General features: G+C 54.5%; 59 protein-coding genes and 1 tRNA gene (2 of these 60 running past the window's edge). 29 read left to right on the top strand and 31 right to left on the bottom strand.

Features of this window, described 5'->3' with window-relative positions; translation table 11 throughout:
• On the top strand, positions 1-767 hold the 3' portion of the coding sequence (locus ACR0CW_RS07975; protein ID WP_480787375.1) for a beta-ketoacyl-[acyl-carrier-protein] synthase family protein. The gene continues 442 nt to the left of window position 1, outside the view; only the last 767 of its 1,209 coding nucleotides appear in the window; the start codon falls outside the window, past its left edge; the stop codon is at positions 765-767.
• A 52-nt stretch (positions 768-819) separates the two neighbouring features.
• Here the strand turns inward: ACR0CW_RS07975 and ACR0CW_RS07970 are convergent, their stop codons facing one another.
• Entirely contained in the window at positions 820-1,428 is a 609-nt protein-coding gene (locus ACR0CW_RS07970) for an invasion associated locus B family protein (protein WP_170330364.1), read from the bottom strand.
• Between the two features lie 462 nt (positions 1,429-1,890).
• On the opposite strand from ACR0CW_RS07970, the gene ACR0CW_RS07965 reads away from it, so the two are divergent.
• Positions 1,891-3,438: a helicase HerA-like domain-containing protein gene (locus tag ACR0CW_RS07965; RefSeq protein WP_480787374.1), complete on the top strand. Its 1,548-nt coding sequence runs from the start codon at positions 1,891-1,893 to the stop codon at positions 3,436-3,438.
• Between the two features lie 492 nt (positions 3,439-3,930).
• Here ACR0CW_RS07965 and ACR0CW_RS07960 read toward each other — a convergent pair whose 3' ends face one another.
• The 4 genes from ACR0CW_RS07960 to ACR0CW_RS07945 form a co-directional block, all read right to left on the bottom strand.
• Complete coding sequence (locus ACR0CW_RS07960) at positions 3,931-5,244, bottom strand: branched-chain amino acid ABC transporter permease (RefSeq protein WP_155143148.1); 1,314 nt, start codon at positions 5,242-5,244, stop codon at positions 3,931-3,933.
• Complete coding sequence (locus tag ACR0CW_RS07955; protein WP_155143149.1) at positions 5,241-6,251, bottom strand: branched-chain amino acid ABC transporter permease; 1,011 nt, start codon at positions 6,249-6,251, stop codon at positions 5,241-5,243. Before ACR0CW_RS07955 ends, ACR0CW_RS07960 begins: the two co-directional genes overlap by 4 nt.
• Before the next feature lie 227 nt (positions 6,252-6,478).
• Complete coding sequence (locus ACR0CW_RS07950; RefSeq protein ID WP_480787373.1) at positions 6,479-6,859, bottom strand: hypothetical protein; 381 nt, start codon at positions 6,857-6,859, stop codon at positions 6,479-6,481.
• 164 nt (positions 6,860-7,023) lie between these two features.
• Entirely contained in the window at positions 7,024-7,347 is a 324-nt protein-coding gene (locus ACR0CW_RS07945) for a hypothetical protein (protein WP_155143151.1), read from the bottom strand.
• Positions 7,348-7,903: 556 nt separating this feature from the next.
• Here ACR0CW_RS07945 and ACR0CW_RS07940 point away from each other — a divergent pair.
• Positions 7,904-8,257: a hypothetical protein gene (locus ACR0CW_RS07940; protein ID WP_480787372.1), complete on the top strand. Its 354-nt coding sequence runs from the start codon at positions 7,904-7,906 to the stop codon at positions 8,255-8,257.
• 578 nt (positions 8,258-8,835) lie between these two features.
• On the opposite strand, the gene ACR0CW_RS07935 is transcribed toward ACR0CW_RS07940, so the two are convergent.
• The 3 genes from ACR0CW_RS07935 to ACR0CW_RS07925 all read right to left on the bottom strand — a co-directional run bounded on the left by ACR0CW_RS07935 (position 8,836) and on the right by ACR0CW_RS07925 (position 11,765).
• The gene (locus ACR0CW_RS07935) at positions 8,836-9,666 is read right to left on the bottom strand and encodes an ABC transporter ATP-binding protein (protein ID WP_155143153.1); all 831 of its coding nucleotides are present in this window, start codon (positions 9,664-9,666) and stop codon (positions 8,836-8,838) included.
• Positions 9,663-10,451 carry an ABC transporter ATP-binding protein gene (locus ACR0CW_RS07930; RefSeq protein WP_155143154.1) on the bottom strand — a complete coding sequence of 263 codons (789 nt, stop codon included), beginning with the start codon at positions 10,449-10,451 and terminating at the stop codon, positions 9,663-9,665. Before ACR0CW_RS07930 ends, ACR0CW_RS07935 begins: the two co-directional genes overlap by 4 nt.
• A 132-nt stretch (positions 10,452-10,583) precedes the next feature.
• Positions 10,584-11,765 (bottom strand): ABC transporter substrate-binding protein, encoded by a 1,182-nt coding sequence (locus ACR0CW_RS07925; RefSeq protein ID WP_480787371.1) that lies wholly within the window; start codon positions 11,763-11,765, stop codon positions 10,584-10,586.
• A gap of 165 nt (positions 11,766-11,930) precedes the next feature.
• Between ACR0CW_RS07925 and ACR0CW_RS07920 the strand changes: the two genes are divergently transcribed.
• On the top strand, positions 11,931-13,025 hold the full coding sequence (locus tag ACR0CW_RS07920; RefSeq protein ID WP_480787370.1) for a PQQ-dependent sugar dehydrogenase: 1,095 nt from the start codon (positions 11,931-11,933) through the stop codon (positions 13,023-13,025).
• 12 nt (positions 13,026-13,037) lie between these two features.
• Here ACR0CW_RS07920 and ACR0CW_RS07915 read toward each other — a convergent pair whose 3' ends face one another.
• Entirely contained in the window at positions 13,038-14,042 is a 1,005-nt protein-coding gene (locus ACR0CW_RS07915; protein ID WP_155143157.1) for a GlxA family transcriptional regulator, read from the bottom strand.
• Between the two features lie 168 nt (positions 14,043-14,210).
• On the opposite strand from ACR0CW_RS07915, the gene ACR0CW_RS07910 reads away from it, so the two are divergent.
• Positions 14,211-15,581, top strand: coding sequence for a class II 3-deoxy-7-phosphoheptulonate synthase (locus ACR0CW_RS07910; protein WP_170330374.1), 1,371 nt, complete (start codon positions 14,211-14,213; stop codon positions 15,579-15,581).
• A 54-nt stretch (positions 15,582-15,635) separates the two neighbouring features.
• Here the strand turns inward: ACR0CW_RS07910 and ACR0CW_RS07905 are convergent, their stop codons facing one another.
• Complete coding sequence (locus tag ACR0CW_RS07905; RefSeq protein ID WP_480787369.1) at positions 15,636-16,310, bottom strand: PAS domain-containing protein; 675 nt, start codon at positions 16,308-16,310, stop codon at positions 15,636-15,638.
• 243 nt (positions 16,311-16,553) lie between these two features.
• Between ACR0CW_RS07905 and ACR0CW_RS07900 the strand changes: the two genes are divergently transcribed.
• The 10 genes from ACR0CW_RS07900 (at position 16,554) to phoB (ending at position 26,080) form a co-directional block, all read left to right on the top strand.
• On the top strand, positions 16,554-17,444 hold the full coding sequence (locus tag ACR0CW_RS07900) for a YicC/YloC family endoribonuclease (RefSeq protein WP_480787368.1): 891 nt from the start codon (positions 16,554-16,556) through the stop codon (positions 17,442-17,444).
• Between the two features lie 18 nt (positions 17,445-17,462).
• Positions 17,463-18,104: a guanylate kinase gene (gmk, locus tag ACR0CW_RS07895; RefSeq protein ID WP_155143161.1), complete on the top strand. Its 642-nt coding sequence runs from the start codon at positions 17,463-17,465 to the stop codon at positions 18,102-18,104.
• Positions 18,101-18,625 carry a gamma carbonic anhydrase family protein gene (locus ACR0CW_RS07890; RefSeq protein WP_480787367.1) on the top strand — a complete coding sequence of 175 codons (525 nt, stop codon included), beginning with the start codon at positions 18,101-18,103 and terminating at the stop codon, positions 18,623-18,625. The genes gmk and ACR0CW_RS07890 overlap by 4 nt, the downstream gene beginning before the upstream one ends.
• 25 nt (positions 18,626-18,650) lie before the next feature.
• The gene (locus tag ACR0CW_RS07885) at positions 18,651-19,697 is read left to right on the top strand and encodes a sensor histidine kinase (protein WP_480787366.1); all 1,047 of its coding nucleotides are present in this window, start codon (positions 18,651-18,653) and stop codon (positions 19,695-19,697) included.
• Positions 19,698-19,881: 184 nt separating this feature from the next.
• Positions 19,882-20,937 carry a substrate-binding domain-containing protein gene (locus ACR0CW_RS07880; RefSeq protein ID WP_155143164.1) on the top strand — a complete coding sequence of 352 codons (1,056 nt, stop codon included), beginning with the start codon at positions 19,882-19,884 and terminating at the stop codon, positions 20,935-20,937.
• A gap of 83 nt (positions 20,938-21,020) precedes the next feature.
• A complete protein-coding gene (gene pstC, locus ACR0CW_RS07875) occupies positions 21,021-22,493 on the top strand; it encodes a phosphate ABC transporter permease subunit PstC (protein WP_480787365.1) in 1,473 nt (490 codons plus the stop codon).
• Positions 22,490-23,851: a phosphate ABC transporter permease PstA gene (gene pstA / locus ACR0CW_RS07870; protein WP_480787364.1), complete on the top strand. Its 1,362-nt coding sequence runs from the start codon at positions 22,490-22,492 to the stop codon at positions 23,849-23,851. Before pstC ends, pstA begins: the two co-directional genes overlap by 4 nt.
• Before the next feature lie 12 nt (positions 23,852-23,863).
• Entirely contained in the window at positions 23,864-24,661 is a 798-nt protein-coding gene (pstB, locus tag ACR0CW_RS07865; RefSeq protein ID WP_155143167.1) for a phosphate ABC transporter ATP-binding protein PstB, read from the top strand.
• Between the two features lie 16 nt (positions 24,662-24,677).
• On the top strand, positions 24,678-25,379 hold the full coding sequence (gene phoU, locus ACR0CW_RS07860) for a phosphate signaling complex protein PhoU (RefSeq protein ID WP_155143168.1): 702 nt from the start codon (positions 24,678-24,680) through the stop codon (positions 25,377-25,379).
• An 11-nt stretch (positions 25,380-25,390) separates the two neighbouring features.
• Complete coding sequence (phoB, locus tag ACR0CW_RS07855; protein WP_155143169.1) at positions 25,391-26,080, top strand: phosphate regulon transcriptional regulator PhoB; 690 nt, start codon at positions 25,391-25,393, stop codon at positions 26,078-26,080.
• A 2-nt stretch (positions 26,081-26,082) separates the two neighbouring features.
• Here the strand turns inward: phoB and ACR0CW_RS07850 are convergent, their stop codons facing one another.
• Positions 26,083-26,994 carry a LysR family transcriptional regulator gene (locus ACR0CW_RS07850; protein WP_480787363.1) on the bottom strand — a complete coding sequence of 304 codons (912 nt, stop codon included), beginning with the start codon at positions 26,992-26,994 and terminating at the stop codon, positions 26,083-26,085.
• A gap of 95 nt (positions 26,995-27,089) precedes the next feature.
• On the opposite strand from ACR0CW_RS07850, the gene ACR0CW_RS07845 reads away from it, so the two are divergent.
• Positions 27,090-28,319: an acyl-CoA dehydrogenase gene (locus tag ACR0CW_RS07845; RefSeq protein ID WP_480740766.1), complete on the top strand. Its 1,230-nt coding sequence runs from the start codon at positions 27,090-27,092 to the stop codon at positions 28,317-28,319.
• Between the two features lie 131 nt (positions 28,320-28,450).
• A complete protein-coding gene (locus ACR0CW_RS07840; RefSeq protein WP_480787362.1) occupies positions 28,451-29,218 on the top strand; it encodes an SDR family oxidoreductase in 768 nt (255 codons plus the stop codon).
• Here ACR0CW_RS07840 and ACR0CW_RS07835 read toward each other — a convergent pair.
• Positions 29,215-30,084: an acyl-CoA thioesterase gene (locus tag ACR0CW_RS07835; RefSeq protein ID WP_480740762.1), complete on the bottom strand. Its 870-nt coding sequence runs from the start codon at positions 30,082-30,084 to the stop codon at positions 29,215-29,217. The genes ACR0CW_RS07840 and ACR0CW_RS07835 overlap by 4 nt on opposite strands.
• A gap of 49 nt (positions 30,085-30,133) precedes the next feature.
• Positions 30,134-31,309, bottom strand: coding sequence for a serine hydrolase domain-containing protein (locus tag ACR0CW_RS07830; protein ID WP_480787465.1), 1,176 nt, complete (start codon positions 31,307-31,309; stop codon positions 30,134-30,136).
• 248 nt (positions 31,310-31,557) lie between these two features.
• Here ACR0CW_RS07830 and ACR0CW_RS07825 point away from each other — a divergent pair, with 248 nt between their 5' ends.
• Positions 31,558-32,163 carry a DsbA family protein gene (locus ACR0CW_RS07825; protein ID WP_480787361.1) on the top strand — a complete coding sequence of 202 codons (606 nt, stop codon included), beginning with the start codon at positions 31,558-31,560 and terminating at the stop codon, positions 32,161-32,163.
• 3 nt (positions 32,164-32,166) lie between these two features.
• Here the strand turns inward: ACR0CW_RS07825 and ACR0CW_RS07820 are convergent, their stop codons facing one another.
• Genes ACR0CW_RS07820 through ACR0CW_RS07810 form a run of 3 tightly spaced genes read right to left on the bottom strand, consistent with a single transcriptional unit; the run spans position 32,167 to position 34,811 of the window.
• Entirely contained in the window at positions 32,167-32,964 is a 798-nt protein-coding gene (locus tag ACR0CW_RS07820) for an IclR family transcriptional regulator (RefSeq protein ID WP_480787360.1), read from the bottom strand.
• Positions 32,965-32,976: 12 nt separating this feature from the next.
• Positions 32,977-33,996, bottom strand: coding sequence for a phosphotransferase family protein (locus ACR0CW_RS07815; RefSeq protein WP_480787359.1), 1,020 nt, complete (start codon positions 33,994-33,996; stop codon positions 32,977-32,979).
• The gene (locus ACR0CW_RS07810) at positions 33,993-34,811 is read right to left on the bottom strand and encodes an SDR family NAD(P)-dependent oxidoreductase (protein WP_155143177.1); all 819 of its coding nucleotides are present in this window, start codon (positions 34,809-34,811) and stop codon (positions 33,993-33,995) included. Before ACR0CW_RS07810 ends, ACR0CW_RS07815 begins: the two co-directional genes overlap by 4 nt.
• Before the next feature lie 169 nt (positions 34,812-34,980).
• On the opposite strand from ACR0CW_RS07810, the gene ACR0CW_RS07805 reads away from it, so the two are divergent.
• The 3 genes from ACR0CW_RS07805 to ACR0CW_RS07795 all read left to right on the top strand — a co-directional run bounded on the left by ACR0CW_RS07805 (position 34,981) and on the right by ACR0CW_RS07795 (position 37,309).
• Positions 34,981-35,979 carry an NADPH:quinone oxidoreductase family protein gene (locus ACR0CW_RS07805; protein ID WP_480787358.1) on the top strand — a complete coding sequence of 333 codons (999 nt, stop codon included), beginning with the start codon at positions 34,981-34,983 and terminating at the stop codon, positions 35,977-35,979.
• A 128-nt stretch (positions 35,980-36,107) separates the two neighbouring features.
• Positions 36,108-36,557, top strand: a complete 450-nt coding sequence (aroQ, locus tag ACR0CW_RS07800; protein ID WP_480787357.1) for a type II 3-dehydroquinate dehydratase — start codon at positions 36,108-36,110, stop codon at positions 36,555-36,557.
• Entirely contained in the window at positions 36,554-37,309 is a 756-nt protein-coding gene (locus ACR0CW_RS07795; RefSeq protein ID WP_155143180.1) for an autoinducer binding domain-containing protein, read from the top strand. Before aroQ ends, ACR0CW_RS07795 begins: the two co-directional genes overlap by 4 nt.
• A gap of 385 nt (positions 37,310-37,694) precedes the next feature.
• Here the strand turns inward: ACR0CW_RS07795 and tsf are convergent, their stop codons facing one another.
• The 5 genes from tsf to ACR0CW_RS07770 form a co-directional block, all read right to left on the bottom strand.
• Positions 37,695-38,570, bottom strand: a complete 876-nt coding sequence (gene tsf, locus ACR0CW_RS07790) for a translation elongation factor Ts (protein ID WP_480787356.1) — start codon at positions 38,568-38,570, stop codon at positions 37,695-37,697.
• A 76-nt stretch (positions 38,571-38,646) separates the two neighbouring features.
• Positions 38,647-39,441 (bottom strand): 30S ribosomal protein S2, encoded by a 795-nt coding sequence (gene rpsB / locus ACR0CW_RS07785; RefSeq protein ID WP_480740744.1) that lies wholly within the window; start codon positions 39,439-39,441, stop codon positions 38,647-38,649.
• Positions 39,442-39,609: 168 nt separating this feature from the next.
• Complete coding sequence (olsA, locus tag ACR0CW_RS07780; protein ID WP_480787355.1) at positions 39,610-40,464, bottom strand: lyso-ornithine lipid O-acyltransferase; 855 nt, start codon at positions 40,462-40,464, stop codon at positions 39,610-39,612.
• A complete protein-coding gene (olsB, locus tag ACR0CW_RS07775; RefSeq protein WP_480787354.1) occupies positions 40,451-41,206 on the bottom strand; it encodes an L-ornithine N(alpha)-acyltransferase in 756 nt (251 codons plus the stop codon). Before olsB ends, olsA begins: the two co-directional genes overlap by 14 nt.
• A 108-nt stretch (positions 41,207-41,314) precedes the next feature.
• Entirely contained in the window at positions 41,315-41,497 is a 183-nt protein-coding gene (locus ACR0CW_RS07770) for a DUF3553 domain-containing protein (RefSeq protein WP_008756567.1), read from the bottom strand.
• A 46-nt stretch (positions 41,498-41,543) separates the two neighbouring features.
• Between ACR0CW_RS07770 and ACR0CW_RS07765 the strand changes: the two genes are divergently transcribed.
• Complete coding sequence (locus tag ACR0CW_RS07765; protein WP_480787353.1) at positions 41,544-42,140, top strand: histidine phosphotransferase family protein; 597 nt, start codon at positions 41,544-41,546, stop codon at positions 42,138-42,140.
• Here ACR0CW_RS07765 and ACR0CW_RS07760 read toward each other — a convergent pair.
• The 10 genes from ACR0CW_RS07760 to ACR0CW_RS07715 form a co-directional block, all read right to left on the bottom strand.
• Entirely contained in the window at positions 42,137-43,399 is a 1,263-nt protein-coding gene (locus ACR0CW_RS07760) for a glutamate-5-semialdehyde dehydrogenase (RefSeq protein ID WP_480787352.1), read from the bottom strand. The two genes, ACR0CW_RS07765 and ACR0CW_RS07760, sit on opposite strands and share 4 nt — an antisense overlap.
• Before the next feature lie 47 nt (positions 43,400-43,446).
• Entirely contained in the window at positions 43,447-44,553 is a 1,107-nt protein-coding gene (gene proB / locus ACR0CW_RS07755) for a glutamate 5-kinase (protein WP_480740732.1), read from the bottom strand.
• Positions 44,541-45,575 (bottom strand): GTPase ObgE, encoded by a 1,035-nt coding sequence (gene obgE, locus ACR0CW_RS07750; RefSeq protein ID WP_480787351.1) that lies wholly within the window; start codon positions 45,573-45,575, stop codon positions 44,541-44,543. Before obgE ends, proB begins: the two co-directional genes overlap by 13 nt.
• A gap of 37 nt (positions 45,576-45,612) precedes the next feature.
• The gene (locus tag ACR0CW_RS07745; RefSeq protein WP_155143188.1) at positions 45,613-46,149 is read right to left on the bottom strand and encodes a GNAT family N-acetyltransferase; all 537 of its coding nucleotides are present in this window, start codon (positions 46,147-46,149) and stop codon (positions 45,613-45,615) included.
• Positions 46,146-46,754, bottom strand: a complete 609-nt coding sequence (locus ACR0CW_RS07740) for a LysE family translocator (RefSeq protein WP_155143189.1) — start codon at positions 46,752-46,754, stop codon at positions 46,146-46,148. Before ACR0CW_RS07740 ends, ACR0CW_RS07745 begins: the two co-directional genes overlap by 4 nt.
• Complete coding sequence (locus ACR0CW_RS07735) at positions 46,751-47,251, bottom strand: GNAT family N-acetyltransferase (RefSeq protein ID WP_480787350.1); 501 nt, start codon at positions 47,249-47,251, stop codon at positions 46,751-46,753. Before ACR0CW_RS07735 ends, ACR0CW_RS07740 begins: the two co-directional genes overlap by 4 nt.
• Positions 47,252-47,334: 83 nt before the next feature.
• Positions 47,335-47,604, bottom strand: coding sequence for a 50S ribosomal protein L27 (gene rpmA / locus ACR0CW_RS07730; protein ID WP_050602452.1), 270 nt, complete (start codon positions 47,602-47,604; stop codon positions 47,335-47,337).
• 11 nt (positions 47,605-47,615) lie between these two features.
• The gene (locus ACR0CW_RS07725; RefSeq protein ID WP_170330422.1) at positions 47,616-48,233 is read right to left on the bottom strand and encodes a 50S ribosomal protein L21; all 618 of its coding nucleotides are present in this window, start codon (positions 48,231-48,233) and stop codon (positions 47,616-47,618) included.
• A 207-nt stretch (positions 48,234-48,440) separates the two neighbouring features.
• Positions 48,441-49,250, bottom strand: coding sequence for a DUF2059 domain-containing protein (locus ACR0CW_RS07720; RefSeq protein WP_155143202.1), 810 nt, complete (start codon positions 49,248-49,250; stop codon positions 48,441-48,443).
• Positions 49,250-50,092 carry a DUF2059 domain-containing protein gene (locus tag ACR0CW_RS07715; RefSeq protein WP_480787349.1) on the bottom strand — a complete coding sequence of 281 codons (843 nt, stop codon included), beginning with the start codon at positions 50,090-50,092 and terminating at the stop codon, positions 49,250-49,252. Before ACR0CW_RS07715 ends, ACR0CW_RS07720 begins: the two co-directional genes overlap by 1 nt.
• Positions 50,093-50,215: 123 nt before the next feature.
• On the opposite strand from ACR0CW_RS07715, the gene ACR0CW_RS07710 reads away from it, so the two are divergent.
• The 7 genes from ACR0CW_RS07710 to ACR0CW_RS07680 form a co-directional block, all read left to right on the top strand.
• Positions 50,216-50,305 (top strand) — tRNA-Ser (locus tag ACR0CW_RS07710).
• A gap of 211 nt (positions 50,306-50,516) precedes the next feature.
• Positions 50,517-51,104, top strand: coding sequence for a hypothetical protein (locus ACR0CW_RS07705; RefSeq protein WP_480787348.1), 588 nt, complete (start codon positions 50,517-50,519; stop codon positions 51,102-51,104).
• Between the two features lie 229 nt (positions 51,105-51,333).
• Positions 51,334-52,362 (top strand): alcohol dehydrogenase catalytic domain-containing protein, encoded by a 1,029-nt coding sequence (locus ACR0CW_RS07700; RefSeq protein ID WP_480787347.1) that lies wholly within the window; start codon positions 51,334-51,336, stop codon positions 52,360-52,362.
• A gap of 75 nt (positions 52,363-52,437) precedes the next feature.
• Positions 52,438-53,313: a branched-chain amino acid ABC transporter permease gene (locus ACR0CW_RS07695; RefSeq protein WP_480787346.1), complete on the top strand. Its 876-nt coding sequence runs from the start codon at positions 52,438-52,440 to the stop codon at positions 53,311-53,313.
• 4 nt (positions 53,314-53,317) lie between these two features.
• Entirely contained in the window at positions 53,318-54,415 is a 1,098-nt protein-coding gene (locus ACR0CW_RS07690; RefSeq protein ID WP_480787345.1) for a branched-chain amino acid ABC transporter permease, read from the top strand.
• A complete protein-coding gene (locus tag ACR0CW_RS07685) occupies positions 54,412-55,176 on the top strand; it encodes an ABC transporter ATP-binding protein (RefSeq protein WP_480787344.1) in 765 nt (254 codons plus the stop codon). The genes ACR0CW_RS07690 and ACR0CW_RS07685 overlap by 4 nt, the downstream gene beginning before the upstream one ends.
• A protein-coding gene (locus tag ACR0CW_RS07680; RefSeq protein WP_480787343.1) for an ABC transporter ATP-binding protein crosses the window boundary here: on the top strand, positions 55,173-55,531 show its 5' portion. The gene runs 415 nt beyond the window's last position; 359 of the gene's 774 nt are visible here — the first part of the coding sequence; its start codon is at positions 55,173-55,175; its stop codon lies beyond the right edge, outside the window. The genes ACR0CW_RS07685 and ACR0CW_RS07680 overlap by 4 nt, the downstream gene beginning before the upstream one ends.

Here is a 55,531-nt window from a genome sequence, read left to right as displayed (position 1 = left end):
AGCATAACCTCAAAGGTCCAAGCTTTACAGTTTCAACAGCCTGTGCATCGTCCAATCACGCGATGGCATTGGCCTTTCAGATGGTCCGCAGCGGTGCTGCGCCAGCAATGTTGACTGGCGGTTCGGAATCTATGCTCTGCTTTGGGGGCGTAAAGGCTTGGGAAGGCTTGCGCGTTATGTCCAAGGACGCCTGCCGACCATTCAGCGCCAACCGCAATGGCATGGTTCAGGGCGAGGGGGCTGGTGTATTCGTGTTCGAGGAGTACGAGCACGCACGGGCTCGGGGTGCTGAGATTTTGTGTGAGGTCGTTGGATATGCGATGTCATCCGATGCCGCAGATATCGTGATGCCAAGCAAGCAAGGCGCATCACGCGCGATGTCCGGGGCACTGGCTGATGCCAAGCTGAATGCCAGCGATGTTTGTTACATCAATGCGCACGGAACCGGCACAGCGGCAAATGACAAAACCGAATGCGCTGCGGTTGCAGATGTATTTGGGCCTCATGCAGATGAGTTGATGATTTCTTCGACCAAATCGATGCATGGTCACCTTATTGGTGGTACGGGTGCGGTGGAGTTATTGGCCTGTATTATGGCACTCAAAGACGGCATTATTGCCCCGACGATCGGCTATGAAGAACCTGATCCGGAATGCGCTTTGGATGTTGTCCCGAATGAGGCGCGTGAAGCGAAGATCGATGTTGCTTTGAGCAACGCGTTTGCGTTCGGTGGCCTGAATGCGGTTCTCGCGCTGAAGCGGGTCTAACAAAAAAAGCCGCCGAGATAACCGGCGGCTTTTTCGTAGGTTTGTTTTCGTCTTAATTCAGATTAACGGACAGTCCGTCAAATGCTGACGTGAAACCGCTGAGGGACATTTCCATGTCCAGTATCTGATCCGGGAAACGGGCCGGAACCAGCGACAGAACGGCTTTTGTGCCCGCCTTCATTGCGTCCACATCACCTTGCGTCAGACCCAGCTGCGCTACGCAGCCGACCGGTACACAGTGGTGATAGTTATAGAGCTTGCGCGGAGCTCCATCGATTGACAGAGCCAGTTGGGCCTGCAGGAGAGTTTCGAGCGGAACAATCACGTTTGCCCAAGCGACAGCGGCACCGCCCTCGGGCAGTTTTCCAACGGTAATCTCGGCAATGGGTTCACCCTGTTGGCCACTAAGTACCTGGACCATCGCACAAGGGTCTTCACCGTTTTCAGCCTTCAGACACGAAATTTCCCAATCGCCCGATTTTTCCTTAACGTACTGCTCGCCAATGCGGGGACCGGTTTCGCCCAGATCCAGGTCAGTACCCGCTTCGGCTTGCGGCGCATCTGCCGGTGTTTCCGCGTCCTGCGTGGTTTCCTGAGCAATGGCTACACCGCACCAAAGAGCGGCCGCCACCATGTTAAGTGGGAGAAGTTTCTTGATCATGAATGCCTCATTGTGCTGATCCAGCTTTTCCACTCGTCTAACATCTGAAACTTCAGGTGTCAGGCGCAAACCTGTCATTGTTTTGCGAATTGAACGAAATTCTGCCGAATACGCACAAAGACCGCTGTTTTCGGTCTTGTGCAGGCCAATGAAAAAGGGAGCCGGTGAGGCGGCTCCCCTTAGAATAGTTCTCCCCGTCGGACTGGCCGACTTAGTTATGCGCAGACGTTACGAAAGGGGAAGCCAGCGGTCAACAGCTATCCTGAAAATTTAATCATTCTACGCATTTGAATATTTTACTTAAAGGCCACGAAAAAAGCCGTGCCCGCAGGCACGGCCAGTCGACAGGGAGGAAGTCTGCCCTCGACGGCTTGAGCCGCATTGAAGGCAAATTGACTATCGCAGCCAAAGGTTAAGTTTGTATGCTGGTCAAAGAGCGATGAAGTTTAGGACAGTAAATCCATGAGCGAGAACATATTTGTCGGCGGTGCAGGGCCGGACTACGGGCAAGCACAAGGGCTGACTTTGAAGTATGCAAACCGTCACGGTTTGATTGCGGGTGCAACGGGCACAGGCAAAACCGTAACGTTGCAAATCTTGGCCGAAGGTTTCTCGCAAGCTGGTGTTCCTGTGTTTCTAGCCGATGTCAAAGGGGATCTGTCTGGCCTTGCACGATCCGGCAGCGACCAACACAAGTTACACAAAGCTTTTATGGAGCGTGCAGATAGAATTGGGTTCACGGATTTTTCCTATTCTGCCTGCCCGGTGACATTCTGGGATCTGTTTGGCGAGCAGGGCCATCCGGTCCGCACGACAGTAACCGAGATGGGCCCATTACTGTTTTCCCGTTTGCTGGAACTGTCCGAAGCCCAGGAAGGGATTCTGAACATTGCATTTCGGGTTGCCGATGAAGAGGGAATGCCATTGCTGGATCTCAAAGATCTTCAGGCATTGCTGGTCTGGATCGGTGAAAATCGGGCACAACTTTCCCTGAGATACGGTAACGTATCGACAGCTTCGATTGGGGCGATACAACGGCGTTTGCTGGTTCTGGAAAACCAGGGTGGGAACCGTTTGTTTGGTGAGCCAGCCTTGGCCTTGTCCGATCTCATGCGAAAGGATGAAAACGGGCACGGGATGGTGAACATCCTGGCTTCGGATAAGTTGATGGGGGCACCGCGCCTCTATGCGACTTTCCTTCTTTGGTTGCTGAGCGAGCTGTTCGAAGAACTTCCCGAAGTTGGTGATCCCGACAAACCAAAACTGGTCTTCTTTTTTGACGAAGCACACTTGCTATTTGAGGATGCTCCCAAGGTTCTGGTCGATAAGGTTGAACAGGTGGCACGCCTGATCCGGTCAAAGGGGGTTGGGGTTTATTTCATTACCCAGAACCCGGCCGACATCCCCGAGGATATACTCGGTCAATTGGGTAACCGGGTTCAGCATGCGTTACGCGCCTTTACCGCGCGGGATCGCAAGAACCTACGGCTTGCGGCCGAAACCTATCGCGAGAATCCGGCCTTCGATACCGAGACTGCTATCCGGGAAGTAGGGGTCGGAGAAGCCGTGACGTCCATGCTTGAGAAAAAAGGTGTTCCGGGCATGGTTGAACGCACCCTTATTCGCCCTCCTGGGTCCCAGCTTGGGCCAATCACTGCAGCGGAACGTCAAGCTGTTCTCGATGCGTCTCCAATGGCGGGAAAGTATGACAAGCTGCTGGATCGGAAATCGGCGTTTGAGATTTTGCAGGCTAGAGCGAACCAGGCTGCGCAAGAGGCAGAGGTCGCGGAAGCTGACGAAGTAGTTGAACGGCAAAGTCCGATGGAACGGGAGTATTCGTCGGCTCGCCGATACACCGGTGGACGTGTTGGCCGATCAACATCAAGGGCGGTGCGCAAGAAAGACACTTTTGCCAGTGCAATGAGTGAAGCGGTGATAAAGGAACTCAAAGGCACCACAGGCCGCCGGATTGTGCGTGGCATTTTGGGCGGTTTGTTCAGAAACCGATAGAATTGGCGTTAAGCCCCGCTGAAACGAAACTGCGGGGCTTTTATCGCTTAGCGTTTGAGCCGCCTTTGGCCTTCTTGCCGACAGTAGTTATCCGCTTGAGTAACAGACATCTTAGTAGCAGGGTAATCGATTGCACGATCCCAAGTTACACGATCCAGACGATAGAGCTGGCAGGTGACGACACCTTGGGGTGTCTGAACTTGGACTGGAGTCGTTTCAAGGTCTTCCGGGCTGGGGATGCAGCCGGCCAAGGCTGCCAGAACGGGCAAAAGAGTGACGGATGTGGTGAATGGTTTTTTCATGAGTGTCTGCGTTCTTTTATGATGACCAGAGCCGATTGTTACGAAACGCCGATGATACTGAGTGAATTGGTTCGTTATATTGGAACGAACACGTTTACCGACGATGAACCCGTGTATAAAATTTTTTGTTTAGAATCAAGAAGCCGCGCCGAATTGAGACGCGGCTTTTAGTTTGTGGAGGTTTCCGGAACTATTTCTCCGGAATAAGGCCCCTTGGACTAAATCTGAGAACAACCAGCAATATCAGGCCCATGGTGAACAGGCGCATGTGGGCTGCGCTTTCGATCAGATGTGTCTTGAGTGCACTTCCGTCCGGCATTCCGGCTGTGATCAGGTTCATCAACCACAGCCCGATTGGTTCGACCTGAACCCAGAGGAACCAGATCAGAAATGCCCCCAGAACAGCACCGAAATTGTTGCCGGAGCCGCCGACAATCACCATGACCCAGACCAGGAAGGTAAAGCGCAATGGCTGGTATGCGCTTGGTGTCAGCTGCCCATCCAACGTGGTCATCATGGCACCCGCAATTCCACAAATGGCCGACCCCAGAACGAAAATCTGCAAGTGGCGACGGGTCACATCCTTGCCCATGGCTTCGGCGGCAACTTCGTTGTCACGGATTGCGCGCATCATTCGCCCCCAAGGGCTCTTCAACGCCATTTGAGCCATCCAGAGCAGAATGAGCAGGACAGCCAGGAACAACACCGAATATCCCAGTTTGACCGAGAGTGTGGAGGCTGTAACCGGATCCAGACCGAACCACGCTGCACGCTCAATGAAGCCCGGATCTTTTTGCAGCTCGATCTCATAGCCAACGACTGGGGATGGACGCGGGATGCCGTAGACATTCTTAACGCCCCGAGCCAACCAATCCTCGTTCTTCATGATGGCAATGATGATTTCGGCGATACCCAGTGTTGCGATTGCAAGATAGTCCGAGCGTAGCCCCAGCGCCGTTTTGCCGATCAACCATGCGGCACCAGCAGCCAACAATCCACCTGCAGGCCATGCCAGCAGAACCGGCAAGTTCAATCCGCCAATGTTGCCTTCCACCGCGGGATTGATTGCTTCGACTGCAGCAGCATTCGGATCAAAAATTGCACGGTAAACAAAGAAACCAACGATCAGAATACCTATGATCGACAGAGTCCGAACGCGTCCGCTGGGCAGTTTTTGCGCCACAAGAACAGCAGCTACAACCGTTGCGGCACCTAGCAGCAGCGCAAGGATGATTCCATAGCCGCCGGCAGACCATGCACCGGGGGTCGGTGGGGTGGAAACAAGAACCACACCAAGTCCGCCAAGGGCTACAAAGCCCATGACGCCGACGTTGAACAGGCCCGCAAAACCCCACTGAAGGTTAACGCCTATGGCCATGATGGCCGAGATCAGCCCCATGTTCAGGATCAGGATCGCGGTGTTCCAGCTTTGGGAAAAGCCGGTCACAAGAATAAGCGCACCGACCACTACGAATAGCAGAGTGTTTTTGGTCATCTCACTCATACCGCTTTCCCCTTGAACAGCCCCGTGGGCTTAAACAGAAGCACGATCAGCAGGATGACGAAGCTGACGGCAAATTTATAGTCCGTGGACAAGAACTGAACCAAGCCTGACGGTGCCAAACTTTCGGGTGCAATGTAGGTGAGGACTTTCTTCCACGCATAGGTGATCGTGACTTCCGAGAAAGCGATGATGAAACCTCCGGCGATGGCACCCAACGGATTACCCAGACCGCCGACAATAGCCGAAGCAAAGATTGGAAGCAGAAGCTGGAAATACACAAACGGCTTAAAGCTTTTGTCCAGCCCATACAGCACACCGGCGGTTGTCGCCAACGCTGCCACGATGATCCAGGTGATCATCACGACGCGTTCCGGGTTGATGCCCGAAAGCAGCGCCAGATCTTCGTTGTCGGAATAGGCACGCATGGATTTCCCGGTGCGTGTTTTGTTCAGGAACCAGAACAGCAAGGCGACCGAGACAACGGCGACGACGACGGTGATGCCCTGTGAGGTCTTGATCGCAAGTCCCTCGTTCAGGCCAGTCATCTTCTTGAAATCACGTGCGGATATCAGAAAACGCGCACCATCCGAAAAGCGCTGATCGTCGGGTCCGATGATAAAGCGAACAAGGCCGTTCATGATGAACATGACACCCATCGAAACAATGACCAATATGACTGGCTTGGCTTTCTGTTCACGATAGAAACGATAAACCAGTCTGTCTGTGATCAGGACAAGAATGATGCATCCAAGTATCGCGAATGGCAGGGCCAGCAATGCAGTGGGCAACGGGCCAAAGCTGACACCGGCGGCTTGCAGTCCCCAAGTGACAAGCACAGCAATCATGGCGCCAAACGCCATCGTGTCACCATGAGCAAAGTTGGAAAATCGCAGAATGCCGTAGATTAGAGTGACCCCCAGCGCCCCTAGGGCAAGCTGGGATCCGTAGGCGATTGCCGGCACCAGCACAAAGTTAGCAAGCGCGACAAGCGCGTTCAGTATGTCCATGTGACCTTCTCATTTTCTCGGGTGCGGCTTTATGGCATGCAGGCCGCCCGATACACAACAATCAGGTAGCGAATAACGCTGTTAAATCGGCAATTTTCTCATGTTTTTTCTGTCCCCCGCATCGTTAGGTTGAAAACTCGCATATCGATGCAGGGCCTGAAAATACAAAGGCCGAACAGAGTTCATATCCGTTCGGCCCAATCGTCGAAGTGATGAATATAACCAGACTACTTGTTGGTTACCGCGCAGTTTCCGCGTTCGTCATGCATCTGGCCACCTGACGTATGAACTGAGACCTTCCCGGTTTCGTCATTGACGGTATAGCCAACACTTCCGCCGGCAGAAATCGAGAGGAATTCGTGCGTTCCCAGTCCGGGGAAGACCAGAACTTCGATAACTTTACCCTGCTTAGTCACAGTACCCTTGGAATTCCCTTCGACCCGGTCCAGCGTGACTGGAATAACGGGATCGAGGGACGAGCACTTTCCCGCCTTGCAGATCTCGGTCAGCTGACATTCATAGACGAACCGACCTTTGGGAACATCCAGTGTCACGGACTGAGCGGCGACAGGAATAAATACGGCTGCAAGGGCGGCCAGGTGTTTCATTTTGCTTCTCCTGAAGTGGTCGCTTGTGGCATAGGCTGCTGCGACGTGGCACCAAAGAATCGTGAGTTTTTGACTCACGATTTTCGGCACCGGGGTAGGCGAGTAGGATCACAAAATCAAACGTTGAATCGTGTGTATCGAATTCAATTATTGGGTGAGTTGTTTTAAACCTCTTCACACGATCCGTGGTCGGTTCCGGCGTGAGGTCCTTTGACGGACAGGTCGTAGGTCATGTCCGAGAAATGCACGACAAAGGTCATCACATCACTTTCTTCGATATGGACGAAAGTCATGTTGCCAACACCTTTGAAGACCATTGCATCGCCCTCGATGTCCTTTGTCTCGATGCTGCCCTTGTCTCCTTCAGGAGCACGGTTCAGGCGGACTTCGCTGCCGTCACGATCTGATACACAGACAAAGTGACGTTCCTCTGCAGCTGCACCAGTCGCAAGAACAGCGGCAACAGCAGCCATGATCCAGGTTTTCATGTTGAGATTTCCTTAGTTTTATTGGTCTTGTTTCGCTTTGGCAGCATGTTCAAATTACATGTGTAGCCCGGATATCTTTTGTATCCGGACGATGCGGAACTAGTCAGGCATTGTGACGCCAATACAGCCTAACGGTGTCCAACTTCGGTTCGTGCGAAAATCTGCTTGTTCTTTTTTCCAGTTGGTCAAATCAATCAATTCAATGGTTTAGAATGTATGTTTGATCATCAAAACCATGAGCGCTGGTCAGGCGCCACATTGGAGACACAAAATCGGTCATAAACACGTTGGTTTGTTTGCTTTAAGGTGATTCAGCGCTGTCGCTAAAGCCAACCCATCACCAGGCTGAGTCTGTCTGACCTGTGAACTCCCCAGGCGCTTGCGCGATAATTCTCACTTACTCTCAACTAGGCGTGAGGCAAGACCGATAAGTCTTTGCGAAGGCAGTATTCTATCTACCTATGGTCGTGGCGCAGGGCATGTCCCGCCCCAGACAGGAACAAAGGGTCCCGGTCGATCACTCATCCGAACCGGACCCCATAAGGAAAGTAGAACTATGAAAAATACCATCTTGTTGCTCGCCGGTCTTGCCATGCCCACGATTGCTTTCGCCGCAACAAACGATCCGCTGAACGGAGCAGACTTCGTTGTGAACTGTGTGTCAGACAGCAATGGTGGTGCTGTGACGCTGGCACGGTCTGGGGCGACCGACAAAGGATTCATCGTAACCGATGACATCAAGGGCGAGGCGACAATTATTGCAGGTCTGAATTCACTGACCTTCCTGCACATCATGGACAAGGACGTCGTGACCTTTGTCGTGGATTTTGACAACCTCAACTACGACATGTCGATCAAAGGTCCGCATGCTGCGCAGGACTTTGGCTCTTGTGGTGATCCGGTGAGCTGATCGATGTTGGAACATCTGATAGTTCTCTAAGAAGCAAGGGGCTCGACGCATAAAATAGACCATCCAACCAAGGGCAGAAACTTGGTTCACTTCAGAGGAAAGTAATGGAATTCGTTAGCTACTAATCTCACATGAACCAAAATAGGTCGATGCGATATTCTTAGCGAGCGTTAAGTGACTGGTCAAAATTGCTTTCTTACTGGGCATCAGTGTTATATGCGTGGAGCCATATCCATTGCTAGATGAAATGATAATGTATGGAGTATTCTCGTAGGCTTCGTATTTGTTCGCCACGCCGACCGTTTGGCTTCCGTTCGGATGGGTGACCAAAGCCCTATTAGAAACTCCATCGACAAAGACGGACACAACTGTGCTTTCTTGTCGACAAGAAACGCCGGTTTGAAAAACTTCCCGCGCGAAACAGTGTTCTATGAATTTGCATTCGATTCTCATGGGGCCTGGTGTCGATGGCTCTAGTAGATCTTTTGACCCAGCGGAGGTACAAAGGACAATGGCTAGTATCGACGATGCTAGCAGAGCTTTGGTAAGCTCAGAGTTGGCAGAGCCTAACCTCATATTTACCCGCCCAAGAAACTCTTTCGAACCTCCGGATCAGCCAGCAGTTCCTTACCCGTTCCAGTATAAGCATTCCGTCCCTGAACCAGCACATATCCTTTGTCGGCGATCTCCAGCGCCTGGCGTGCGTTCTGTTCAACCATCAGGATCGGCAGGCCAGTGCGGGACACCTCAATGATCCGATCAAACAGTTCATCCATCACGATGGGTGACACACCGGCGGTCGGTTCGTCCAACATCAGCACCTTGGGCTGAGTCATCAGTGCGCGGCCCACAGCAACCTGTTGGCGCTGACCGCCCGACAGTTCTCCGGCCGCCTGATTGCGCTTGTCGCGCAGGATGGGGAAGAGGTCATAGACCTGCTCCATCGTCTGGCTGATATCATCGCGACGGATGAAAGCGCCCATCTCGAGGTTTTCCTCGACCGTCATGGACGTAAAGATATTCTGCGTTTGCGGAACGAACCCCATGCCTTTGATCACACGGTCCTGAGGGCTGAGGTTAGTGATATCCTCGCCATCCAGACGCACCGAACCTGCACGGACGTCCAGCATCCCGAAGACAGCTTTCATAGCGGTCGATTTGCCAGCGCCGTTCGGGCCCACGATCACCGCAATCTCACCTTTGTCCACGGCGATGGTGCAGTCGTGCAGAATGTCGGGGCCTTTGCCATAGCCACCCGTCATCGTGTCACCGATCAGGAAGGGACCGCCGCCAACATAGTGTGTTTCACCGCTTACGCGATGCGCGGGTGTCATTGTTCCGACGCCCTGAGTGTTGGTGATCGAGGCGTCCTTGTTCCCGTGATCGTCCTGATAGGGATTGTCGCTCATGCCTCCGCCTCCAGCTTATCTTTGTTCTTAAGGCCGGTGCCCAGATAGGCTTCGATCACGTGCTCATTCGCCTTGATTTCGTCCAGAGTGCCTTCGGCCAGCACTTTGCCTTCAGCCATACAGATGACCGGGTCACAGATCTTGCCGATGAAATCCATGTCGTGTTCGATGACGACGAAGGTATAGCCACGTTCCTTGTTCAGACGCAGGATCGTGTCGGCGATTGTCATCAGCAGGGTGCGGTTCACGCCCGCGCCAACTTCGTCCAGAAATACGATCTTGGCGTCGACCATCATGGTGCGGCCCAACTCAAGCAGTTTTTTCTGACCGCCCGAGACCTGACCCGCCTTGTGGTCGGCCAGATGTTCGATTGTCAGGAATTCCAGCACCTCGTCTGCTTTGGCCTTCAGCGCACGCTCTTCATCTGCGATGCGTTTGCGGCCGAACCAGGTATTCCAGAGCGATTCACCAGATTGAGCGCCAGGGACCATCATCAGGTTCTCGCGGCAGCTCATCGATGAAAACTCGTGCGCGATCTGGAACGTACGCAGCAGACCTTTATGAAACAGATCATGCGGGGGCAGGCCAGTGATATCCTCGCCATCCATGAACACCTTGCCGCTGGTGGGTGGAAGCACCCCGGCGATGACATTGAACAGAGTGGTTTTTCCGGCCCCGTTGGGCCCGATGAGCCCGGTGATCGAACCCTTTTCGATTTCCAGCGATGCACCATCCACCGCGTGAAAACCGCCGAAATGCTTATGCACGTCCTCGACGACGATCATATGTTCCCCTGGCCACTTTTGCGGCGCTTTGCTGAATTGCCCCATCCCCCCGAAAGAGGTGCGGTCTTTTGTCATTGAAACAGCCCGGACACAAGGCCCGGGCTGCTTGGTATTATGAAGAAAACGGTCGGATCAACGGAAGTTGACGGTCTTGTTCTCGCCGTCAGTGACTTCGATCTCACGATAAGAACCCGCGCTTTCACCGGGGCCGATCAACTCAACGCCCGATGCGCCGACATAGTCGATGTCCTGACCTGCGGCCAGAAGCTCCAGACCTTTCGCCAATTCACCCGGATAGATCTTTTCACCCGGAGCGTTGGCGACGTCCATGATCTTGGCGCCGTACTCAGCCGGGCTGGTCGAACCTGCGGCCTGCATGGCCAGCATGAACAGAGCGGCGGCGTCGTAAGACTCAGGCGAGTAAGGCGACGAACCGTCGAAACCTGCGGCTTCGGCCATTGCGAAGTACTTTTCAGCACCTTCGCCACCCGAACCTGCGATCTGACCAAACGAACCATCGAGGTCCGGACCAACATTTGCAGGCAGCGAGTCACCGATCATGCCACCAGGCAGACCGAATGTATCAAACGCACCGCTGTCCAGCGACGACTGGATGATGCCCAGACCACCCTGATCCAGATAACCTGCGACAACCAGAATATCGCCACCGGCCGATGCCAAGGCACCAACTTCGGCCGAATAGTCGGCTTTGCCATCTTCATGTGCAGCTGTGATGGTTACTTCACCACCGGCTGCCTCGAACGAGCTTTTGATCGCGTCGGCCAGACCCTTGCCGTAGTCGTTGTTGGTGTATGTCAGGGCGATCGAGTTGATGCCGCGATCTTTCAGAATGTCAGCCATAACCTGACCTTCACGCGCATCCGACGGTGCGGTGCGGAAGAACAGGCCGTTGTCTTCCATAGTCGACAGGCCAGGTGACGTCGCCGATGGCGAGATCATGACCATGCCGTTTGGAATCGCAACGTTCTGCAGGATCGCACCAGTTACGCCCGAGCAGTCACCACCGATGATGCCGGCAACGCCGTCCGCGATCATGCGTTCACCGTTCGATGTTGCCAGACCGTTGTCGATGCAGCCGGTGTCAGCACGCGAAGCGGTTACGGTCGTGCCATCCAGCAGTTTGCCGGATTCGGTAACTTCGGCGATTGCCAACTCGGCGCCGGAACCCATTGCCGGGGCCAGCGATTCAATCGGACCGGTAAAGCCAAACAGTACGCCCAGTTTGACGTCTTCAGCCATCGCGGTGCCGGCCAGAAGAGCGGTTGCTGCAGTTGCAGTAAGCAGCTTTTTCATATGGTTACTCCCTAATTGGAACGTATTCGTTCTGCGCACGACCCTAGGCAAGCTGTCCGGAAAAGAAAAGTCCTAACGAAAAAGTGCTTTTGTGGGCCATAACTCTATTTGTTTTGATGGGTTTGCCCGATGATGGCGGCGAACATCCGGTATTGGAGAGCAACGATGATCAGAGTTTGCGCGATTCTAGTTCTGCTGGTGATATCCGGAGGTATCAGGGCTGATGTACTTCAAACTTCAGCCGGTTCTGTTCGTGTAACAGAAATGCTGGGTGGCTTGGATACGCCATGGGCCATAGGCATTCTGCCAGACGAGAGCTTTCTGGTCACCGAGCGGGAAGGCGAATTACTATATGTGAAGGACGGTAAGTCTCAGCGTGTGTCAGGTGTGCCGAAAGTTGCGGCATCTGGGCAGGGCGGATTGCTGGATGTCACGATCGCCCGGGATTTTTCGAATAGTCGGGAGATCTTCCTGACCTATTCCAAGCGTCAGAGTAGTGGTGCCGGGACTACTGTTGCTGTGGCGCGATTGTCTGATAATGGAAAGAGGCTTACCAACCTGCGCGTGATCTTCGAAGCAGTGCCAGGCGGGTCTGGTGGTCGTCATTTCGGTTCGCGCGTCGTGGAAGCAAATGACGGGTCACTGTTCGTCACGCTGGGTGAACGTGGAGACCGACCAGCTGCGCAGGACAAATCAAATCATATGGGCACCGTCATCAGGATCAATCGGGACGGAACAATCCCGCCTGACAATCCATTTGTTGGCGACCCCAGCGCGCGACCAGAAATCTGGTCATACGGGCACCGAAACCCTCAGGGCGCGGGACTTGATGCGCGGGGCAGGTTGTGGGTCTCAGAACATGGCGCGCAGGGTGGGGATGAGGTCAATCTTGTGCAGCCCGGTCTCAACTATGGCTGGCCGGTCATTTCATATGGCAAACACTATTCTGGCCAAAAGATTGGTGAGGGCACATCCAAACCGGGGATGGAGCAACCCGAATTCTATTGGGATCCCTCCATCGCTCCATCAGGCTTGTTGGTGTATTCGGGCAAACTCTGGCCGCAGTGGAAAGGCGATATTTTCGTGGGATCTCTGAAATTCGACTACATTTCCCGTCTTGCTGGCAGTCCATTACGCGAAGTCGAGCAGATCAAAGGCGCTGAGACGGAACGCGTGCGCGATATCGTCGAAGCACCTGATGGATCGATCTGGTTTATTTCTGTGGGGCAGGGTGCCGTCTACCGACTGACACCCGGATAGTTCGCGACAAAGTCAGACAGACAAGCGCCCGCCCTGAGTTCCACGCTCACGATACGGAGTCGTGTTGTAGTGCGCGCGGTAGCATTTCGAAAAATGCGACGGGCTTGCAAAACCACAGGCCAGTGCCACGTTGATAACGCTCATGTCGGTTTGCATCAGCAGGTTCCGAGCCTTATGCAGGCGAAGTTCCATGTAATAGCGCTTGGGTGAGCGGCTGAGATAACGGCGGAAAAGACGTTCCAGCTGGCGCGTGGACATACCGACATCTTTGGCAAGAATTGAAGGCGAGATCGGCTCCTCGATATTCTTCTCCATCATCAGGATAACCTGACTGAGTTTCGGATGACGTACGCCAATCCGAGTCGGTGTTGACAGGCGCTGCGTGTCCTGATCGGTCCTGATCGAAGAATAGATCATCTGATCCGCAACCGCGTTTGCCAGATCTTCGCCGTAATCGTTGGCAATCAACTTGAGCATCAGGTCGATCGACGATGTTCCGCCTGCGGTGGTCATCCGGTTGCCATCAATCTGAAAGACCGATTTGGTCAGTTCGACGGTGTCAAATTCCTCTGAGAAACTATCGGAGTTCTCCCAGTGAATCGTCGCTTTCTTACCCTCCAGCAGTCCGGCCTTTGCCAGAGTGTAGGCAGCCGTACAAAGACCGCCGATTTTGATCCCCTTGCGGGCTTCTCGACGTAGCCAGTTCAGAATCTTCTTGGTCGTGGCTGCCTGCACATCGACCCCGCCGCAGACCAGAATAACATCATCACGCTGAAGTTCGGACAGGTCCGTGTCGAGCTTGAAAGTGGTTCCAGCAGAACAATGAACGACGTCTCCGCCTTCTCCGGCCAAAGTCCATGTATAGATCGGGCGATCGGACATACGATTAGCAATGCGCAAGCTGTCCAAAGCTGACGCGAATGACAAAAGCGAAAACTTGTCCAGCAGGACAAAGACGAAATTAAGCGGCTTTGCCGCGCTGCTGTCCACAGTGACAACTTGGCGTTGCTCTTGCATGGCGAACTGTCCTTGATTCGGCGACCGCTGCTCTTTAGCTGCGACGGATTTGCCAGACAACATGCTCAAAGCTTGTTTGCCCAGTCAAGAGGCGCAAATGAGATATGGTCACTCTGTAATGCATTTTGTATAGAGGCACCCTGAAATACCTCAGCGGAGATCAAAGCTATGACCGAGTGGCAAAAATCGAACTGGCGCAACAAGCCCCGAGTTCAGATGCCCGATTATACCGACGCGGCCGCACTGGCCAAAGTCGAGGCTCAGCTTTCGCAGTATCCCCCGCTGGTCTTTGCTGGCGAAGCGCGGCGCCTGAAGCAACATCTGGGTGCCGCTGGTCGCGGCGAGGCCTTCCTGCTGCAGGGTGGGGATTGTGCCGAAAGCTTTGAACAGTTCAGCGCAGATGCAATCCGCGACACCTTTAAGGTGATGCTGCAGATGGCGATGGTTCTGACTTATGGCGCAAAGGTGCCTGTGGTCAAAGTCGGCCGTATGGCAGGGCAGTTCGCCAAGCCGCGCAGCGCACCGACCGAGGTCGTGGATGGTGTAGAGCTGCCCAGCTATCGTGGTGACATCATTAACGAACTGGCCTTCACACCCGAGGCGCGTATTCCGAACCCGGGCAAGATGTTGCAGGCCTACACGCAGGCTGCTGCTACACTGAACCTGCTGCGTGCATTCTCGACCGGTGGTTTCGCGGATATGAGCCGAGTGCATTCATGGACGCTTGGCTTTACCGATGAACAGGATGTTCAGAAGTATTCCGAGATTGCTGACCGGATTCAGGACACGATCGATTTCATGGGTGCGGCTGGCATTACGGCGGACACAACTCATGAGTTTTCGACCGTAGAATTCTACACCAGCCATGAAAGCCTTCTGCTGGAATACGAAGAGGCGTTGACCCGTCTTGATTCGACCTCCGGCAATTGGCTGGCAGGTTCGGGTCATATGATCTGGATCGGTGACCGTACTCGTCAGCCAGATGGTGCACATGTCGAGTTCTGCCGCGGCGTTCTGAACCCGATTGGCCTGAAATGTGGTCCGACAACTACTGCCGAAGACCTCAAGGTCCTTATGTCCAAACTGAACCCGGAGAACGAAGAGGGTCGTCTGACTCTGATCGCACGTTTCGGCGCTGGCAAAGCAGGTGAGCATCTGCCGCGCCTGATCAAGGCTGTTAAGGAAGAGGGCGCGAAAGTTACCTGGGTCTGTGATCCGATGCATGGCAACACCATCAAATCGGCCACGGGCTACAAGACGCGCCCCTTCGACTCGGTGTTGCGCGAAGTGCGTGACTTCTTTGGTGTGCACCAGGCCGAGGGCACGATCCCCGGCGGTGTGCATTTCGAGATGACCGGTCTGGACGTGACCGAATGCACCGGCGGCGTACGTGCTGTTACCGAAGAAGATCTGTCGGATCGTTACCACACTGCCTGCGATCCGCGCCTAAACGCGACGCAGTCACTCGAACTGGCCTTCTTGGTCGCCGAAGAGCTGACCAATCTGCGGCGGGATCGCAGCAAGCGCGCTGCTAGCTAAGTCGACTGACAAAATTTTGAAACGGCGGGAAATGTGCCCGCCGTTTTTTCTTGCTTAGTCGTCCCGCGAAACAACAAGGCGAAGGTGGTTAGCGGGCCTGGCGAAATCAGCCTTTTCCTCCGCAAAGCCTGCCGGCTCTGTGGGCCTGGGGTTGGCTGGAGTATGAAGATCTGCCATAGGTTTCGTCCGGATGTCTTCGATTGCGAAACGTCGTGGTGTCGCTCCGATCGCGCCATCGCTGATCATGACGCCCAATACTCGGCTCACATCCCCCAGATCGCTTTTCAACGGCAACAGTATCATACGGGCCTGCAGTCGCGTACGGCCAAGTTTTCCTGATGAGTTCAATCCCAGTTCTGCGATAGCTGGCGACGCGAAAACCTGTTCCAGCGCGTCTTTGACGTCCGAGCGCGCGCTTGGTTCAAAAAATGCCGTCAGGGGCATGCCGCGTACCTCCATGCCAGCAAGCTGGTTCAGATGACTGCCTGCCAGCCGAAAGCGCGCGAGGCCGGGTGCTATCCTTTCCAGAATGAAGGTGTATTGCAGAATGTTCTCCAGCCCGCGCGGGTCAATCTGCGAACGCATCGGCACGCCATCGCCTGTCAGCAATGCCGTCCAATACGCTTCGGCCTGTCGGATGGGTGACAGGCTGCGACCACTGTCAAAGCGATCCATTGCAACGATCTTTCCAAATTTCGACCCGGAACCATTCCCGAAAAAGGTTTTCATTTTGCCACCCTCATGTCGATTGACCACCATTTTCATAAAATGCTCCGCATTGGGCGGAGAGGCAGCCAACCCGTCATCGTGACCGACAGATTGACACGGGTTTATTCAAAATTGGAGCAAATCTTTAATGAATGGTTAACTTCTGGTGATGAATTGCAGCGACAGTGAGTCTTGCCCTATCGCCCCGGATGGCATTAGGTGCGGCAAGCAAGCGTGTCGCAGGCAAAAAAGGAAAGGGCAGTCATGATCAGATCCATGACCGGGTTCGCCTCGGGCAAAGGAGAGTTCGGACCTCACAGTTGGACCTGGGAACTGCGCAGTGTGAACGGCAAGGGGCTGGACATGCGGTTGCGTGTCCCTGAATGGCTGACCGGGCTTGAGACAGCGTTGCGGGCGGAGATGTCGAAGTCGCTGAGCCGGGGTAACGTGACTTTGTCCCTGCGGCTGAGCAGAGAAGAAACAGCGACAGAGCTTAAACTCAACGAAGCAGCGATGACTGCAGCTTTAAGGGCGTTGGTGCAGACGCAAGTAATGGCTGAAGAACATAGCGTGGAACTGAGCCAACCCTCGGCGGCTGAACTGATTGCCATCAAAGGTATGTTGGACTCGGGCGGTGAACTGGATGACCCAGCACCTTTGGTTCAGGAGTTGAAGTCAGAGTTTGGTGGTCTGCTGGCAGCCTTTCTGGATATGCGTCAAACCGAAGGTAAGGCGTTGTCGACTGTTCTGAACGGACAACTGGATCTCATTTCCGAACTGACCAGCCAAGCCGCCGCGCTGGCCGAAAAGCGCAAAGACCTGATGGCAGAAACGCTGCGCGACAACCTCGCGCGCGTGCTGGAAAACGCGCAGGGCGTTGATCCGGATCGTGTTGCGCAGGAACTGGCCCTGATCGCTGTCAAGGCTGACATCACTGAAGAAATTGATCGTCTGGCGACGCATGTAACCGCGGCACGTGCTTTGCTGTCGCAAGAGGGGCCGGTTGGACGAAAGCTGGATTTCCTAATGCAGGAGTTCAATCGAGAGGCCAATACCTTGTGTTCCAAATCTCAGAATGCCGAACTGACTGCGGTGGGGTTGGAGCTCAAAGCGGTCATAGATCAGTTGCGCGAACAAGTGCAGAACGTTGAATAAATACGGGAAAGACTAACGATGGCGGATCGCCGAGGCCTACTTATCATTCTGTCTTCACCCTCGGGCGCTGGGAAATCCACCCTGGCCAAAAGGTTGATGAAATGGGACCCTGAGCTTGAGTTCTCGGTTTCGGCCACCACCCGGGCTCCGCGTCCGGGAGAGGAACACGGCCGCGAGTATTATTTCCTGAGTGAGGATGAGTTCAAACAGCAGGTTGCTGACGGACAGATGCTGGAACACGCCCATGTGTTCGGCAATTTTTACGGCTCACCAGCCGGTCCCGTGCGCTCATCAATCACCAGCGGTAGGGACGTCTTGTTCGATGTCGATTGGCAAGGTGAGGTCCAAATCCGCAATTCGGAGCTTGGCAAACACGCGTTGTCGATCTTCATCTTGCCCCCATCGATCCGCGAGCTTCGCCGTCGGCTGGAAACGCGCGGACAAGACAGCGAAGATGTGATTTCAAAGCGCATGCTCAAAAGCTGGGACGAGATCAGTCACTGGGGCTACTATGACTACGTACTGATCAATGATGATCTGGATGCTACCGAAGCCAAACTAAAAACCATCGTGAGTGCTGAGCGGATGCGCCGGATTCAACAACCGGACCTGCAAAATCACGTTCGTGCACTGCAAAATGAGTTCGAGGCCCTGTCATGACTGTTTATGCGCTTGGTGAGCATGCCCCTCAGATCCACGAAGATACTTGGGTCGCGCCAGATGCGAACCTTGTCGGCAAAGTCGTGATGGAGCAGGGGGCTTCGGTCTGGTTTGGCTGCACGATCCGCGCTGATCATGAGGAAATTCGTGTCGGGGAAGGCAGCAACGTTCAGGAAAACTGCGTTATGCATATCGATGCCGGGTTTCCGTTGACCATCGGTAAGAACTGCACCATTGGGCATAAGGTCATGCTGCATGGCTGCACGATTGGCGACAATACTCTGATCGGTATGGGCGCTATCGTACTGAACGGTGCAAAGATCGGTAAGAACTGCCTGATCGGGGCCGGGGCTCTGATAACAGAAGGTAAGGAAATCCCTGACAACTCCTTGGTCATGGGGTCGCCGGGTAAGGTCGTCAGGCAGCTTGATGAGGCCGCCGCCCAGCGCATTACGTTCAGTGCGCTGCACTATCAGGACAACATGCGCAAGTTTCGGGACACTCTCAAACCCGTCACATGAGCAAGCCATCTCAGAGGATTGATCCATGACCGGCGATCTGTTGAACGAAGTCGTCTCGGCCATTCCGATGCCTGCTCTGATGGTTGATCAGACTGAACGGATTATTGCCACCAACACTGATTCAAGGACACTGCTGGGCCAGAATATCGTTGGCCGTCATTTTGCGACAATTCTTCGCCAACCTCAGGTAATCGACGCAATTGAGCAAAGCCTGCGCTCTAAAGGCACTGCCAAAGCGCGGCATCTGTCGAATGATGGTGCTCAGGACACAACGTTTGAGATTCAGTGCCGGTATATGAAAGGGGTTGGTGCCGTTGAAGGTGGTGCGGTGCTGGCGACGTTTCAGGACGTCACGCACCTTGAGCAGGCAAGCCAGATGCGGCGGGATTTTGTCGCAAATGTCAGCCATGAGTTGCGTACCCCTCTGACCGCATTGATGGGCTTTATCGAAACTCTGCGTGGCCCTGCCCGAGAGGACGTCAACGCACGTGAGCGATTTCTTCAGATCATGAACGACGAAGCCAACCGGATGAACAGGCTGGTTGGTGATTTGCTGTCATTGAACCGCGTCGAAAGCGAAGAGCGGGTTCGACCGAAAGAGCAGCTGGAGCTTACAGGTCTGCTGGAATCGACCCTCAATTCACTGCGCCCTCTGGCTGATGATGCCGGAGTTGTCTTGAAGTTGAACGCGCCGGATGCGCCGATTTCACTGGTTGGTGACAGCGATCAACTGCGTCAGGTTTTTACCAATCTGATTGAGAATGCGATCAAGTATGGTGGTAGCGGCGGCAGTGTTGACGTGTTGGTGACTATTTCTGAACGCGATGCTGCAATGCGCGGACCTGCTGTTCGGGTCCAGATAGTGGACAAGGGACCGGGCATCGATGCGGTGCATCTGCCCAGGTTGACCGAGCGATTCTACCGTGCTGACAGTCACAGATCCCGAGAACTGGGTGGGACCGGGCTTGGGCTGGCGATCGTGAAGCATATTGTGAATCGTCACCGCGGGCGACTTCGCGTGGAAAGCGATCTTGGGAAAGGTTCAGTCTTTACAGTGATTTTGCCACGCTGAAGGACAGGTTTTGATCCGTTCGCCGATCACCTTACCCGTCGTCAAGTTAAGAAAACCTAAGAAATTCGTGAGTTGTCATAAAACCGTTACGTATGTGTCACAAAAGGCTTACGCGCGGTACTTAGGGGTGCCGACAAGATCATCATGGGGGTGATCAATGTATATCATTACCAAGGAGACTGAGATGTCCTTTGTGAAACTGTCGGCTTCGGCGCTTGCTATCGCTGCCGTATCGGCCACCGCTGCTGCTGCTCGTGACCAAGTACAGGTTGCTGGTTCCTCGACCGTTCTGCCCTACGCGTCGATCGTTGCTGAAGCCTTCGGTGAGAACTTTGACTTCCCGACACCGGTTGTTGAATCGGGTGGTTCTTCGGCAGGCCTGAAGCGTTTCTGCGAAGGTGTTGGCGAAAACACCATCGACGTTGCAAACGCCTCGCGCGCTATCCGTGAAAAAGAAATCAAAGCTTGTGCCGAAAACGGCGTAACCGACATCATCGAAGTTCAGATCGGTTATGACGGCATCGTTTTCGCATCCGACATCAATGGCAACTCGTTCGAGTTCACCCCGGAAGACTGGTACAAAGCTCTGTCCGCTCAGATCGTTGTTGACGGCCAACTGGTCGACAACCCGAACAAAACCTGGGCCGACGTGAACCCTGCGTTCCCGGCGCAGCCTATCGCAGCATTCATCCCGGGCACCAAGCACGGCACCCGTGAAGTGTTCGAAGACAAAGTGATCCTGGCTGGTTGTGAGCATCTGGGTGACTTTGACGCCTATCTCGCAGCTGCAGAAGGCGACAGCGACAAAGCCAAGAAGAAAGCGGCTGAGAAAGCCTGTATCGCTCTGCGCACCGACGGCGTTTCGGTCGACATCGACGGCGACTACACTGAAACTCTGGCCCGCATCGACAGCAACAAGGACGGCATCGGCGTCTTTGGTCTGGCGTTCTATGAGAACAACACCGACAAGCTGCAGGTTGCGACCATGTCGGACGTTGTTCCTTCGACCGAATCCATTGCTTCGGGTGAATACCCGGTTTCGCGCCCGCTGTTCTTCTACGTGAAGAAAGCCCACATCGGCGTGATCCCCGGCCTGAAAGAATATGCCGAGTTCTTCGTCGCTGACGAGATCGCTGGCCCCGATGGTCCGCTGGCAGAATACGGCCTGGTATCTGACCCTGAGCTGGTCAAGGTACAGGAAGCTGTTGCCAACGAAACCGTTCTGGGCGGCGGTTCCTAATCACCCTTGCTAACGGAACCGGGGCGATTTATGCGCGCCCCGGTTCTTTTTGACTCCAAGTCTGCCATTCCTACGGAGTTCTCATGGCGTTATCCTGGCTGTTGCTTATCCTGCTTGCGCTGGCAGTGATTGGATACTTTGCGGGTCGATCCCGCGCTCTGGCAAGTGTGGGAGGTGACACCCGCGATTTGCACTCTCTGCCATCCTACTATGGCTACAACGTTGCGCTAACAGCACTGGTTCCGGCTTTGGGCGTGTTGATCATCTGGCTCTTGGTGCAGCCGATGATCGTGAACAGCACAGTATCCGGCCTTATTCCTGATCAGGCGATCCCCGAAGGTTCAGATCGCGGCTTGGTCATGAGCGAGGTGCGCCGTGTGGCTTATGGTCTGGAAGGTGCCGTTGCGAGCGGTGCAATGACCGAAACACAGGCGCAGGACGGCAGCGCAGATATCGAGACCCTGACCAAAACGCTGAAAGATGCAGGACAGGTTCTGACACAGGATATTACGCAGCCCATTTTGGTGGCGGCGCAAAAGTTCCGCAGCATGACATCAACCGGCAAGGTTGCGATGCAAGTCGTCGTACTGGCTCTGGCGCTGCTTGGTGCGGCCTTTGCTTATGTGCGTACGCACAAGGAGTTCCGGGCCCGCAATGTGGTCGAGCAGGGCGTTCTGGCGCTGTTACTGCTGGCCGCGTCAATCGCGATCCTGACCACGGTCGGCATTGTTTTGTCGATGCTGTTTGAGACCATGAACTTTTTCCAGCTGCATTCGTGGAAGGACTTCTTCTTCGGCAGCACCTGGGCCCCGAACTTCCGCGGAGGCAGTGAGCTGTCGATCCTGCCACTGCTGTGGGGGACACTGTATATCTCGGTAATCGCATTGCTGGTGGCCGTGCCGATCGGCCTCTTTGCCGCGATTTACCTTTCCGAATATGCATCGGGCGCGACACGGTCTATCGCCAAGCCCTTACTTGAAATTCTCGCCGGTATCCCGACCATCGTTTATGGTCTTTTCGCGTTGCTGACCGTTGGTCCGGCACTCGTGTCGATGTTTGGCCAAGGCGGCACGCTGGGCGTCAGCTGGATGGCCAGTTCCAACGCAGTTCTGACCGCCGGGCTGGTGATGGGGATCATGCTGATCCCGTTTGTGTCATCTCTGTCGGATGATATCATCAACGCCGTGCCACAATCCATGCGCGATGGTTCGCTGGGTCTTGGCGCAACCCATTCCGAAACCGTGCGTAGTGTAATCCTGCCAGCAGCGCTGCCGGGTATCGTCGGAGCGGTTCTGCTGGCCGCCAGCCGCGCCATCGGTGAAACCATGATCGTTGTTATGGCTGCTGGAGCAATTGCCAAGTTCTCGGGCAACCCGTTCGAGGCTATGACCACAATCACGACGCGGATCGTGAGCCAGTTGACCGGGGACACTGACTTTGCCAGCCCCGAAACGCTGGTCGCATTTGCGCTGGGTCTGACCCTGTTCATCATCACGCTGGGGCTGAACATCTTCGCCCTCTACATCGTACGCAAATACCGGGAGCAGTACGAATGACCGATATTTCCCAAACACCTGGCGCTGCTCCGACCGCTAAACCTAAGAGTGGTTCGCTGTTCGAAAAGGACGCGCGCACTAAGCGGCGTAACGCGGCTGAAAGCCGATTCAAGATGTACGGTATCGCCGCCATCGGTATCGGGCTGCTGATGCTGATCGTGCTGGTGACGAACATCGTGACCGCTGGCACCGGGGCCTTTCAGCAAACCTATCTTGAACTGGATGTCGACCTGAAAGCTGACAAGCTGGACAAGAAAGGCAATCGCAACATCGAGGACATCAAAAAGGTTTCGACCTTCGGTTATGCGCCTCTGATCGCCTCTGCACTGGAATCCGAAGTTGCAAAACTTGGTATTCAGACCGATTTGTCGGCCAAAGACATGGGCAAAATCCTATCCAAAGCAGCCCAAGCTGAGTTGCGGAACTACGTCATCGCCAACCCTGATGAGATCGGCAAGACGGTCAGCTTCCGTTTTCTGACGAACAGCCGCGTTGATGGCTACATGAAAGGCCGCGTAACTCGCGAGTCGATCGCGAACGACAAGAGTATCTCGGTCGAACAACTTGATTTCGTTGATCAGTTGCGGGATGCCGGTGTTCTGTACAAGGCTTTCAACCCAGACTTTATCCTTGGTGCTGATGCCTCCGACCAACGGCCCGAGGCTGCGGGGATCGGTGTGTCCATGCTGGGTTCGCTGTTCATGATGTTTGTGGTTCTGGCGCTGGCGTTGCCGATTGGCGTTGCGGCCTCGATCTACCTTGAGGAATTTGCGCCGCAGAACCGCCTGACGGACATCATCGAGGTCAACATCTCGAACCTGGCTGCTGTGCCGTCCATCGTATTCGGTATTCTGGGTCTGGCCGTATTCATCAACTACATGCACCTGCCGACGTCCGCGCCGCTGGTCGGTGGTCTGGTGCTGACGCTGATGACCTTGCCGACGATCATCATCTCGACCCGTGCGTCGCTCAAGGCGGTTCCGCCGTCGATCAGAGATGCGGCGCTTGGGGTAGGAGCCTCGAAAATGCAGGCCGTTTTCCACCATGTTCTGCCGCTGGCCGCGCCCGGTATTCTGACCGGTACCATCATTGGTCTGGCGCAAGCGTTGGGGGAAACCGCTCCGCTGTTGCTGATCGGGATGGTGGGCTTTATCGCCTCGAACCCGCCCGATGGCATCGTTGCAGGCTTCCTGTCGCCAAACTCGGCCATGCCGGCGCAGATATACGAATGGTCCAAGCGTGCCGACCCGGCCTTTTATGAACGCGCATGGGGGGGCATCATCATTTTGTTGATCTTCCTCGTCACAATGAACACGATTGCGGTCATCCTGCGCCGCCGCTTCGAACGCCGCTGGTAAGTGGAGGCTAAAATGAACGACATGTCACGAGTGGAGAGAACTGTGGACTCCAAAGATATTAAGATCGCCGCGAAGAACGTTCAGGTCTACTATGGCGATACCCACGCCATCAAAGATGTAGACGTGGAAATCGAAGACAAGACGGTTACCGCCTTCATCGGTCCTTCGGGCTGCGGCAAGTCAACGTTCCTGCGTTGTCTGAACCGGATGAATGACACCATCGACATCTGCCGTGTCAAAGGGGATATCCTGCTGGATGGTGAGGATATCTATGACAAGCGAGTTGACCCGGTGCAGTTGCGGGCGAAGGTTGGCATGGTATTCCAAAAGCCAAACCCGTTTCCGAAGTCGATTTACGACAATGTAGCCTATGGTCCGCGCATTCATGGCCTTGCCAAGAACAAGGCGGAACTGGATGAGATCGTTGAAAAATCTCTGCGCCGAGGTGCGATCTGGGATGAGGTAAAGGATCGCCTCGACGCTCCGGGAACCGGATTGTCCGGTGGTCAGCAGCAACGTCTTTGCATCGCACGCGCCGTGGCAACCGCGCCCGAAGTTCTGCTCATGGACGAGCCATGCTCAGCGCTTGATCCGATCGCAACCGCTCAGGTCGAAGAACTGATTGATGAACTGCGCGAACGCTACTCGGTGGTGATCGTGACCCACTCGATGCAGCAGGCCGCGCGCGTCAGCCAAAAAACCGCGTTCTTCCACTTGGGCAATCTGGTCGAGTTTGGCGAAACCGGTCAGATCTTCACAAATCCGGTCGATCCTCGCACGGAAAGCTACATTACAGGCCGTATCGGCTGAACACAGGTATTCAGATATGACCGAACAACATATTGCATCCGCATTCGACCGGGATCTCGAAGCCATTCAGGCACACATCATGAAAATGGGTGGTCTGGTCGAGGCTGCGATTATGGGCGCTGCGCGCTCACTGGAAACACGTGACGAAGAACTGGCGCAAGAAGTACGTCAGGGCGACAAGGCCATTGACGCGTTGGAAGACGTTATCAACGAAGAAACCGCGCGCCTGATCGCATTGCGGGCCCCCACAGCGGGTGACTTGCGGTTGGTTCTTTCGGTGCTGAAGGTTTCGGCCAACCTGGAACGTATTGGCGACTATTCCAAAAACATCGCCAAGCGGACTACGGTTCTGGTCAATGCCGGCGAGATTAACGGCAGCGCTGCCGCCTTGCGCCGCATGGCACGAGAGGTTGAGGTTATGCTGCGTGACGCTCTGGATGCGTACATCCAGCGTGATGCCGAGCTGGCCACCGATGTGATCGAGCGTGATGAAGAAGTCGACCAGATGTACAATGGTCTGTTCCGCGAGTTCCTGACCTTTATGGCGGAAGATCCGCGCAACATCTCTTCGTGTATGCACCTGCATTTTATCGCCAAGAACATCGAGCGCATGGGTGACCATGTCACGGCAATTGCCGAGCAGGTCGTGTACCTGGTGACAGGTGAGCGCCCGACCGAGGCGCGGCCCAAAGCCGATACCACGTCGCAAACCGCCTAGGAGACAAGACAATGTCCGCTGATCAGCCAACAGTTCTGGTTGTAGAGGATGAATTGGCTCAGCGCGAAGTGCTGGCCTACAATCTTGAGGCCGAAGGCTTCCGCGTTTCCAAAGCGGCCAGCGGCGACGAAGCCATGCTGCTTGTGGATGAAGACAGCCCGGACATCATTGTTCTGGACTGGATGATGCCCAATCTCAGCGGGATCGAGGTTTGCCGGCGCCTGAAAACGCGTCCGGATACACGCTCGATCCCCATCATCATGCTGTCAGCCCGCAGTGAAGAGGTGGACAAGGTTCGCGGCTTGGAAACGGGCGCAGACGACTATGTGGTCAAGCCGTATTCGGTGGTCGAACTTATGGCTCGCGTCCGGACTCAGTTGCGCCGGGTACGTCCGGCGACGGTTGGTATCCGGCTGGAGTTCGATGACATCATCCTCGACTCGGAAACCCATAAGGTCAGCCGTGGCAACAAGCCTCTGAAACTTGGTCCCACAGAGTTTCGGCTGCTGAGTACGTTCATGGAAAAACCTGGCCGGGTCTGGAGCCGAGAGCAACTGCTGGATCGGGTGTGGGGCAGGGACATCTATGTCGATACCCGCACTGTGGATGTCCACATCGGGCGTCTGCGGAAAGCACTCACACAGCACGGTGGCGAGGATCCCGTACGCACAGTTCGAGGCGCTGGATACGCCTTGGGCTAAGCCTATCGCGGCAGCGTTTCCTCGGTCTGTGCCTGAGAAGCAAGCCAGTGCCGGAACTCTCGCAAAGACGGGTCATTGGATTTGGATTTGGGCCAAACCAGATAATATGCGCCCATGGTATCGACGGCATCTGGAAAGACGGCAATCAGTTTGCCTGTCGCCAGATCCTGCTCGATCAAATAGTTCGGTAGCAGCGCGACACCAAGGCCATGCAACGCAGCCTGATTGATGGTTGTAAACTGATCATGAACGGTGCCGGGCAGGGCATCCGGATGGTGAACGCCCATTTGACGAAACCATTCCTGCCAGGCTGCCGGGCGGGTCTGTATGTGCAACAATGGCAGTTTCAGAAGATCAGCGGGTGAACGAAGTCGCCCGGTCGGTAGCAAGGAAGGCGAGCAAACTGGTAGGACGCGTTCGACGCTAAGCAGCAGACGCTCTGTTCCCGGCCAGTCAGGTTCGCCAAAATGTAGTGCTGCATCAAATGGTTCTGCGGTAAAGTTAAATGGCCGCAGGCGCGTTGACATGTTGATTGTGATATCAGGATGCAGGCGCGCGAAGTCAGGTAAGCGTGGTACAAGCCAACGCATACCGAAAGTCGGTAGGATGGCCAGGTTCAGGGTACCCCCAACTGGCGCAACGTGAAGTTTCAGCGAAGCCTGTGCTATGTGGTTCAATCCCTGCCGAATTTCGGCGACGTATTCCTGTGCAGCCGGCGTCAGTGATAGGCGTTTTCTGTCCCGGCTGATCAGTTCCACACCCAATTGATTTTCCAGTGTTTGCAACTGGCGGCTGACTGCACTTTGAGTAAGCGCAAGTTCGTCAGCCGCCGCAGAAGCTGATCCAAGGCGGTCCAGTGCTTCAAGCGCACGGAGCGAAGAGATTGACGGGAATAGGCGTCGGGTGGTTTCCATGTATGCGATATACTCATGGAAACATGCAAATGTCTCGCTGTTTTTTGCGGTTTTGTCAGGGTAGGGTGCGGCAAACAGATTTAAGGAGCTGCAAGATGAACGCCCCAGAAACAAAACCTGTCCTTCGCGCAAAAGATGCTCCGGACCTTGGTAACTTTACTTGGGACGATCCATTCCGTTTGTCCGATCAGTTGAATGAGGACGAACGTCTGATCGCCGATAGTGCACGTGCGTATGCGCAAGAGAAGCTACAGCCGCGCGTTACCAAGGCGTTTGAGAATGAAGAAACTGATCCCGGAATCTTCCGCGAAATGGGCGAAATGGGCCTGTTAGGGACTACTATTCCTGAGGAATACGGTGGGATTGGCGCGGGCTACGTAACCTATGGGCTGGTTGCTCGTGAGGTCGAGCGCGTGGATTCTGGTTATCGTTCGATGATGTCAGTTCAAAGCTCATTGGTGATGTATCCGATCTATGCCTACGGCAGTGAGGAACAGCGCAGGAAGTATCTTCCAAAGCTTGCAAGTGGCGAATGGATCGGCTGTTTTGGTTTGACTGAGCCTGACGCCGGATCTGATCCCGCTGGCATGAAGACACGCGCAGAAAAGATTGATGGCGGTTACCGTCTGACCGGTAGCAAGATGTGGATTTCCAACTCACCGATTGCGGACGTGTTTGTGGTCTGGGCGAAATCTGATGCACATGACGGTAAAATCCGAGGCTTTGTGTTGGAGAAAGGCATGAAAGGCCTCAGTACGCCAAAGATTCAGAACAAGCTGAGCCTGCGCGCATCGATCACCGGTGAAATCGTGATGGATGGCGTTGAGGTAGACGAGGGCGCCTTGCTGCCGCACGTTCAGGGCCTCAAAGGACCATTTGGTTGCCTCAACCGTGCGCGTTATGGGATCAGCTGGGGTGTGATGGGATCAGCTGAGTGCTGCTGGCATGCAGCTCGCCAATACGGGCTGGATCGGAAACAGTTCAATCGTCCTTTGGCGCAAACGCAGCTGTTCCAGCGCAAACTGGCTGATATGCAGACCGAGATCGCACTTGGTCTTCAGGCCAGCTTGCGTGTTGGCCGTCTGTTAGATCAGGCCGAAGCAGCACCAGAGATGATTTCGATCGTAAAGCGCAACAATTGCGGCAAGGCACTGGATATCGCTCGGATGGCGCGTGACATGCATGGTGGCAACGGAATTTCGCTGGAATTCCAGGTCGTGCGGCACATGATCAATCTGGAAACTGTAAACACCTATGAAGGGACGCATGACGTTCATGCGTTGATACTAGGGCGGGCACAAACCGGGCTGCAGGCGTTCTATTGAACCATATAATAGATATCGTGTAATCTGTATTATGTAAAAAATATACCCTATGAACACTGCCAATCTTCGCATTGGCGGTGTTTTTACAAGATGTTACGCTGTGAATTGAAACAGATACAGCGGACCCCCAGATGGAACTTAAGGATAAAGTAATTGTCATTACCGGAGCTGCCGGTGGTATTGGCAAAGGACTGGCTGAGCGGTTCGCCCGCGAAGGTGCACGTATCGTTTGTGCAGATCTGAATTTACCCGAAGCTCAAGCAGTCGCTGATGCGATCAAGGGCAAAGCCATCAAATGCGATGTATCCAGTGAAGATGACATCCAGGCGTTGATCGAAGCCGTCGAAAGCACACTCGGGCCAATCGACCTCTTTTGTGCCAATGCAGGAATTCTGACTCTTGGCGGGCTTGAGGTGCCGGATGAAGATTGGGACCGGATCTGGAAAATCAATGTCATGTCGCATGTGTGGGTTGCACGTCACCTAGTGCCAAGGATGGTTGAGCGTGGTCACGGCTATATCCTGACAACTGCATCAGCTGCTGGCTTGTTGAACCAACCTGGCGCTGCTCCATATGGGGTCACCAAACACGCAGCCGTTGGTTTTGCCGAGTGGCTTTCTCTGACTTACGGCAATCAAGGTATACGCGTTTCGGTACTATGTCCGCAGGCTGTCCGGTCCGAGATGACGCGCGGACACGAAAATTCGGTTGCCGCAATCGACGGAATGCTTGAGCCCGAAGATGTGGCGCAGGCCTGTGTAGAAGCAATCGCTGAAGAGCGCTTCCTTGTCTTGCCGCATCCGCAGGTACTCGATTACATGCGTTTGAAAACAGCCGACTATGATCGATGGTTAGGCGGAATGCGGAAGCTAAATCAACAGTTTGTCGGTGAAACCTAAGATCGTTTTTGTGGTTTGCGCAACAGCCCTTCCTGTGCCACCGACGCGACAAGAGTGCCATCCTGGGAATAGATCGACCCGCGGTTAAAGCTACGTCCCTGCCCCGTCCACGGCGACTCCATCGAATACAAATGCCAGTCCTGAAACTGAACTGGCGCGTGGAACCACATCGCGTGATCGAGGCTTGCGCCATTGATTTCACCGGTAAACCAGCTGAGCCCATGCGGACGCATGCCCGAACTCAGCAGGCTCATATCCGATGCATATGCCAACAAAAGGTGTTGCGTCACTTGGCTTGCTTGATCGGCGGCCTGCATCCGGAACCAGATATGGTTATGATCATCTGCTTTCTCTGGTTGAAATAGGTCCAGCGGCTCAATTTCTCGTACGTCAATCGGACGTTCACGTAGGAATTCCGTGCGTAGCCTCTCAGGGACGCGAGGCAGATATCTTTGCCTTAACTCATCCCGCGTGGCGTGCTTTTCCGGCGGTTCCACGTCCGGCATTTTGTGCTGGTGATCCCAGCCGTCATCCTGAATGTGAAAGGACGCCGACATATTCAGGATTTGCTTTCCGTGTTGAATGGCAACAACGCGACGGGTCGTAAATGAACCTCCATCTCGTGCCCGATCAACTTGATATATAACCGGAATCTCTGGATCGCCGGGCCTTATGAAATAAGCATGTAGCGAGTGACACAAACGATCCTCAACGGTCCGATACGCTGCCGCCAATGCCTGTGCTATCACCTGACCGCCAAATATGCGCATTGGCGTCTCACCGCCCGATCCGGTGCCGCGAAACAGATCGACCTCAAGGCGTTCAATGTTCAACAGGTCCAGCAGAATGCGTTCGGCTTCAGTCATATCCGACTCTCCGGTTTGGTTTTGCCATCGGGTAGCAGCCCTACGGCCCTCATTCAATCAATGCCCCAAGGACAAGCCCTTTGAGTTCTGATCGCGACGGGTAGGAGCTGGACGGCGAAAGTTGGGTGAAGAACACACAAGTGAAATCGTTCTCACGGTCAATCCAGAAGAAAGTTGAGGCCATTCCACCCCAACTAAAGTCGCCAACTGAGCCGGGTGTGCGGGCACGTGCTGGGTCAAGAACCACGGCGCCGGCCAAACCAAAGCCCATGCCTTCCATAGGTTGTTCAGCAAAGCTTTGCGGCCCCATTGATGCGATGTCACCGGGTAAGTGATTGCGCATCATGAAGTCGACGGTCTTTGAACCCAGTAGTCTGTTGCCGTTGAATGCTCCTTTGTTTCGTAGCATCTCGGCAAATCTGGCATAGTCGTCGATCGTTCCGACCAATCCTCCGCCACCGGAAAATGTTGAGGCATTCTTGAACGGTGATTGACCGGGCTGATCCGTCAGACGCAAGGTTTCCCCACCGCTTTTAGCCGCATTCAGGGCCATCGCGTCACCTTCTAGCGGGGTGTAGAGCGAGGCAAATCGATCCCCTGCCCCTGAGGGTACGGAAAAGGCAGTCTCGTGCATCCCCAATGGCGCAAATATTTGTTCTGCGAAGAACTGATCCAGCGTTTGTCCCGATACGATTTCGATCACACGCCCGATTACATCAATCCCGACCGAATATTCCCATTGAGTTCCCGGTTTAAATGCGAGCGGGAGTTGCGCCAACTCTTTGACTTTGTCTGCCAAGTGCCCTTGGTTTGGCCCAAAAATCAGGTCCAGCTCATCCATTGCCGCTGGCAATATGCCGGGGTTGAATGGATAGCTTAAACCGCTGGTATGGGTGAGTAACTGGTGCAGCGTGGGGGTCGGAGTATCTTCGGTTTGATCAATGCGCTCAGCATTTGGGACCAAGGCCTGCATGTTCCGAAATTCTGGGATGAACTCTGAAACGGGTGCTTCTAGATGGAACAATCCGCGCTCTGCCAGCATCATCAATGCGACAGATGTTATTGGTTTGGTCATCGAGTATATTCGGACCAGGGTGTCCCGCTTGAATGGTAGATTGTTCTCGACGCTGCGCTGCCCACAGGTGTGAAAAAAAGCTTCTCGTCCACCCTGGTGCAGCAATATTGAACTGCCTGCGTATTTTCTTTGGTCTACATAGCCTTGCATCCAATCACGAATGCGATCCAATCGTGCTGTATCAAAATTTGCTGTCACGATCCCTACCTGCTCAATGCCTTTATCTGAGGTGATCTTGCCGCCTTGTCCGGTGAAACGACAGACAAAAATGAAAGAGTTTGCCTGAAAAGCCAAAGCAGTATCGGCGTTTGCACAGTGACGCTGCTAAACTGAAACAGGTAAAGATTCGCAGGTTTTTTGTTTTTCCCCGCATCAAAGTTCTAATTCGGAGTAAGATCATGCCGCATAGTGTTGATTTTATGTATGATTTTAGTAGTCCCAATGCGTTTCTTGCGCACAAGGTACTACCGGATCTGATCAGTCGCCGCTCTGCCGATCTGCGGAATGTTCCGATACTACTAAGCATTGTTTTTAAGGCGACGAATAACCAGAGCCCCTTTCAGGCATTTGCGGAGAACCGACAAAAATCGGCTTACCTGACGCATGATCTACACCGTTTCGCGCGACGTCGCGGAATTAGCTTTCACATGAGCCCACATTTCCCGCTGAACACAAAATTCGCGATGCGAGGTGCCGTGTTTGCGATGGGTAAACCATGGGAAAACAAATACATAGACGCCATTTTTGACGCAATTTGGGTGCATGGCCAAAAGATCGATGACCTTAACGTTTTGTCTGATGTTCTTCAGGAAAATGGTCTTCCTATAAGAAAGATCCGTGAAGCGATCTCGAGCGCCGACATCAAACAGAAGTTGAAAGAGCAAACCAAGGCAGCGGTGAGGAGTGGTGTGTTTGGCGTACCCAGCATGTTCGTCGGGCCCGAGATGTTCTTTGGAAAGAACAGCCTGGGGAATCTGGACCTTGAGCTTTCGCTAGACAAGTAGGCGCTAAGGCCGCATCCCCAATTCGTGCGCTGCAGACTTCAATCTTTCAGCGTGTTCACTTTCCAGTTCTTCCGGTGTGACATAGAAACTAGGCCCACCGATATTCAGGCCGAAGAACCTGTCATCTTGCGGTGAAGGAACTGGAACAGAGATGGCGTGAACATCGTCGCGCCAGAGTGAGTATCCGGTGCAATACCCATGTCTATCATATTCATCTTGCGCAGTTTTTATCGAATCTTGCAGTTGAACCTTGCCCAAGCCGAGATCTTGTTTTGCAGCTTCGATTGCTGCCTCTTGGCGGTCTTGGGGCATTCCAACCAGAATGGAGCGACCCATTGCGGAGGTGAACAATGGCAGGCGTGATCCGACATGCATGGTTAGCGCAACATTCTCGGTCGATCGGTTTACCGCCACATAGATCACTTCGGCGCGGTGGGCTTCACCCAGTGCGACTGTAAGATAGGGGTTCGCTCCGCTTCTTAGATCGCGCAACACGTCCGTAGCACGCTCACAAATATCCGTTCCGGCCAAGACGCTGAAACCCAGCCTCAGAACCCCTGCCCCAAGCCTGTATGAGCCCCCGGGATGATCCTGAACCAAATAGCCAAGTTGGCAGAGTGTGTGGGTCAATCGAGAAATCGTGGGTTTCGGTAAACCTGTTCGATCAGAGAAATCGGTATTGGTTAAAGCTGCCTCACCATGGCGAAAACAACGCAGAATTTGCAGGCCACGCGCCAGCGAAGTGACAAAGTTCCTGTCTTTTTCCCCTTGACCGGGTTCGGCTAGATCATCTGTGGCCATACGCGTTTCCGATCACTTCAATGCTGACAACCCATGTTGTGCAAAGACAGGAACATAGGCGCCAAAGGCCTGCGCACGCGCAGGATCAGATGCATTCCCATCGAGTGCGCGCTTGTAAACCCCTTGCAGGATGCCCGCCATACGAAAGAAGTTGAAAGCAAGATAAAAGCCGAAGTTTTCTATACCGGATATCCCGCGACGCTCGCAATATCTGGCGATAAAGGCTTGGTCCGCTGGAAGGCCAAGGTTATCGCGATCGATACCGGCAAGCCCCCGTCCCTCTCTACCCGGTGGCATTTGCCATTGCATGATGACAGCAGCCAAATCGGCATATGGATGGCCGATCGTCGACAGTTCCCAGTCCAGAACCCCGATACAACGGCTGCCGTCACGCTCGAACATCAGGTTGTCGATCCTGTAGTCACCATGCACCAGAGTTCTCTGACCATCATCTTCCGGAATCGAGGCTTCCAATGCAGAAATCAGGGCGTCCATATCTGCAATCTCGTTGGTTTCCGAAGCCCGGTACTGTTTGGTCCAACGCGCAATCTGACGTTCAAAGTAGTTTCCCGTCGGTCCATAGTCAGACAATCCAACCGCATCGATATCGACCATATGAAGCTCGGCCAGAACCCGGTTCATTTCGTCCAGTATTGCGGTTCTGGTTTCGTTGGATTCGCCTTTCATCGTCGGCTCTAGAAAGGTTCGCCCCTGCAAATGTTCCATTACATAAAAGGCGGATCCAATGATGTCGTCATCTTCGCATAGCAGATACATCTTGGGCACCGGCACCTTGCTGCCTGCAAGAGCGCTCTGCACACGAAACTCACGGTCAATAGCATGAGCCGATTTCAACAAGACACCAGGCGGTTTTCGCCTTAAAACAAAGCTTTTATCTGGAGTTTTTAACTCAAAGGTGGGGTTAGATTGCCCCACCGCAAACTTAGTAGCCTCCAGCGGGCCGCGATGACCGTCCAGGTGATTTGCCAAATAGGCGTCGACAGCATCGATATCCAACGTATCGGTGCTCATAGCGCGTCGGCAAAAATATTGCCGCCCGTTACCACGTTGATACCGCCAGAGACAGGGATCACCGAACCGGTCACGTAGCTGCCACCGCGGCCGCAAAGGAACAACAAACAGCCCGCGATGTCTTCGTCGCGGCCTACTCTGCCCAGCGGCACGGATTTGCCTACCTTCTCCCTCTTTTCTTCGTCTGCTGTTGCGAAGGCGGTCATCCGCGAGACAAATGGTCCGGGGGCCAGCGCATTAACCGTAACGTTGTACGGGGCAAGTTCCTTGGCCATGATCCTTGTAAGGTGGATGACTGCCGCCTTCGAAGCCGAATAGCTGTAGGCCCCATCTCCCATAGGAACTTCACCCATAACTGACGCAACATTAACCACGCGCGCAGGATCGTCGCCGGATCCTGATTTCATCAAGATAGGCAGCAGCTTTTGCGTTAGGTCAAAGATACCGGCGACATTGACCGACATGACTTTTTCCCAGGCATGATAGGGAAATTGACCCAGCGGAGCCCCCCAACTTATGCCAGCATTATTCATCAGAATATCAAGGCGTTCCGTCCGGTTTTTGATTTCAGATACCAGCGCGTCAATACCTTCTTCTGTACTGATATCTCCTGCAAAACCCTCTGCAGTTCCCTCGGCATCAAGTGCGTTCAATTCTGCCGCCACAGCCTCACAGGAGTCTCCCTTTCGCGACGCGATCAACACTCTTGCGCCTGCTCGCACCAGCGCCTCGGCGGCCATGCGCCCGATACCTGTTGCACCGCCGGTGACCAGTGCAGTCTTACCCTGCAGGGAAAAGAGTTGTTCAGGGGTCATAGGGTGTCCTTTTCTAATCGACTGCTCTGTGTTGCCCGTTCTTACATAAACACAACCTCTCAAACCGAGGCTGTTTCGCTGTGCAGAATTACATTTCGCTAAATTCTTGACAACACATGCGGGTGGTTCAACTTTCTGTGCTTAACAGAGGCAATTACGAGAGACTCAAATGCAAGCATTACTCAGCGTCGCGCCAGGAGGCCCCGAGACTCTTGAATTGACCACAATGTCCGATCCGGAGCCGAAAAAGAACGAGTTGTTGATCAGAGTGCGGGCAGCAGGCGTCAATTTCCCGGACACACTGATTATTCAAGACCTTTATCAGATGAAGCCACCTCGCCCGTTTGCGCCGGGTGGTGAGGTTTCGGGTGAGGTCATCGCAACCGGATCTGGGGTTGAAGGTTTCCAGGTGGGTGATCGCGTTCTGGCGCTAACCGGCCATGGCGGATTTTCAACGCATCTGTGCATCAATGCATCTTCGGCGATCAAGTTTCCCGAGACGATGCCGTTTAAAGATGCCGCCTGCTTTATCTTCACGTACGGCACCTCCTACCACGCCCTGAAAGACCGGGCGGCGTTGAAACCCGGAGAAACGCTGCTGGTACTCGGGGCCGCCGGTGGCGTTGGGTCTGCAGCGATTGAGCTTGGGAAAACCATGGGCGCACGTGTAATCGCTGCGGTCTCTTCGGAGGACAAGGCCAAGTTTTGTCGCGAAATTGGCGCTGATGAAACGATCATCTATCCGCGAAAGCTCGACAGGGACGCACAGAAGGCTTTGTCAGCGGAGATCAAGCGGCTTTCCGGTGGTGAAGGTGTCGACGTGATCTATGATGCCGTCGGGGGTGAGTATGCTGAACCAGCGCTGCGCAGCATGGCGTGGAATGGTCGGTATTTGGTGGTTGGTTTTCCCGCAGGCATTCCCAGCATCCCCCTGAATTTGCCTCTGCTCAAAGGATGTCAGATCGTAGGGGTCTTTTGGGGAGCTGCAGTTTTTCGCGACCCTCAGGGCCACGCCGAAAACATAGGCGAGCTGTTTCAGATGTACCTGGACGAAAAGATAAAGCCTCGGATCAGCGCAAGTTATCCGCTGGATAAGGCGGCTGAGGCGTTAGACTTGCTGACGCAGCGATCTGTTCTCGGAAAGGTTGTTGTCACAATGGGCGATTGACCAACAATCTTTCAGCTCTCCCGCCAAGACTGGTCACAGAGATTCACCAATGCTCGCCTCATAAGAGCAATGCTGGTGGACAGCCCCACCTTTTCGCGTTTAAGAGAAAGTATGGGGATAGTGAGATAATGCACAACGTTCTGGTTTTGAATGGCCCGAATCTCAACCTGCTAGGAACGCGGCAGCCTGAGGTTTATGGCCACACGACACTCAAGATGATCGAAGACCTGTGCGTTTCGCACGGCAACTCGATTGGGCTGACTGTATCGCATATACAGTCAAATCACGAAGGCGCATTGATCGATGCGATACATGCCGCTCGTGGTGTGCAGGCCGGGATCGTGCTGAATGCCGGAGCTTTCACGCATACATCTGTGGCGCTGATGGATGCTATTTCTTCAGCCGAAGTGCCGGTTGTTGAAGTTCATCTTTCCAACATCCACGCGCGCGAAGCATTTCGCCACAAATCCTACATCGCACCAGTAGCCATCGGACAGATCTGTGGCTTTGGGGCCAAGGGGTATGTGCTGGCCCTTGATGCGTTGGCAGCTCATCTAAGTGATGGGGGCAGCGGATGAACCTTCATGAATATCTGAACTTCGTAAGTTATTCCACGACGCTTGAAGAGCTTTGGGATGGGCATTGTCGTCAGATGGCGGGATACGGTTTCGACCGCCTGCTCTACGGCTATACACAGTACCGGACAGAAACGTCGCTGGGTGATCCCGAAGACTTTGTGATACTGACCAATCATGGCGAAGGGTATCTGGAGGGTTTCCTGAAAGATGGCCTATACTTTAACGCTCCGATGTTGAAATGGGCGTTGAACCACGAAGGTGCTGCCAGCTGGAGCATGATCCATGAGATGATGTCCAGCGGTGTAATGACGCCAGCAGAACGCAAAGTTTTTGATTACAACAAGTCCAAAGGCGTTACTGTCGGCTATACCGTCAGCTTCAACTCGGTCTCGGTACGTTCAAAGGGTGCGATCTCACTGTCGGACAGTAGTGGCCGAACGCAGGATGATCTGGATGCGCTCTGGGAGGAGCATGGTGACGACATCCTGCTTATGAACAATGTCGTGCATCTCAAGATTCTGACCCTGCCCTATAACGCGCCCAATCGCGCTTTGACAAAACGTCAGAAAGAAGCCCTGCAATGGGTTGGTGATGGTAAGACCACGCAGGATATCGCCCTGTTGATGGGGCTCACATCGGCCACAGTTGAAAAGCACCTTCGCCTCGCTCGTGAGGCTCTGTCAGTCGAAACAACGGCTCAGGCTGTACTGAAGGCATCGCTTCAGAACCAGATATTCGTCATGGAAGCCTGAGAGTAAAATCGGCGCTAATCCGCGTCAATTTACCTTAGGTAAGGAAATCATGACTTTTCGAATCTGGGCGTAAAATTGCAAAGTGATACTGTTCCGTGAGTGGTGGCTTTAGCCAGGGAACATTTGATCGGATCTTTGCAATTCCAGAGCTCTCCGATCGCTCTGACAAAGGGGCGCCTATTCGTCCGCGTACCTGTGTCGGAAATTTTGGGGGGCCTCGACCATCCCCATCATGCGGGGCCCCTCAATCCAAATTATGATTGTTCTCAAGCTGCGCCTTTTGGGCGCTTTTTTTGTTCAGGCTTTTCCTTGGACATAAAAAAGCCGGCTACGCTTGGGCGTAACCGGCTCTTTTTCGATCACGGTCGCCCGTGAAATCGCGGGCTTAGCCCTGAGCTGCCTTGGCAACTTCGGCTGCGAAGTCTTCTTTTTCGACTACGATGCCTTCGCCAACTTCCAGACGGACGAAACCGGTGATGGTTGCGCCTGCTTCTTTGGCCGCTGCTTCAACGGTCAGGTCAGGGTTCACAACAAACGCTTGGTTCAGCAGTGTCGATTCCGCGACGAATTTTTTCATACGGCCTTCGATCATCTTTTCGATCACCTGCTCCGGCTTGCCGGATTCGCGGGCGATGTCCATCTGAACCTGCTTTTCTTTCTCGACAACAGCCGGATCCATATCCGCTTCGGACAGAGCAGCAGGGTTCACAGCTGCGATGTGCATCGCAACCTGCTTGCCGATGGTTTCGTCACCACCCGACAGAGCCACCAGAACGCCGATTTTACCCATGCCATTGGTGGCTGCGTTGTGGACATAGGAAACAACGGTGTCGCCCGACAGTTTGGCCATGCGGCGAACCGACATGTTTTCACCGATGGTCGCGATTTTGTCGGTCAGGGTGTCAGCAACGCTCTTGCCGCCCAGATCGGCCGCCAGCAGAGCTTCGACATTGTCGACGCCTTCAGCTGCGTATGCAATCTTGCCGACCATTTCCTGAAACTCAGAGTTTTTCGCAACGAAGTCGGTTTCCGAGTTCACTTCAACAGCAACACCGTTGCCACCGTCGACGTGGACTGCAACCAGACCTTCAGCTGCGGTACGGCCCGATTTTTTAGCCGCTTTGGCCAGACCTTTGGTGCGCAGCCAATCAACGGCTTCGTCCATGTTGCCGCCAGTTTCGGTCAGCGCTTTTTTTGCGTCCATCATGCCTGCGCCGGTCGAGTCGCGCAGTTCTTTAACCATTGCTGCTGTGATTGCCATCTTTTGGCTCTCCTCAATTCAAACGGAATTGGGGCAGGTCTACCCTGCCCCATATGTCATTTACGTGACGGGCAGCTTACGCTTCGGCAGGAGTTTCTGCTTCTGCGGGGGCTTCTTCTTCTGCAACGGCTTCTTCGACCGGTGCTTCTTCGAAGGCACCCAGGTCAACGCCTGCAGCGCCCATCTGAGCGGTCATACCGTCCAGAGCGGCACGTGCGGCCAGGTCACAGTACAGCGAGATTGCGCGAGCTGCGTCGTCGTTGCCGGGGATGATGTAGTCAACGCCGTCGGGCGAGCAGTTGGTGTCGACAACAGCCACAACCGGGATACCCAGCTTGTTGGCTTCGGCGATGGCCAGCGCTTCTTTCTTGACGTCGATGACGAACAGCAGATCAGGAACGCCGCCCATTTCGCGGATACCGCCCAGCGAAGCCTGCAGTTTGCCCTGGTCCCGCTCCATGCCCAGACGCTCTTTCTTGGTCAGGCCTTCGGCGCCCGATTCCATGGCTTCGTCGATCTGGTTCAGACGGTTGATCGACTGGGAAACGGTTTTCCAGTTGGTCAGGGTGCCGCCCAGCCAGCGGTGGTTCATGTAGTACTGAGCCGACTTTTCAGCCGCTTCAGCGATCGGGCCAGCTGCCTGACGCTTGGTACCAACGAACAGTACTCGGCCACCTTTGGCGACGGTGTCACGAACGGCCTGCAGAGCCTGGTCCAGCATCGGAACGGTCTGGGTCAGGTCCATGATGTGGATGCCATTGCGCGAGCCGTAAATGAACGGGCCCATGCGGGGATTCCAACGCTGTGTCTGGTGACCAAAGTGAACGCCAGCTTCCAGCAGCTGACGCATGGAGAACTCGGGAAGAGCCATGCTATGTTTTCCTTTTCCGGTTTACGCCTGGGCGGGGGTGAAAGAAGCGGATGCTCCAACCGGCGGTCTTGATGAGGATGTCTCCCTCAAAAAGCCCAAACCCCGCCTGCGGGTTTGAATGGCGCGCGTATACGGCAGCTTTGGATATAGCGCAAGGCCCAATCGCCCTTATTTTTCAAGCCGCGCCAGGCTGTGCGCGTGGCGCACGGCCTCTTCACAATGCGCAGCCAGTGCCTTGCGATTATCAAAGTCGCAAACCCGGGCCGGAGAGTGATAGATCAGTTCGACAGTACCTTGCCGCCGCGCGCCGAGCGTCTTGAGCAAATGAGGTCCAAAATCCATATCGCCCCACCAGCCATAGAAGCGATCTGGTTGTCCGGTTGGCGCGTGAAACACTACCGATACTGGCTGTACGAACATAAAATCGCGCAACTCGTCTGAGAAGAACGCAGCAAAAAGCGTTGTTTTGAAAGGCAAAACCCGCAAACCATCTGTCGATGTGCCTTCGGGAAAGAACAACAACTTGTGTCCTGCAGTAAGGCGTTCTTCGAAAATCTGGGTTTGCTCACGCGCTTTCTTGCGATCTCGTTCTATGAAAACGGTACCCGTGGCGCGTGCCAGCCAACCGATGACTGGCCATTTCGCCACCTCTGCTTTGGAGACAAAGTAGACGCGCTTGCGTGCATTCAAAGCGAAAATGTCCAACCACGAAGTGTGGTTTGCCACGACCGCACCTCGTTCCCTCATCAATTCGCCTGAACTCTGAAAACCGATTCCGAGAATTCGGAAGGCATTGCGGCAAACAAATTGGGTGACAAACGGCGTTATCGGGCGCCGCACACCAAACAGAGGCAATTCAACAAGGCGGATGGTCAGCAGCACGATCAGGCCACCAAATACGAGCAGCGCCAGCGGCACGCCGCGCAGGATCACAAGCAGCCAGCCCAGAAAACCCAGTTCGATTGGGTCGGGGGCGTCTTCACTGTTCCAGAGTGGATCGTTCACCTGTTTAGGCTCCGCCATAGATGCGCTTCTGACGTTCATTCATGCGAGCTGTATCCAGGATCAGGCACACATCCGTGGTATTGAATGCGTGATCAATGAAAGCCCCCTCGCCCACAAAGCCACCAAGCCTAAGATAGGCTTTGATCAGCGCGGGAACCTGAACCATTGCCGCGCGTCGGTCCAACGCTTCGGGAGCGACAAGATCCATAGTTTGAAACACATCCGGCTGAGCCCGCACCCTCAAGTCCGGTGGTGCCAGATGGTTGTGGTGCAACATCGAAAGTGGTTGCTCTAATTCCTGAACGTCCGTTCCGTGAAAACTGGCGACCCCAAACAGAACCTCGATTTCTCGTTGGGCAACGTAGCCAGCAAGACCGTTCCAGAGGTGATACATGGCCGTTCCACCCCGATAGTCCGGATGCAGGCAAGACCGACCTAGTTCCAACAGCTTACGACCACTTTGCTTGAGTATGGTCAGATCATATTCATCTTCGGAGTAGAACTGCCCAAGCTCGGCAGCGCGATCGCCCGGCAACAGCCTGTAGACGCCGACCACCTCGCCCTTGGCATCATCATAGGCCAGCATGTGATCGAAATAGGGGTCGAAACGGTCCTGCTCCAGCCCAGCCTCATGGTCGACCATCTCACCGCCGCCACCAAGTTCACGAACAAAAACGTCATAGCGTAACCGCTGCGCAGCGCGCATTTCTTCTTCGGTTTCAGCCAGTTTGATCGTGAATGAGGGGCCAGCGTCCGGCATGTCAGGCGTATCGGTCCTTTGTTGCTACGGCGGCTGATACCCCAGTTCTTCGACCGAAGGCAACAAGTGCGCGACTGGCTATTCCCGTTAACTTTTCTTAAACCAGTTTCACGGATCAAAGACCGGCATCAGAGCGATGCGTGTTCCGTCAATCACCACCTTCCCCTGCTCGCGGAAATTTACGGTGATTTTGCCCGCGATGTTGGACTGAACCTGTCCAACACCCCAGTCGGGGAAATCCGGGTGACGGACATACATGCCCGGTGCAAGAATGGCATTCAGATCTGTCATGCAGAGGCCCCAGTCCGGCAATAGGCAGATGCATCAGGAGGTACGCATGGGCGACACCAACGTCAACCTGGCCGAGTTAATCGGCTCTCGGATCTGTCACGATCTGATCAGCCCCATCGGGGCGATCACCAATGGGTTGGAACTGTTGGATATGGTCGGTGCCGTACAGGGCCCCGAGATGGAACTTATATCAGGCAGCGTTGGTAGCGCAGGCGCGCGGATCCGGTTCTTTCGGGTGGCTTTTGGCTCGGCCAGCGATCACCCATTGGGACGTGCTGAAATCGCCGAATTGCTCAAGGATATCGAACGCGCTGGCCGGGTGCGCGTCCATTGGGCACCAAGCGAGGCCATCCCGCGCAATCAGGTAAAGCTGGCCTTTCTCGCAATGATGTGCTGCGAAAGTGCAATGCCCATGGGCGGAGAGGTTGAAATCACCGTCCAGGGCGACCAGTGGCAGGTAATGGGTACTGGCGACAAGCTGAATATTGATGGTGATCTATGGAAGAATGTCACAACCGGCCGCTTTCCAAATAAAATCACCCCGGCTCAGGTGCAATTCGCGCTGCTGCCTGAAACAGCCGCGATTCTGGGGCGGCGGGTCGTGGTGGAAACCACCTCAACCCGCGTCGTGATCAAGTTCTAGCTACGGGTCGTTCCGTTTCCGCGAACCAGATACTTGAAACTGGTCAATTGAGCTGCACCAACTGGGCCACGGGCATGCATCTTGCCAGTGGCGATCCCGATTTCAGCCCCCATGCCGAACTCGCCACCATCGGCGAACTGGGTCGAGGCGTTGTGCATCAGAATGGCACTGTCGAGACGTTCAAAGAACCGCGCAGCCGCCTCGGTGTCTTCGGTCATGATACAGTCCGTGTGGTTCGAGCCAAATTCGCGAATATGCGAGATCGCTTCGTCGATATCAGCAACTGGTTTTGCAGAAATGATGCTGTCGAGAAACTCTTTGCCCCAATCTTCGCCCGAGGCTGCGACGGTACCATCAATCGCCAAAGCGCCTTCTGCGTGAACTTCCACACCCGCTGCCAGAAGTGCTGCTATGACGTCTCTGCCAAGCGTCTCTGCAACGTCCTGATGGATCAGCAGACATTCGGCTGCGCCACAGATGCCTGTGCGACGGGTCTTGGCGTTAAGTACAACGTCCAGAGTTTTCTGAGGATCAGCAGCTTTGTCGATATAGATGTGCACAATGCCCTCGAGGTGGGCAAATACTGGCACCCGAGCCTCACGCTGTACTAACCCAACCAGCCCTTTACCACCACGCGGTACAATGACGTCCACATAGTCAGTCATGGTCAGCAATTCCTGAACTGCCGCGCGGTCCCGTGTGGGTACCAATTGAATTGCATCTTCGGGCAGATTTGCGGCCTTCAGCCCCTCGACCAGACAGGCATGGATAGCGGTTGAAGAATGGAAGCTCTCGGACCCGCCCCGCAGGATCACAGCATTTCCTGATTTCAGACAAAGCGCGCCTGCATCAGCAGTCACGTTCGGACGGCTTTCGTAAATCACTCCGATAACGCCCAGCGGTGTGCGAACGCGCTGGATGTTCAGACCCGTCGGCATATCCCATTCCGAAAGAACCTCACCAACCGGATCAGTCTGCTCGGCAACGGTACGCAAGCCATCAACCATGCCCTGAATACGGGCCTCATCCAGCATCAGGCGATCCATCATCGCCGGGCTCAAACCCTTTTCGCGGCCAAATTCCAGATCCTTCTGATTGGCTTCGATAATCTTCGCGCGATTCTTCCAGACTGCGTCCGCTGCCGCGATCAGAGCGGCATGTTTGCGTTCTGCGGTGGCAAAACCAAGGTCTTTGGACGCCTCTTTCGCACGTTTTCCAAGATCGGCCATCAGGGCGGGGATGTTGTCGAAATCCTTCATATTATGTGCCTTTCAGGTCGGAGTATTCTGATTAGTAGTTCGCGTTTTTACAGAGCCAGATCGTCACGATGAACCAAAGCAGCCCTGCCCGGATAACCCAACGTGGCCTCGATTTCCGAGGATTTGCGCCCTTTGATGGCATCGGCTTCTTGCGCAGTATAGCGGCTGAGACCTTGTGCCAGCCGCCGTGCATCAGGATCTAATATCGCTACCGGATCACCGCGCCCGAAATCGCCGGTCACTTCGACGATACCAGCGGGCAGCAAGCTCTTACCATTCGCAAGTGCCCGCGCAGCACCTTCATCTACGGTGATTTCTCCACGTGGCTTCATAGCAGAAATCCAGCGCTTGCGGGCCGCGTGCGGATCAAGCGTAGCGGTAAACCATGTGCAGTTCGCGCCATTTTCAAGCGTTTTCAGCGGGTTCAGCGGGGATCCTTCAGTGATCGCCATATCGCAACCGGCGGCAATAGCCATCTTACCAGCCAGCAATTTGGTTTTCATACCGCCCTTTGATAGTCCAGAACCGGCATCACCGGCCATCGCTTCGATCTCGGGCGTGATCTGGTCAATCACTTCGTAGCGCGTGGCCGTGGGATCTTCGTTAGGATTACCGGAATAGAACCCATCCACATCCGACAGAAGGATCAATTGATCAGCACCCACTGTCACCGCGATCTGTGCCGCCAGACGATCATTATCGCCATATCGGATCTCATCCGTCGCAACTGTGTCGTTTTCATTAACGATCGGCACAACGCCAAGGCTCAGCAGAGTTTCCAAGGTGGCGCGAGAGTTCAGGTACCGCCTCCGGTCTGCACTGTCCTCAAGCGTTACCAATACCTGGGCCGTTTTGATCTCATGCGGGGCAAGCGCCTCTTCATAGGCACGCGCCAGCTTGATCTGACCTACGGCGGCAGCGGCCTGAGACTGCTCGAGCGGCAGATTTGCCAAAGGCAACCCAAGAACCCCACGCCCAAGGGCGATTGAGCCTGACGATACCAGGATAACATCCGTTCCCTGCCCCTTGAGCCAAGCAACGTCCTGCGCCAGTGAATGCAACCAGTCTGAGCGCAGCAATCCCGTTTCGCGGTCTACAAGCAGTGCAGACCCGATTTTGACAACCAGGCGTTTGGCAGTGCTTAGGGTTGCCAAGACTGCGCCTCCTCAGTGGGCTTTTGCCGCAGGCGATTTTCATCAATTTGCGCGCGCAGAGCACGCAATACTTCAGTGACGCCCAGATGAGCTACGCCAGACATCGTCATGACGGGACCACCGACAGCTTCTTCCAGCTCAGTCTTGGTGAGTTCGAGCTCTTCTTCATCCAAAGCATCAACTTTGTTCAACACCGTGATCCGCGGTTTCTCCGCCAACTCACCACCATAAGCTTCCAGCTCATGAATGATTGTTCGATAGTCTTCAGCCACGGTTTCAGAGGTGCCATCAACCAGATGCAGCAGAACGGCGCAGCGTTCGACATGACCCAGGAAACGATCGCCAATACCGCGCCCTTCGTGTGCGCCTTCGATCAAGCCGGGAATGTCGGCCACTACAAATTCGACGTTATCGACACCTACAACACCCAAGTTTGGGTGCAGAGTTGTAAACGGATAATCGGCAATCTTCGGACGCGCGTTGGAAGTTGCGGCGAGGAAGGTAGATTTGCCGGCATTTGGCATACCCAGCAGACCCACATCGGCAATCAGCTTAAGTCGCAGCCAGATGGTGCGATCGATACCGCCCTGTCCGGGATTGGCACGGCGTGGCGCCTGGTTGGTGGCCGATTTGAAATGCAGGTTGCCGAAGCCGCCATTTCCACCTTTGGCCAGCAGAACACGTTGACCAACTTCGGTCAGGTCACAAATGACGGTCTCTTCGTCTTCATCAAGGATTTCGGTGCCGACGGGTACACGCAGGACGATATCATCACCATCCTTGCCAGTACGTTGCTGACCGCGACCCGGTTGGCCATTCTTGGCAAAGAAGTGCTGTTGATAGCGGAAGTCGATCAGGGTGTTCAGCCCATCCACAACTTCGGCCCAGACGGACCCGCCCTTACCGCCGTCGCCGCCATCAGGACCGCCATATTCAATGTACTTTTCGCGCCGAAAGCTGACGCACCCGCCACCGCCGGCCCCGGACCGGATGTAGACCTTTGCAAGATCGAGAAATTTCATGACTGTCCCCTAATGCAAAGGCCCCATCGGCCACAAGTCAGAGTTTTTTACTGTACGTCCAGGTGGGCACGTTTGCATCGCGCGCCACCGAATAGCTTTCGGCATCGCCAAGGTATTCAAACCCGCAATGAGTCAGCACCCGGGCCGACGCCGGATTGTCCTGAAACACGCTGGCGAACATGTTCGAGTTTTCCAGCGGGTTGGCCAGAACCAACGCTTCGACTGCCAGTGAAGCGATACCGGTATTCCAATAGAGAGGAGCGACCCAATAGCCCACTTCGGACTGATTGCGGTCGAGTCCCTGAAGCGAGATCAGGCCAATCAGCTCTGGTCCACCATCCTTGGTGGCATCCATGGCCCAAACGTCCTCTTCCCGCTCTTCCGACATCGCACGCGTTACAAAAGCCTCGGTCGAACCGGGCGGTAACGGATGCGGAATGGTTGTGGTCATGCGTGCAACACGCTCATCGCCTGCATAATGCTCGATGAGACCCATATCCGAACGGCGCAATGGGCGCAGGTCGAACCGCTCGGTTTCTATGACCGGCTGATTTATTATTGTCTCAAGTTTCATGAGTGCGTTCCTCCTCCGAACAACACAAAAAGTACGGACGCAACAGTGAGACTCGCTAACGTCCACATCAGATATTTTTCCGCGGGTCGACCTTCAACCACGTGGGCAATTCTATCTCCGGCAAATGTCCAGATCGGGTGTAAAATCACCTGACAAAACAATAAACAGAGAGCGATCGTGAACGTTGCGTTAAAGGTGGGCGTGCCAGCCGCAACGAACCCGGTAAACCCGGCAATGATCATGGCCCAAGCCTTTGGATTAAGGGGATGAACAATCAAACCCGCCCAAAAACCGGGCACTTCTCCGGTGGTCTCACTGCGTGAAAGGCGCAGATTGGCGATCTTCCAGGCCAGCCAGCAGATATACGCCGCTGAGGCGTATTTCAGGACCGTAAAGACCATCGGCGCCTGATCCGCGAGCTGAAGCAGACCAAAACCTACCGGCCAGATGATCAGCTGTTTGCCCAAGATGACACCAGCCACAAACGGCAGCGCGGCTTGGAACCCATACCGCGCACCCGTGCCCAGTAGAACCATGTTGGCAGGACCTGGCGTGCCGACCTGACTTGCAGCGAAAATCAGGAAACTGGTTGTGGCGACTGTCATTGCTGCGCCTCCCAATCCCTGCGTGTCAAAAGCACGTCCTGAATGGTCACATCTTCGTTGGTCGAACGTACCGTCGCTGCGTGTTGGCCGTCGGGCTTGAACACTAGCTTCGTCAGAACGGACTTGGACCGCTCATTGCCCAAGTGATAACCAGACGTGAGCTCGGACCGATCGGACCGAAAGAACCGTGCAATCATCGCGCGGCAGGCCTCGGTGACGAAGCCCTGCCCCCACGATCCTTTCTCGACCCAATAGCCCAACTGGGAACCGGTTGAGATGCAGCCGACCAAAGCGTTATCTTTGGTAATGGCAAAGGCATCGTGTTCATTGGCTATGGTGTCGATGAATTCGGCCGAATGCGTATCCTCATAGGGGTGCGGTACTACTGTCAGCCACCGCGCCACCTCGAGGTCGTTTAGAAGTGTGACCAGACGCGACGAATCCTCACGCCGGAACCGACGCAGGACAAGACGCTCTGTTTTAATCACTTCGGTCATAAGACCACTCCTGAAAACGAGAAAGGGGACCGGCACTTTGTGCCGGTCCCCCATGAATTTTTCTTAAACCTCTGGGTTTCGGCTTACTCTGCGGCCTCCGCCACTGGCAGGACCGAAATAAAGGTGCGGTTTTTGAGTCCCTTGTGGAACTTCACGGCGCCATCGACAGTTGCAAAGATCGTGTGGTCTTTGCCAATGCCTACGCCTTCGCCCGGCCAGAACTTGGTGCCGCGCTGACGTACGATGATGTTGCCTGCAATGGCAGCCTGGCCACCATACAGTTTCACGCCAAGGCGGCGACCAGCTGAGTCGCGACCGTTACGGGAGGAACCGCCAGCTTTTTTATGTGCCATTCTCTCTCTCCTTAGCCTTTGGCCAGCTCTTTGGCCTGCTCAACCCACTCGGGTTTCACTTTGACCGTTTCGATAGCAGCAATCTGCTCGTCCGACAAGGCAGCCAAAGCAGCAAAGCTCTCGATACCGGCTTCGGCCAGCTTCTTGGCAGCGGCAGGGCCGACACCGTTCAGCTTGGTCAGATCATCAGCGGCAGCAGTTGCAGCGGGTGCTTCTGCTTTGGCTTCAGCTTTCTTGGCAGGCTTTTTCGCTGCAGGAGCAGCTTCGCCAGCCGGAGCCGATCCGGTTGCAGCTTTGATGCCCGACTTGTCAGCGCCCGACGACAGGATGTCGGTGATTTTGACCAGAGTCAGTTTCTGACGGTGGCCAACGGTACGCTTCGAGCTGTGCTTACGACGGCGCTTGACGAATTTGATGACCTTGTCACCTTTGATCTGTTCGATCACTTCGGCCTGTACGCCTGCGCCTTCGACGAAAGGTGCACCAACAACCGGAGCATCACCGCCCAGCATCAGAACGTCATTGAATTGAACAGTTTCACCTGCGTCGGCAGCCAGTTTTTCAACGCGGAGGATATCACCCGCCTGAACTTTGTACTGCTTGCCGCCAGTCTTGAGGACCGCAAACATGCGTCTTTCCTTTTCATACCCGCGTTCTGTGGTCCCCAATCGGGTGTTTTGGCCTAGGCCACCTCGAACAGCGCGCCCTTTTCGGGCTGTGTGACGACCCCGGAGCGAACCCCATAGGTCAAATAATAACGAGACCCGGCGCGGAGATTCCGGCCGGGATGCGCGCTTATCTAAATATTCGGGTGGAAAGTCAACCCAGAACCTGCATCACAATTCGGATGCCCCGACAACACGCCCAACAGCCATTCCAAGCTGGTATGAAGTCTCGTTGAACATCTCGTCAAGACCAATGAACAGGGCGTCGTTCAATGCCCGCCCTGCATCGGTTCTGGAAAAAGCGATGTTTTCACGCATCTGGGCTTCGTTCAGTGGCCGATACGCCAGCAACAAGAACGAATATAACCAATTGCGGGTCACAGTTTCGGTCTCGTCTTTCTGCGCAAGAAGCTCGGCCAGCATCTCGCCATCATCACCAACGATCCCCTGCCCGTCCATGATACCGCGGAAGAACCTGTAATCGGAACTGAAAGAACCCTGTACGTTGCGCTCGATTAGATCGTTGATCTCGATGTATTCTTCAATAAGCCGAAAGAACTCGGACTGTCTGTCCATATCTTCGTATGATGACTGAGCCATTTCCTCGACCGCCTCATCCGAAAAGGCACGGCGTGCCGAGTTTTCCAATGCGACGATAGTCTTGCCCAAATCGCTTTCGAAAAAGATCGCTGCCTGTTCAAGCTGCTTGTCATTCATCCTTGCATCAAGAGCATCGGTTATCTTCGATCGCATCCAGGTTGGGTCAAATGTATCATCAACCTGCGCATGAAAGAACGTCCCGCCGGCCCCGCTTAGAAGCATCTCATCCAGCTCGCGTCCCTGAGTCAGCCCTTCTTCGCGGAAAATCTCAACGACCTGATCCAACTGCATCGCTGTGGCCAGTCGTTCAACATATTCACTGGCCGAAACGGGCGCGGCCCATAGCAGGATGACAGAGGCAAAGGTTGCGATCAGACGCATCATATATCTTGTGCCGGACGCAGTTCCGCCATTCTGGCTGCAAGAACCTCGAACCGCATCGCCATGATTTCGTACTGAATGGCATTCAGAAGTTCATAAACTTCCTGCATCAATGGCTGTTCAAGCGCATCAGCATAGGCGTCAATATCCGTGTCCGAGAAATCCTGATAGGTGTAAGCTGCGCCTGCCAAAGCTGAAAGTTGGATCGATTGACGCATCTGGGCCTCGTTCCTTCGCAACACCTCACGCAGCTCATCCCCACTGAATTGCAAATCTATGACACCCGAAGCACTGGCGGCCAGAAGGAACCTCAGTTGAATTTCCTGTAACGCGCGCAGCGACGTATCGCTTGAATCGATTGCGCGGTTCATCCTCTTCAGGCCTTCGACGCGATCTGATCCTGACCTGACAAGATCCGATATGATTTCCTGCCCCGCAAGCTGTTTCGCGTCATCATTTTCGACCATATGTGAGGCATTTTCCGCCTCGACCAATCGTTGTCCAAGATCTGAGGCGTAAAACTCGACGGCATGGTTCAGCGCTTCGTCGCGAAGTGTCTGCTCGAGAATCGATACAGCCGTTTCATGCATCTCATCGGTATCGAAAACTTCTTCGGTTAAACGCGTCCAATCGGCCCCGAAACCATCAGGATCGATGCCCAGCATTTGCGGAGCCGAAGCAGAAGCGAGCGCAATACTCTCGAGAGCGACATCAAAACCTGTCGTAGTCAAAAAGGCCTCAATTCGGTCCCGGCTTGCGGCCTCAACCGGCATTGGGTTTGAAACGAGTGCCACCATCGGCACAACCAGGCAGAAAATCATGTGGCGGATGCTGTATGTCATAGGCTTCAGCCTAGGCCTTTTCCGAGGACAGGCAATGGAAAATCCATCGATTGCGAATTTCAGGAATTTTCTGCTTGCACCCCTGCGCGTTCATCACTAAATCCCCCCCTCACAGACCCCCGCGGAGAGGTGCCGGAGTGGTCGAACGGGGCGGTCTCGAAAACCGTTGTCGGTGCAAGCCGACCCAGGGTTCGAATCCCTGTCTCTCCGCCATAAGCTTACCTTGGCATGTCAATTCAAGTGTTGGAAATTACAGCATTTCAACTCGCTATTTTGGCGAGTGGCGTGATGTTGCCACCATCATACAGCCTGATCAGCGTCGCATAGCTCAAATCCCGGATATGAAAAGGTTTCCGGGGTTTTCCCCTTTGAAGTCACATAGCTTTATTCCATCTCAGCGGCACATATTCCAAAGGAGATCGTCATGTCCCGCCTAATCCTTATTGTCGTCATCGCCGTGATCGGCATCGGCGCTTACTATTATGTAAACCAACCAGAACAAACACCGGCTGAGAAAATTCAATCAGCCGCAGAAGATGCAAGCGATGCGGTCGGTGAAGCGGCATCCGCAGCGCAGGAAGCAGCCAGTGATGCGCTCAATTCAGCGACTGAACAAGCAAGCGAAGCTGCGTCCAGCATCGCCGATCAGGCAAATGCAGCCGCTGAACAGGCCGGTCAAGCCGCAACAGATCTGGCAAATCAGGCAAGCGATACTGCCACAGATCTGGCCAATCAGGCCACGGACACAGCAACCGACCTTGCCAATCAGGCAGGCGATCAGGTTGCGGCCTTAACAGGCCAAGGACAGGAGCTTTTCAACTCTTGGATTCAGGACGGCATGTTGACTGCGCAGCAGTTTGACTATGAAAAGATGGTCGCGTCTGTGCAGGAAAGCTCGCTGACGCAAGAAATTAAAACGCAGGCCATCAAGATTCTGGATGATATCAAAGCAGCACCCGACACTGTGGTCGAGAAAATTCAGGAACTTCGCAATTTGCTGACTCAGCAATAACTTTTTCGGGCCGGTGTGATCCGCCGGCCCGAACTCTTCTGTCATTCGGGGCCGTTCCGCTACGTTATGGGACAGAATAATTGACGCAGAGCGGCGCATTTGTTTGGCTCGGATCAATTCTGCCGCGAAAATATCTGGGGACGGGTGCGATCATACTTGCATCGACACGGGCGACCAGACTTCTTCCTCTCTGTCGCGCGGCAACAACTGCAAAGCCGAGGATGCACTCATGTCCCCTATCCCCTCATCAATGTCCGCGGTTATTCAAAAATTTGATGGCTATTCGAATACGGCCACGGGGCCTGTGATTGAAGACGCCGCTGACTGGCTGGAAGACGCGCAAATCCCGGTGCCAAAGCCCGGCCCTGGACAAGTTCTCATCCGTTTGCGCACAGCGTCGGTTAACCCATCCGATATTCATTTCATCAAAGGCGAATACGGCCAGCCGCGCATCAAGGGAATGCCAGCAGGATTTGAAGGCTGCGGTGATGTGGTCGCCACCGGAACCGGTGCCGAAGCACTACAGGATCAGCGGGTTGCGTTTGTGGCAGCAGGATCTGGCGCCTGGGCCGAATACATCGTGACGCAAGCTCAGATGTGTATCCCCTTGCGCCCGGAAATTTCCGACGAGGATGGGGCGGCGCAAATCGTGAACCCCCTGACCGCGATGGCAATGGTCGATATCGCCCAAGGCGCGGGCAATGCCTTCGTTCTGTCCGCAGCCACCAGTCAGTTGGGTAAGCTGATGTGCAGCTTGGGACGGGATTTAGGATTAAGTCCCATCGCGATGGTTCGCCGTGCTGAGACGGCAGAGACGCTCAGGGAATTGGGTGCGGCAGAGGTTCTGGCCACGACCGATACTGACATGGTGTCAAAGTTCGCCAAACTCAGCGCAGAACTGAAACCACGCGTTTTTCTGGACGCCGTGGCTGATCAGATATCCGAGCAAGTGTTCTGCGCCATGCCGAACGGCGCCCGCTGGGTATGCTACGGAAAGCTCAGCACCGAACTGCCGAAGCTGACACAAATGGGTCAGTTGATTTTCATGAACAAGCGCATCGAAGGATTCTGGTTGACGCAATGGATGATGTCGACCCCGCCTGCGGATCAAATGCGCGTGGTAGGAGAAGTTCAGGCCAGATTTGCCGACGGGCGTTGGAAAACTGATGTTTCTGAACGCCTTGCACTCAAGGATGTCGTACCAAATCTTGCGACAGCACTAAAAAAGAGTGACGGAAAGGTGATTATCACGCCATAGTAGAAAAGTGTCCCGGCTTTTGGAGGAGAACCGGGGCGCAAATGACGCCGGACGTACCGGTATAGGGAGGAGAGCTTGGATAATGCGCAGCTGTTGATCAGCGGGCTGGCGAATGGCTGTGTTTATGGCCTTATCGCACTGGGATTTGTACTGATCTACAAGGCGACCGAGGCAGTGAACTTCGCGCAGGGCGATTTCATGATGCTGGGTGCCTTCGTGACGATCGGACTGACAAACACCGAATATATGGGTCTGCCGTTCTGGCTGGCTTTACCAATTTCACTGGGGATCATGGGTGCATTAGGCTATCTGCTTGATCGCCTGATCATCCGCCGCCTCTTTGGCGAGAGCCAGACAGCTGTTGTCATTCTGACTATCGCTTTGGGCTTTGTTATTCGTTTTGTCGCCGGATTGATCTGGGGCCACGAACCCCAAACACTGCAAAATCCACTTGCCGGAAAAGAAGTGCGATTTGGTGGTCTTGTCCTCGGGATGGAGGATGTCGCGGTCATCGTGGTCACGGTTCTTCTGACCTGGGGTCTCTACGCTTTCTTCAGCAAAACAAAGCTGGGCCTTGCAATGCAGGGAGCGTCGCAAAACCAGCTTGCCGCCTACTATATGGGCATCCCGGTCAAGCGGGTTCAGGGGTTCATTTGGGCATTGGCCGGGGTGGTTGCTGGTATAGCAGGCATTCTGTTTGCGGCTAAAGGCTCTGTTGACCCAACAACCGGTCTTTTGGGTATCAAGGCATTTGCCGCAGCGGTAATCGGCGGGTTCGGCAGTCTTCCCGGTGCACTTGCAGGCGGATTGATTGTTGGTGTGATTGAGCCCTTCGCCAGCCGCTATATCGCCGCCGGCTACAGCCAGATCGCCCCTTACGCACTATTGCTGGCTGTCCTGATCTTCCGTCCCCACGGATTGTTCAGTCAGGTTCGGGTCAAAAAGGTCTAGATACATGCGCATAGTATTCAAGACCAATTACATGCAGGATATCCGTCCCTGGAAGGACGGGTATCAGCTGAGCCTCTACCTGCTCCTGTTGGCTGCGGTTGCGGCCGCTCCTTGGTGGCTGGACGAGTTCTATCTGGGTGAACTGACCAACGTACTGATCTGGGCGATTGCCGGGCTGGGTCTTATGGTTCTGACCGGACATACCGGACAAGTCAGTCTTGGGCACGCTGCCTTTCTGGCCTTTGGTTGCTACGCGAATGTCATCCTGATCGAGGCAGGAGTTCCGTTTCTTATCGCCTTCCCTTTGGCGGGTGTATTGACCGGAATAGCCGGTGTCACAGTCGCCATCCCTGCCCTGCGCTTGCACGGTATTTACCTTGCTATCTTTACGCTTGCCCTATCCATTCTCATGGATGACGTAATTGTTTTGGCTGAGCCCATTACAGGTGGAGTTGCTGGTAAGTATCTTGGTGGCGTTGAGATATTCGGTCATCTGGTTGATCGCTGGGCGACCCCGGATCAGTTCTTCTGGCTGGTTCTGTCGATCACTGTTCTTGTCACTCTTGGGTACATCAATCTGCTGAGGGCACCGCTAGGGCGCAGCTTCATCGCCGTCCGCGATTCCGAAGTGTCTGCTCAGGCAATGGGCGTGGACATTGCGCGGACCAAGATGATCTCATTCGCATTGTCCTGCGCAGTCACAGGTTGGGCTGGCGCTTTGATGGGTCTATACGCCGGCGCATTCAACAACGAGACGTTCAGCGTCGTCATCTCGATCCAGCTACTAATGATGATTGTGATCGGCGGATTGGGTTCGATCCACGGTGCTTTCCTTGGAGCGATCGTGATTGGGTTCCTGCCGCAGTTTCTTTCAATCTCCAAAGAATATGTGGGTGCCATTGTTGGTGGCGGCACAGTCGCCATTCCGGGGTTGGAGTTTGGCATATTCGGCATGATCCTGATCGGCTTTATCCTGTTCGAACCAATGGGTATCTACGGCCGTTGGCTCAAGATCCGTACTTGGTTTGAACTGTTCCCGTTCTATCGCAAAGACATGTTCCGACGGCAGAAGTCGTATCTGAAGACGGAGCGTCTGAGATGAGTCTGCTGGAGTTTGAAAACGTCTCTCTGAAATTCGGTGGCCTGACGGCAGTAAACGATCTGTCTTTTGAGGTTGAAGAAGGCGAGGTGTTCGCCATCGTCGGGCCGAACGGTGCGGGCAAATCTACTGTCTTCAACCTGATCTCGCGGTTCTATGATCCTTTTGCTGGATCCATCAGATATGATGGGCACGATCTACTGGCGGTCAAACCCTCGGGCGTTGCGGCCTATGGAGTTGCGCGTACGTTCCAGAATATCGAGTTGTTCGAACACGCCACGGTTTTACAGAACCTTCTGGTCGGACGTCATCGCCATCGCAAGACCAACCTCATCTCTGAAATTCTGTTTGCACCATCGGTTCGTCGGCAGGAGATAGAGAACAGAGAAAAGGTTGAGGAAATCATCGACTTTCTCGACCTACAGGCCTTCCGGGACAAGATGATCTCAGGCCTGCCCTACGGGGTCCGCAAGGTTGTGGAAGTCGCACGTGCGCTGGCTACCGAACCCAAGCTTTTGTTGCTTGATGAACCTGCATCGGGTCTTTCGGTCGAAGAAACCACGGATATGCGTTGGTGGATCGACGATATCCGGCGACAGATGGGGATCACCGTCCTGATGGTCGAGCATGACATGGGGTTGGTTTCAGGGGTTTCAGACCGGGTTCTTGCCATGGCCGACGGTGCCAAGTTGGCTCTGGGAACGCCTGCCGAAGTTCAATCCCATCCGGCCGTTGTAGAAGCTTATCTGGGTAAAGCATCATGAGCGAGCCCATTCTGAAAATCCGCAATATCGAAAGCTTCTATGGCCCCATCATGGCCATACGTGGAGTTTCGCTGGACGTGCATGATGGGCAAATCGTGTCGATCCTTGGAGCAAATGGTGCTGGCAAGACAACGCTGATGAAAACGGTGTCCGGCGTAATGGACCCTGAAAAAGGTACCATCAACTTTGATGGTGAGGACATTCAGGGATCGGAACCGCACAAAGTAGTTCAGAAAGGCATCGTACATGTTCCAGAAGGTCGCGAGGTCTTTCCACTGCTGACCGTGGACGAGAACCTGAGCCTTGGTGCATACACCTCATCAGACAAAGGTCAGATCGAACACGATCGGGATTT

The sequence above is a fragment of the Ruegeria sp. CH6 genome (genome assembly GCF_056537005.1).
This window is presented reverse-complemented; position numbering and strand designations above follow the sequence as displayed.

Coding starts and splice junctions, on each gene's coding strand:
- ACR0CW_RS07970 (WP_170330364.1), bottom strand. CDS start 1,428: ATGATCAAGAAACTTCTCCCACTTAACATGGTGGCGGCCGCTCTTTGG.
- ACR0CW_RS07965 (WP_480787374.1), top strand. CDS start 1,891: ATGAGCGAGAACATATTTGTCGGCGGTGCAGGGCCGGACTACGGGCAA.
- ACR0CW_RS07960 (WP_155143148.1), bottom strand. CDS start 5,244: ATGAGTGAGATGACCAAAAACACTCTGCTATTCGTAGTGGTCGGTGCG.
- ACR0CW_RS07955 (WP_155143149.1), bottom strand. CDS start 6,251: ATGGACATACTGAACGCGCTTGTCGCGCTTGCTAACTTTGTGCTGGTG.
- ACR0CW_RS07950 (WP_480787373.1), bottom strand. CDS start 6,859: ATGAAACACCTGGCCGCCCTTGCAGCCGTATTTATTCCTGTCGCCGCT.
- ACR0CW_RS07945 (WP_155143151.1), bottom strand. CDS start 7,347: ATGAAAACCTGGATCATGGCTGCTGTTGCCGCTGTTCTTGCGACTGGT.
- ACR0CW_RS07940 (WP_480787372.1), top strand. CDS start 7,904: ATGAAAAATACCATCTTGTTGCTCGCCGGTCTTGCCATGCCCACGATT.
- ACR0CW_RS07935 (WP_155143153.1), bottom strand. CDS start 9,666: ATGAGCGACAATCCCTATCAGGACGATCACGGGAACAAGGACGCCTCG.
- ACR0CW_RS07930 (WP_155143154.1), bottom strand. CDS start 10,451: ATGATCGTCGTCGAGGACGTGCATAAGCATTTCGGCGGTTTTCACGCG.
- ACR0CW_RS07925 (WP_480787371.1), bottom strand. CDS start 11,765: ATGAAAAAGCTGCTTACTGCAACTGCAGCAACCGCTCTTCTGGCCGGC.
- ACR0CW_RS07920 (WP_480787370.1), top strand. CDS start 11,931: ATGATCAGAGTTTGCGCGATTCTAGTTCTGCTGGTGATATCCGGAGGT.
- ACR0CW_RS07915 (WP_155143157.1), bottom strand. CDS start 14,042: ATGCAAGAGCAACGCCAAGTTGTCACTGTGGACAGCAGCGCGGCAAAG.
- ACR0CW_RS07910 (WP_170330374.1), top strand. CDS start 14,211: ATGACCGAGTGGCAAAAATCGAACTGGCGCAACAAGCCCCGAGTTCAG.
- ACR0CW_RS07905 (WP_480787369.1), bottom strand. CDS start 16,310: ATGAAAACCTTTTTCGGGAATGGTTCCGGGTCGAAATTTGGAAAGATC.
- ACR0CW_RS07900 (WP_480787368.1), top strand. CDS start 16,554: ATGATCAGATCCATGACCGGGTTCGCCTCGGGCAAAGGAGAGTTCGGA.
- gmk (WP_155143161.1), top strand. CDS start 17,463: ATGGCGGATCGCCGAGGCCTACTTATCATTCTGTCTTCACCCTCGGGC.
- ACR0CW_RS07890 (WP_480787367.1), top strand. CDS start 18,101: ATGACTGTTTATGCGCTTGGTGAGCATGCCCCTCAGATCCACGAAGAT.
- ACR0CW_RS07885 (WP_480787366.1), top strand. CDS start 18,651: ATGACCGGCGATCTGTTGAACGAAGTCGTCTCGGCCATTCCGATGCCT.
- ACR0CW_RS07880 (WP_155143164.1), top strand. CDS start 19,882: ATGTCCTTTGTGAAACTGTCGGCTTCGGCGCTTGCTATCGCTGCCGTA.
- pstC (WP_480787365.1), top strand. CDS start 21,021: ATGGCGTTATCCTGGCTGTTGCTTATCCTGCTTGCGCTGGCAGTGATT.
- pstA (WP_480787364.1), top strand. CDS start 22,490: ATGACCGATATTTCCCAAACACCTGGCGCTGCTCCGACCGCTAAACCT.
- pstB (WP_155143167.1), top strand. CDS start 23,864: ATGAACGACATGTCACGAGTGGAGAGAACTGTGGACTCCAAAGATATT.
- phoU (WP_155143168.1), top strand. CDS start 24,678: ATGACCGAACAACATATTGCATCCGCATTCGACCGGGATCTCGAAGCC.
- phoB (WP_155143169.1), top strand. CDS start 25,391: ATGTCCGCTGATCAGCCAACAGTTCTGGTTGTAGAGGATGAATTGGCT.
- ACR0CW_RS07850 (WP_480787363.1), bottom strand. CDS start 26,994: ATGGAAACCACCCGACGCCTATTCCCGTCAATCTCTTCGCTCCGTGCG.
- ACR0CW_RS07845 (WP_480740766.1), top strand. CDS start 27,090: ATGAACGCCCCAGAAACAAAACCTGTCCTTCGCGCAAAAGATGCTCCG.
- ACR0CW_RS07840 (WP_480787362.1), top strand. CDS start 28,451: ATGGAACTTAAGGATAAAGTAATTGTCATTACCGGAGCTGCCGGTGGT.
- ACR0CW_RS07835 (WP_480740762.1), bottom strand. CDS start 30,084: ATGACTGAAGCCGAACGCATTCTGCTGGACCTGTTGAACATTGAACGC.
- ACR0CW_RS07830 (WP_480787465.1), bottom strand. CDS start 31,309: ATGCAAGGCTATGTAGACCAAAGAAAATACGCAGGCAGTTCAATATTG.
- ACR0CW_RS07825 (WP_480787361.1), top strand. CDS start 31,558: ATGCCGCATAGTGTTGATTTTATGTATGATTTTAGTAGTCCCAATGCG.
- ACR0CW_RS07820 (WP_480787360.1), bottom strand. CDS start 32,964: ATGGCCACAGATGATCTAGCCGAACCCGGTCAAGGGGAAAAAGACAGG.
- ACR0CW_RS07815 (WP_480787359.1), bottom strand. CDS start 33,996: ATGAGCACCGATACGTTGGATATCGATGCTGTCGACGCCTATTTGGCA.
- ACR0CW_RS07810 (WP_155143177.1), bottom strand. CDS start 34,811: ATGACCCCTGAACAACTCTTTTCCCTGCAGGGTAAGACTGCACTGGTC.
- ACR0CW_RS07805 (WP_480787358.1), top strand. CDS start 34,981: ATGCAAGCATTACTCAGCGTCGCGCCAGGAGGCCCCGAGACTCTTGAA.
- aroQ (WP_480787357.1), top strand. CDS start 36,108: ATGCACAACGTTCTGGTTTTGAATGGCCCGAATCTCAACCTGCTAGGA.
- ACR0CW_RS07795 (WP_155143180.1), top strand. CDS start 36,554: ATGAACCTTCATGAATATCTGAACTTCGTAAGTTATTCCACGACGCTT.
- tsf (WP_480787356.1), bottom strand. CDS start 38,570: ATGGCAATCACAGCAGCAATGGTTAAAGAACTGCGCGACTCGACCGGC.
- rpsB (WP_480740744.1), bottom strand. CDS start 39,441: ATGGCTCTTCCCGAGTTCTCCATGCGTCAGCTGCTGGAAGCTGGCGTT.
- olsA (WP_480787355.1), bottom strand. CDS start 40,464: ATGGCGGAGCCTAAACAGGTGAACGATCCACTCTGGAACAGTGAAGAC.
- olsB (WP_480787354.1), bottom strand. CDS start 41,206: ATGCCGGACGCTGGCCCCTCATTCACGATCAAACTGGCTGAAACCGAA.
- ACR0CW_RS07770 (WP_008756567.1), bottom strand. CDS start 41,497: ATGACAGATCTGAATGCCATTCTTGCACCGGGCATGTATGTCCGTCAC.
- ACR0CW_RS07765 (WP_480787353.1), top strand. CDS start 41,544: ATGGGCGACACCAACGTCAACCTGGCCGAGTTAATCGGCTCTCGGATC.
- ACR0CW_RS07760 (WP_480787352.1), bottom strand. CDS start 43,399: ATGAAGGATTTCGACAACATCCCCGCCCTGATGGCCGATCTTGGAAAA.
- obgE (WP_480787351.1), bottom strand. CDS start 45,575: ATGAAATTTCTCGATCTTGCAAAGGTCTACATCCGGTCCGGGGCCGGC.
- ACR0CW_RS07745 (WP_155143188.1), bottom strand. CDS start 46,149: ATGAAACTTGAGACAATAATAAATCAGCCGGTCATAGAAACCGAGCGG.
- ACR0CW_RS07740 (WP_155143189.1), bottom strand. CDS start 46,754: ATGACAGTCGCCACAACCAGTTTCCTGATTTTCGCTGCAAGTCAGGTC.
- ACR0CW_RS07735 (WP_480787350.1), bottom strand. CDS start 47,251: ATGACCGAAGTGATTAAAACAGAGCGTCTTGTCCTGCGTCGGTTCCGG.
- rpmA (WP_050602452.1), bottom strand. CDS start 47,604: ATGGCACATAAAAAAGCTGGCGGTTCCTCCCGTAACGGTCGCGACTCA.
- ACR0CW_RS07725 (WP_170330422.1), bottom strand. CDS start 48,233: ATGTTTGCGGTCCTCAAGACTGGCGGCAAGCAGTACAAAGTTCAGGCG.
- ACR0CW_RS07720 (WP_155143202.1), bottom strand. CDS start 49,250: ATGCGTCTGATCGCAACCTTTGCCTCTGTCATCCTGCTATGGGCCGCG.
- ACR0CW_RS07715 (WP_480787349.1), bottom strand. CDS start 50,092: ATGACATACAGCATCCGCCACATGATTTTCTGCCTGGTTGTGCCGATG.
- ACR0CW_RS07705 (WP_480787348.1), top strand. CDS start 50,517: ATGTCCCGCCTAATCCTTATTGTCGTCATCGCCGTGATCGGCATCGGC.
- ACR0CW_RS07700 (WP_480787347.1), top strand. CDS start 51,334: ATGTCCCCTATCCCCTCATCAATGTCCGCGGTTATTCAAAAATTTGAT.
- ACR0CW_RS07690 (WP_480787345.1), top strand. CDS start 53,318: ATGCGCATAGTATTCAAGACCAATTACATGCAGGATATCCGTCCCTGG.
- ACR0CW_RS07685 (WP_480787344.1), top strand. CDS start 54,412: ATGAGTCTGCTGGAGTTTGAAAACGTCTCTCTGAAATTCGGTGGCCTG.